Raw genomic sequence first — 54,906 nt, forward strand, 5'->3', positions numbered from 1 at the left:
CCGTTTCCCCGATGACCTTCCGGAACGTCGTGCCGGCTTCCATCTCACTGAGCGGGGAGACGGCAAGCTTGTGCCGCAGCAGCGACTTCGGGGTCATGATGATCAGCGGCTTGCGATAGTTCCGCTTCATCTGCCGGCGCAGAGCGTGGAAGTAGTTGCCGGGCGTCGTGATGTTGCAGACCTGCATGTTCTGCTCCGCGCAGAGCTGCAGGTAGCGCTCCAGCCGCGCCGAGGAATGCTCAGGCCCCTGGCCCTCATGCCCATGCGGCAGCAGCAGTGTCAGGCCGGACATCCGCAGCCACTTGGTCTCGCCGCTGGAGATGAACTGATCGATCACGGCCTGGGCGCCGTTGGCGAAGTCGCCGAACTGCGCCTCCCACAGCACCAGCGTGCGCGGATCGGCGACGCTGTATCCATATTCGAAACCGAGCACGCCGACCTCGGACAGCAGCGAGTTGTAGATCTCGATCTTCGCCTGTTCGGACCGGATATTGTTCAGCGGCACGTATTCGTTCTGGTTGGTCTGATCCACCAGCACCGCGTGGCGCTGGCTGAAGGTGCCGCGCTGCGAATCCTCGCCCGAGAGACGGATGCGGTGGCGGTCGAGCAACAACGTGCCGAAGGCCAGCGCTTCGCCTGTCGACCAGTCGATGCCTTCGCCGGTCTCGGCCGCGACCCTCTTCGCCTCCAACTGGCGCGCGATCTTCGGGTTCACGTCGAAATCGCCCGGTACCGTCGCCAGCGCCAGCCCGACCTCGCGCAGAGTCTCGATCGCGACCCCGGTCGTTTCCTCCGAGCGGGTCTCGTCTTCCTCGCCACGGTTCAGGCCAGCCCACTTGCCTTCAAGCCAGTCGGCCTTGTTCGGGCGATAGGACTTCGCCGCCTGGAAATGCTCTTCCAGCTTGGCAACGAACCCGTCCCAGACCTGCTTCGCCTCGTCCTCGGTGAGGACGCCCTCGGTCACCAGCTTCTGGGCATAGAGTGTGCGCGTCGTCCGCAACTCGCCGATCGCGCGATACATGATCGGCTGCGTGAAGGCGGGCTCGTCAGACTCGTTATGGCCATGGCGGCGATAGCAGACGATGTCCAGCACCACGTCGCAGGAGAACTCCTGCCGGAACTCGGTGGCGAGGCGCGCCGCGAACAGCACCGCCTCCGGGTCGTCGCCATTGACGTGCAGGATCGGCGACTGCACCGACTTCGCGACATCCGTGCAGTAGAGGCCGGAATAGGCATGAGCCGGAACGGTGGTGAAGCCGATCTGGTTGTTGGTGATGACGTGCAATGTGCCGCCGGTGCGGTAGCCGATGAGCTGGCTCATCGCCAGCGTCTCATAGACGATGCCCTGGCCGGCGAAGGCCGCGTCGCCATGCAGCAGAATGCCCATCACGGTATGACGGCCATTCGTGTCGCCGGCCTCATCCTGCCGGGCGCGCACCTTGCCCACCACCACGGGGTCGACGACCTCGAGATGCGACGGGTTTGGCTGCAACGAAAGGTGGACCTTCCGGCCGTCGATCTCGAGATCGGTCGAGGTTCCGAGGTGATACTTCACGTCGCCCGAGCCCTGCACGTCGTCGGGCTTTGAACTGGCGCCGCCGAATTCGCTGAACACCGCGGTGAACGGCTTCTTCACGACGTTCACGAGCGTGTTGAGGCGGCCGCGGTGGGCCATGCCGATCACCACCTCCCGCACGCCGGCGCGGACGCCTGTGCGGATCATGGTGTGCAGGGCAGGGATGGTAGACTCGCCGCCTTCCAACCCGAAGCGCTTGGTGCCGACATACCGCTTCTGGCAGAAGCTCTCGAAGGCCTCGGCCTCGGTCAACTCCTGAAGAAGCTGCTTCTTGGAAGCAGTGTCGATCTCCTGACGCCAGGACGCGCCTTCGATCCGGCGCTGCAGCCATGCCTTCTGCGCCGTGTCCTGGATGTGCATGAACTCGATGCCGATCGAGCCGCAGTAGGTGTCGTGCAGGACCTGCAGAATCTCGCGGAGGCTCGCGGTCTCACGACCCAGCATGTTGTCGATGAAGATCGGGCGATCGTAGTCCTGCGGCTCGAAGCCGTAGGTCGCCGGATCAAGCTCCGGATGGTGGCGAGGCGTCGTAAGCCCCAACGGGTCAAGCTTCGCCTCAAGGTGGCCACGCACGCGATAGGCGCGGATGAGCATCAGCGCGCGGATGGAGTTGATCGTATCGTCGTGGGCGTGGGTCGCGGCTTCCGCCTTCGGCATCGGGACGCCGGCCCTCGCGGGTTCCGCCATGGCAGCCGAGGCACCATTCGGGGCGGGCGCTTTCTTCGCGGCAGGGGCGGAGGGCGCAACGGGAGCCTGTCCATCGGCTTCGATTGCCCAGTGGCGCGGAGCCCAGGAGGCACCGGAGGCATCCGTCAGAATGAACCGGGCCTCATCGTTGAGCGCCTCGAACAGGTTGGCGAAGCTGGGATCCACGGTCGCCGGGTCGCGGACCCAGCGGGCATAGAGGTCGGCGATGAACGCCGCATTAGCACCGTTGAAGGCGGTGGCGAGAATATCGACGCCTGGCATAGGGGCTCCGTTACATTCAGTCCCACCCGGACGGGGAGGGACCGCTGCCATCGGATTCTGAGAGGGGCAGCGGCTCTCGGCAAAAATAGGCGTTCGCGATCAATTCGGAGACAACCCCTTCAAGGTCGCAGGGTTGTCCCCGGCGCATGATCGCCGCCGCCATTAAGCCTTTTTCGTTAGCCTATACTTTCGGCCCAGCAGAGTTCAGCCGCCAATAGCCTTGATCATCGTGCTGCCGAGCGAGGCCGGGCTGTCGGCGACATGGATGCCGGCCGCCAGCATCGCCTCGGTCTTGGCCGCCGCCGTATCCCGGCCACCGCTGATGACAGCGCCGGCATGGCCCATCCGCCGGCCCGGAGGGGCAGTGGCACCAGCGATGAAGCCCACCACCGGCTTCTTCGTGCCGCTCGCCTTGATGAACTCGGCGGCCACGATCTCGCTCTCGCCGCCGATCTCGCCGATCATGACAATCGCATGCGTCTCGTCGTCCTCCAGGAACATCGCGATGACATCCTTGAAGTCGAGCCCCTTCACCGGGTCGCCGCCGATGCCGACGCAGGTGCTCTGACCAAGGCCGGCCGCCGTGGTCTGCGCGACCGCCTCATAAGTGAGCGTGCCGGAGCGGCTGACGATGCCGATCTTGCCGCGGCGATGGATGTGGCCGGGCATGATGCCGATCTTGCAGGCGTCGGGCGTGATGACGCCCGGGCAGTTGGGCCCGACGAGGATCGACTTGCTGTCGATCAGCGCGCGGCGGACCTTCACCATGTCGAGCACCGGAATGCCCTCGGTGATGCAGACGATCAGCGGCATCTCGGCGTCGATCGCCTCGAGGATCGAGTCGGCCGCGAAGGGTGGCGGCACGTAGATGGCGGTCGCGGTCGCGCCGGTCTTCTCGCGCGCCTCGATGACCGTGTCGAAGACCGGCAGGTCGATGTGGATCGAGCCGCCTTTGCCCGGCGTCACGCCGCCGACCACCTTGGTGCCGTAGGCGATGGCCTGCTCGGAGTGGAACGTGCCCTGGGCGCCGGTAAAGCCCTGGGTGATGACGCGCGTGTTGCTGTCGACGAGGATGGCCATGTTATGCGGCTTCCTTAACGGCGCGGACCACCTTCTGGGCGGCATCCGCTAGATTATCGGCCGCGATGATCGGCAGGCCCGACTTCGCCATGATCTCCTTGCCGAGGGCGACGTTGGTGCCCTCCAGCCGGACGACCAGCGGCACGGTCAGCGACACCTCGCGGGCGGCGGCGATGACGCCCTCGGCGATCACGTCGCAGCGCATGATGCCGCCGAAGATGTTGACCAGGATGCCTTCGACGTTCGGATCGGACAGGATGATCTTGAAGGCGGCGGTCACCCGCTCCTTGGTCGCACCACCGCCCACGTCGAGGAAGTTGGCCGGCGAGCCGCCGTAAAGCTTGATGATGTCCATGGTCGCCATGGCGAGGCCGGCGCCGTTCACCATGCAGCCGATGGTGCCGTCGAGCGCCACATAGCTGAGGCTGTACTTGTTCGCCTCGAGTTCCTTGGGGTCTTCCTCGGCCTCGTCCCGCATTTCCTCCAGGTTCGGATGCCGGAAGAGGGCGTTGTCGTCGAAGCTCACCTTGGCGTCGAGCGCCACCACGTCGCCGGTCTTGGTCACGACCAGCGGGTTGATCTCGACGATCGCGCAGTCGAGGTCGATGAAGGCCTTGTACATGGCCAGGACGAACTTCGTGAAGGCGCCGACCTGCTTGCCGGAAAGGCCGAGGCCGAAGGCCAGCCCACGGGCATGGAAGGGCGAAATGCCGGTCGCCGGATCGACCGCGACGCGCAGGATCTTCTCCGGCGAATGCTCGGCCGTCTCCTCGATCTCCATGCCGCCTTCGGTAGAGGCCATGATGAGCACGCGGGAGGTCGCGCGATCGACGAGGAGCGAAAGGTAGAGTTCGCGGGCGATGTCGCAACCGGCCTCGATATAGACGCGATGGACGGTCTTGCCGGCGGGCCCGGTCTGCTTGGTCACCAGCGTATGGCCGAGCATGGCGTTCGCGGCGGCGTAGACTTCGTCGTGCGACTTGGCAAGGCGGACGCCGCCCTTGCCGTCCGGATCGTCGGCGAAGCGGCCGGCGCCGCGTCCCCCGGCATGAATTTGGGATTTGACGACGAAGATCGGCCCCGGCAGTTGCTGGGCGGCCGTCACCGCCTCCTCAGGCGTCCAGGCGACATGGCCTTCCAGCACGGCGACGCCCGCCGCCTTCAACAGCTCTTTGGCCTGGTATTCATGGATGTTCATGAGAGGGTCAGCCCACCAGTTGCTTGGATGCTTCGATCAGGCCACGCACGCCCTCGCAGGACTTGTCGAAGGCGGCCTGCTCGGCCTCGTTCAGCTTGATTTCGACGATACGCTCGACGCCGCCGGCGCCGATCACGACCGGCACGCCGACATAGAGGTCCTTGATGCCGTACTGACCAGTAAGGTAGGCGGCGGCGGGCAGCACGCGCTTCTTGTCGCGCAGGTAGCTCTCGGCCATCGCGACGGCCGAGGCCGCCGGGGCGTAGAAGGCGCTGCCCTTCTCGAGCAGTTTGACGATCTCGCCGCCGCCGTTTGCGGTACGCGCCACGATCGCGTCGATCTTCTCCTGCGTCGTCCAGCCCATCGCGATGAGGTCGGGGACAGGAATGCCGGCGACGGTGGAGTAGCGCACGAGCGGCACCATGCTGTCGCCGTGGCCGCCGAGCACGAAGGCGGTCACGTCCTCCACGGAGACGTTGAACTCCTGCGCCAGGAACAGGCGGAAGCGGCTGCTGTCGAGCACGCCCGCCATGCCGACGACTTTCTCGGGCGGGAGGCCGGATTTCTGCTGCATCACCCAGACCATGGCGTCGAGGGGGTTGGTGATGACGATGACAAAGGCGTCGGGACAGTTCTGCTTGATCCCCTCGGCCACCTGAGCGATCACGCCCGCATTCTTGGCGACGAGATCGTCCCGCGACATGCCCGGCATCCGGGGAAAGCCCGCGGTCACGATGACCACGTCGGCGCCGGAAAGCGATGCATAGTCCGATCCGCCCGTCATTTCCGAGTCAAAACCATCGACCGGGCTGGACTGCATGATGTCGAGCGCCTTTCCGGCGGCGACCCCACCGAAGACATCGAACAGGGCGACGTCGCCGAGTTCCTTCAGGCCTATCAGGTGGGCGAGCGTGCCGCCGATATTGCCAGCGCCGATGAGGGCGATTTTGTTCCGGGCCATGAGGGTCCTTCCACGGGTTTCGGGAGGCGGACAGGGTCAGCCAAAGCCCCGGGAGATCCCGGGGCCAGGAAGTGCCTGTGTGCTAGCTCAAGTGTTGCAGTGCGGCAAGCAGAAGCAAGGATTAGACGATCCGGCTTTTCGTGCGGGGCTGCACTGTTATCCCTGCGGGGCCGTTACCGGCCGATGACGAACCAGACACGGAAGAGCATGGTCTGGGCGACCGAGTTGCGCACGAAACCCGAAAGACGGAGAGCCCGTAAGCGCGAGACGACGCCCTCACGAAGCGCGGTTCTGACGATGGCGAGGTCGTTTCTGGCCCGAGGCGCAAGCAGCGCTGGCTGGGCGCTCAGCGCCTCAACATTTGCGCGGAACACGGTCATAAAGGCGCCAGGGCCGCGGCGCACAGCGGCAAGCGCGCGCCGGGGCGCGGAACGAGGCGCGCCGACGACGTTCTCGGCGTGCTGGCGGTAGAGGATAACGCCGCGATCATCGCGCAGCACACGGCCGCCGGCGGCGGTCACCAGCAGGTAGCACCACCAATCGTGCCAGGTGATGGGGGGTGGCTCGCTCGCGGCGATGAGAGCGATTGCCTCCGCGTTCAGGAGGACGGTGTTCCCGGTTGCGATGTTCTGTGTCAGGCTAGCGGGAAATGAGGCTGGTCCGCCGAGCGGCGCCGAAAGGCCGATGCGATCGAGTTTCTCATCCACCAGGATCTGGCGGGCGCAGTAGAGCGCCGGGCCGGCGAGGGGGGCGAGCCGAGCGGTCGCCCAGGCGAGCTTTTCCGGCAGCCAGACATCGTCCTGATCGGCGAAAGCGATGAAAGGATGACCGGCCGCCGCCCGCAGAAGGGTCATGAAGCTGCGGGTGACGCCGATGTTGCCGGGAGGCTCCGCGACACGGACGGCACGCCCACCCTTCCAGGCGGCCAGCTTGGCGACGGTGCCGTCGGTCGATCCGTCGTCGCGCCAGTAGAGTATCCAGTCGCTATGAGTTTGACCGGCGAGGCTATCGAGGAAAGCGTCGAGGTAGGTCTCGCCGTTGTAGGTCGACAGAAGAATGGCGACGGTCATTCATGCGGCGTTAGCAGGCTATCGACCGTTCGCGCCAGGCTTTCACGCCACGGCGGCAGAGCGATGCCAAAGGTTCCGGCGAGCTTTCCGTTGTCCAGCCGCGAGTCGGCCGGCCTCCGCGCCGGGGTCGGCCAGTCGGCGGTAGCGATGGCCTCGACCTCGGGCGAGGGGCCGCCGCGCCGCCGCGCCTCCTCGAATGTCGCCACCGCAAGGCCGTGCCAACTCGTTTCGCCCGATCCCGTCGCATGGAAGATGCCGCCGAAGCCCGGGCGCCAGCCGTCCCGGTCGATGAGGGCGATGATGTCGAGGATTGCGGCGGCAAGGTCGGCGGCGGCGGTCGGGCTGCCCTTCTGGTCGGCGACGACGCGAAGCTTGGGCAGCCGGGCGCCGGCCGAAAGCATCGTGCGGACGAAGTTCTTGCCCGTGTCCGAGTAGACCCAGGCGGTCCGTAGGATGATGGAGTGGCCGCCAGCCTTCAGCACGCGCTCCTCGCCATCCCGCTTGGTGCGGCCGTAGGCGCCGGTCGGATTGGTGGGGTCGGCTTCGCGGTAGGGCGTCCCCTTGGAGCCGTCGAAGACATAGTCGGTCGAGATATGGATGAAGGGGATCCGGGCCTCGGCGCAGAGGGTCGCCAGCAACTCCGGGCCATCGGCATTGGCGCGGGCGGCGGCCGCTTCGTCTGCCTCGGCGGCATCGACGGCAGTGTAGGCGGCAGCATTGACGACATATCGCCAGGGGCGGGTGGCGAAGGCTTTCAGGATCGTCCCGGCGTCGTCGAAATCGAGCTGTGGCCGGCCGAGGACGACCATGTCCATCTCGCGCGGCGGACCCAGGCGTCCAAGCGCCTGCGCGACCTGGCCGCTGCCTCCGGTAACCAGGATGGGGCCGATACTCATCTCAGCTAATCTAATAGGTGAACAAGGTGCCCGCGTCGCGCAGACGCGGCAGTTGCTGGTCCTTCTCGGACAGGATCGCCTCATCTGCCGAGACGGGCCACGGCAGAGCAAGATCGGGGTCGTTCCAGATCACGCCCGCCTCGCTGGCGCGGTCGTAGTCGCCGGTGACCTTGTAAAGCACCTCGGTGTCGGGCTCGAGCGTGCAGAAGGCGTGCAGGAAGCCGCCCGGGATCCACAGCTGCTGCCAGTTCTCGGCGGAAAGCTCGGCCGCCACCCATTTGCCGAATGTGGGCGAGCCGACACGGGCATCCACCGCCACGTCCCAGATGGCGCCGCGCGCGCAACGCACGAGCTTGCCCTGGACGTTCGGCGCTATCTGGCAGTGCAGCCCACGGACAACGCCGCGCTCACGCGACAGGCTGTGATTGTCCTGCACGAAATGGCCGTCGATGCCGGTCGCCGCGAAAAGCTTCTTCGCGTTGAAGGTCTCGGAGAAGAAGCCGCGGCTGTCACCGAACTGCGGCGGCGTGATCAGCAGGACCTCGGGGATCGCGAGCGCTTCGACCTTCATGACCGCATCCAGTGCTCAGACACGCCGCTCAGCTTGAACATGCCCGTGTGCTTAAACATGCCCGCTTAAACATGCCCGTCCGCCAACTCGCTCAGGAAACGGCCAAGTTCGGTTTTGCCGAGCTGTTTAGCGTGAACGCGAAGCTGATCGGCGTCGATGAAACCCTTGCGGAAGGCGACTTCCTCGGGAGAGCCGACCAGCATGCCCTGGCGGGACTGGATTGTCTGCACGAAGGTCGCCGCCTGCATGAGGCTGTCCGGCGTCCCGGCATCGAGCCAGGCGGCGCCACGACCCAGACGCTCCACGTGCAGCGTTCCCTCCTCAAGATAGATCTTGTTGAGGTCGGTGATCTCAAGCTCGCCCCGCGCGGAAGGCGTGATGGTCGCCGCGATTTCTCCGACGCGCTTGTCGTAGAAGTAGAGGCCCGTGACCGCCCAGTTGGACTGCGGCAACGCCGGCTTCTCGACGATCTCCAGCGCGTGTCCGGCGTCGTCGAACGTCACCACGCCGTAGCGCTCAGGGTCGCGCACCTGACAGGCGAAGACGGTCGCGCCTTCGGGACGGGCGACGGCGGCGCGCAGCAGAACCGAGAGGTGCTCGCCGTGGATGAGGTTGTCGCCGAGGGCAAGCGCGCAGGCCTCGCCCGCGAGCCACTCCCGGGCGATCAGGAAGGCCTGCGCGATCCCGTCGGGCTTGGGCTGTTCCGCGAAGGTGAACTGCACGCCGAGGCGGGAGCCGTCGCCCAGCAGCCGCTTGAACTGCGGCAGGTCGGCCGGCGTCGAGATGATCATGATGTCGCGGATGCCGGCGAGCATCAGCGTGGACAGCGGATAGTAGACCATCGGCTTGTCGTAGACGGGCAGAAGCTGCTTCGACGCGGCCAGGGTGATGGGGTGCAGCCGCGTGCCAGAGCCGCCCGCGAGCAGGATACCTTTCATCATCGGTCTTGTTCTTCCGTACGTTGATTGAGTGGCGCGTGCGCGAGGCTATTGAGCAAGCTGGGTGTCAGGCAGCGGTGCCGAGGCGCTGGCCCTGGTAGCGGGCGCCTCTGATCTTCTCCCACCAGTCGCGATGCGACAGATACCAGTCGATGGTCTTGGCGAGTCCGCTCTCGAAGTCATGCTCGGCTTTCCAGCCAAGCGCGGCTTCGGCGGCGGACGGATCGATCTCGTAGCGGAAATCATGGCCGGGGCGGTCGGTCACGAAACGGATGAGGCGCGAGCGCGGGCCTTCCGGGTCCGGCAGGCGGCGGTCGAGTTCGGCGCAGATGGCGTGGACGACCTCCAGGTTGCTGCGCGGCTGGCGGGCGCCGATGCAGTAGGTATCGCCCGGCTTGCCCTGCATCAGCACGCGCACCAAGGCTACGGCATGGTCCTCGACGAAGAGCCAGTCGCGCTTGTTGGAGCCGTCGCCGTAGACCGGAAGAGGCTTACCCTCCAGCGCGTTCAGCAGAACCAGCGGGATGAGCTTCTCGGGAAACTGCCAGATGCCATAGTTGTTGGTGGTGTTGGAGACGAAGGCGGGAACCCGTACGTGTGGTGCCAGGCGCGCACGAGATGGTCCGAGGCGGCCTTCGAGGCGGAATAGGGGCTCCGTGGATCGTAGGGAGTCGTTTCCATGAACGGCGGGTCGTCGGCCTCGAGAGCGCCGAACACCTCGTCCGTCGAGACGTGGTGGAAACGGAACTGCGCCCGCCTCTCGCCGGTGAGGCCATTGTAGTAGGCGCGCGCCGCCTCCAGCAGGGTGAAGGTGCCCATGATGTTGGTGCGGATGAAATCGGCCGGACCGTCGATCGAGCGGTCGACGTGGCTTTCGGCCGCGAGATGCATGACGGCGTCGGGCTGGTGGGTGGCGAATACGTCCTTCATCGCGGCGCCGTCGGCGATGTCGGCACGGATGAGTTCATGGCGGTTGCTGCGGACGGCGCCCTCGAGCGCGTCCTCCGAGGCCGCATAGGTCATCGCGTCGACGTTGACCACGGAGTGGTCGGTGTCCTGGATGAGATGGCGGATGACCGCCGATCCAATAAAGCCACAGCCACCGGTAATCAGCAGACGCATCGCGACATTACCCGAAGATGTTTCAGTGGCCGAGGAACTGACAGGTTTGGACGGGCTGATCAAGCGGGCGGATCAAGGGCGCGGCGGCTCTGCCGCACGCTCGTATTCATTGACAGCGGTGCCGCGTCTCCTTAGAGAGCGCACCTCGCCAGCAGGGTCGGGAAACCGGCCCTGTTGCTTTATGGACAACTCCTGCCCGGGCCGTTTGTCGGTTCCGGCTTTGCCAAGATCGGGCTTACGCTATGAAGGTGCGCAACTCCCTCCGTTCCGCGAAGATTCGCGACAAGAACTGTCGCGTGGTGCGGCGCCGTGGCCGGGTCTACGTGATCAACAAGAAGAACCCGCGCATGAAGGCCCGCCAGGGCTGATTGTCCGCCGGAGGGAACGCTTCTTCTTGAGAAGAAGCGCCTCGCTCTGAGTTACCCCTCGAACGGGTCCTTCATCAGGATGGTGTCGTCGCGCTCCGGGCTCGTTGAGAGCAGCGTGACCGGACACTCCACCAACTCCTCGATCCGCCGCACATACTTGATCGCCTGAGCCGGTAGTGCCGCGTAGCTGCGGGCGCCTCGCGTCGAGTCTTTCCAGCCCTCCAGCGTTTCATAGATGGGTTCGGCGGCGGCCTGCGCGCCCGCAGCCGCCGGCAGATGGCGCAGCACGCGGTCTCCGATCCTGTAGCCGGTGCAGACCCTCAGCTCCGGCAGGCCGTCCAGCACATCGAGCTTGGTCAGCGCCAACCCCTGGATGCCGCCGACCTTCACCGCCTGCCGCACCATGGCGGCGTCGAACCAGCCGCACCGGCGTGGCCGCCCGGTGACGGTGCCGAACTCATGTCCGCGCTCGCCGAGCAGGCGGCCGGTGTCATCGAAAAGCTCCGTCGGGAAGGGGCCGGACCCCACCCGCGTCGTGTAGGCCTTGGCGATCCCGAGCACGGTGCCGACGACGCCCGGCCCCACGCCCGAACCCGAGGCCGCCGTCGCCGCCACCGTGTTGCTGCTGGTCACGAATGGATAGGTCCCATGGTCGACATCCAGCATCACCGCCTGAGCGCCCTCGAACAGGATGCGCTTGCCGGCGCGGCGGGCCTCGTCCAGGCGCTCCCACACCGGCTCGGCGAACGGCAGGATCAGCGGCGCCAGCTCCAAAAGCCGGTCTAACAGCACCGCCTTCTCGAACGTCGTCGCACCTAGCCCGCGCAGCAGCGTGTTGTGGTGCAGCAGCAACTCGTCGAGCTTCGTGGAGAGCGTATCCGGCTCGGCCAAGTCGCAGACTCGGATGGCGCGGCGCGCGACCTTGTCCTCGTAGGCGGGTCCGATGCCGCGACCGGTGGTGCCGATCCGGTGCTCGCCGCGCGCGGCCTCGCGGGCGCGATCCAGCGCGCCGTGCAGCGGCAGGATCAGCGGGGCGTTCTCGGCGATGCGAAGCGTCTCCGGCGTGATCACCAGGCCTTGCGCGGTCAGCCGCGCCATCTCGGCCAGCAGCGCCTCGGGGTCGACGACGACGCCGTTGCCGATGATGCCGAGCTTGCCGCGCACGAGGCCGCTCGGCAGGAGGGAAAGCTTGTAGGTCTGGTTGCCGACGACCAGCGTGTGGCCGGCATTATGGCCGCCCTGGAAGCGCACCACGATGTCGGCGCGGCTGGCGAGCCAGTCGACAACCTTGCCCTTGCCCTCATCGCCCCACTGGGCGCCGATGATCGCAACATTCGCCATAGCGGTAACTCCGGAGCCTTCGGCTGTAACTGATCAGGCGAGCGGAACGGCGGCGCCGTCCGACAGCACATGGGTGCAGAGAAGGCGTCGCGCCTCGTGCTCCGCAGGCTGCGCGCCTTCGTCTAGCGCCGCAATGGTCGCAAAGCCGTCGGCGCGAAAGCCCGCCGCGACGGCGTCGTCCGTGCGGGCCGGGAGGTAGAGCCGGGGCCGTGGCGCGGGGGGTTTGGCGGCGCCGAGGATCGCGTCGGGGAACAAGGTGAGGCCAGTGGCGGGCTCGCGCTCGCCGCTGATGTAGCGGCCGCCGCGCCCCAGCTCCTGCTGGTGGCCCAGGGCGTAAACGGTGAGGCAGGGGCCGGTGTGGTAGCGGAAGCCGCGGAACTCCAGCGGATCGACGGTCAGCCGCAGGGCGGGCGCGCGGGCGCGGATGGCGGCGACGACGGCGGCCAGACGGTCAGCCAGCGCTCGCGCCTCGGGCGGCAGCTCGGCAGCGGCCAGGGCGGCGAGCGCCGGTGCAGCTTCGCCCGCCGCCAGCAGAAGGCCGGTGAGCGTCCCGGCAATGGCGCCCCCGAGGGCGGTGACGGCGGCAGCGTCCTTACGGTCGAGGGCATGGGCCAGCGCCTCGCGGCGCTCCGGCTTGAACCCCTCGCCATCGAGCAGCAGGGCGGCCATGGTCGGCATGGTCAGGTCGAAGCTGACCTCGGTGAGGCCGACGGCGGCCAGCGCCTCGGCGCCGGCGAGAACGATTTCAGCATCGGCCTCCGGCGCGTCGGAACCGATGAGCTCGATCCCCGCCTGCGCCACCTGACGGTCAGGCGCAAGCTGGCTCCCGCGCAGGCGGAGGCACTGCCCGGCATATGAAAGCCGCAGCGGCCGGGGCGCCCGGCCGAGCCGGGTCGTCGCGATCCGCGCCACCTGCGGCGTGGTGTCGGCACGGATCGCCAGCATGCGGTGGCTCTCAGGGTCCATCATGCGGAACGTCTGTTCGGCGACGGCGGCGCCGGACCCGCCGAGCAGGCTTTGCTCGAACTCGACCAGCGGCGGCTTCACGCGCTGGTAGCCGTGGCTCGCGAAGCAGCTCAGCATGGCCTCGATGGCGGCGGCCTCGATTTCGGCGTCGGGCGGCAGCAGGTCGCGCAGCCCGGCGGGGAGGAGCGCCGGTGTGGCCGGCTGGTCGTCTGTCACGGTGGGTCTCTCTCACGGGCATCCGCCCGTCTGAACCGGATGGTCCGGGCGTTATGCGGCGGCGCCTATAGCACCGGCGCGGTCGATGACAAAACCGCCTCGCCTCCTTAACAATACATTTACGCAACGAAACGGTTGTGCTCAAGCTGCGTCATGTTGTTTGGGACGCCGCTCTTTCTGCTGATTTTCCTGCCGCTGACGCTGGCCGGCTTCCATTTCATCGGCCGCTGGCTCGGCCGTGGCCCTGCGCTTGTCCTGCTGATCGGGGCGAGCCTCGTCTTCTACGGCTGGGGGCGCCCGGACGACCTCCCGCTGTTGGTGGGCTCGATCATCGCGAACTATGCGCTCGGAAGGCGGGCCACGCGACCGGGTTGGTTCGCGGGCGGCATCGTGGCGAACCTCGCGCTGCTCGGCGTCTTCAAATACGGCGCTTTCATCGCGCGGGTGATGGATTGGCCGGATCCGCATCTTTCGCTGCCGCTCGGCATCAGTTTCTTCACCTTCCAGCAGATCATGTACCTGGCGGAGTGCCGGCGTGGCGGCCGGCTGCCATCCTTCCTCGGCTACGCCTCCTGCATCGCCTTCTTCGGCCACCTGATCGCCGGGCCTCTCGTGCGACCGTCCGAGATTATCCCGCAATTCGAGCATTCTACAGCGCAGGGCTTCCGCCCGGATGAGGTGGGCGAAGGGCTCATGATCGTGCTTCTCGGCCTCGCCAAGAAGCTCGTGCTTGCAGATGGTTTCGCACCTCTGGCCGACCGGGGGTTCGACGCCGCCGCGCATGGCGGCACGCTCACGCTTCTGGAGGCCTGGTTCGCCGCGCTCGCCTTCAGCCTGCAAATCTATTTCGACTTCTCAGGCTATTCGGACATCGCGATCGGGCTCGCCCGGATGTTCAACATCCGCTTTCCGCTCAACTTCAACAGCCCGTACAAGGCACTGACCATACAGGATTTTTGGCGGCGCTGGAACATGACCCTCAGCCGGTTCCTGCGCGACTTCCTCTATGTCCCGCTCGGCGGCAACCGTCATGGCGAACCGCGGCGCCTTCTGAACCTCATGCTCACCATGCTGCTCGGCGGCCTTTGGCACGGTGCCGCCTGGCGGTTTCTCCTCTGGGGCGGTCTCCACGGGCTCTACCTCGTCATCCACCAGGAATGGGAGCGTCGGACGCCCGCGTGGTTGCGGTTGCCTCCTGTATTGGCACATGGTTTGACGCTGCTGGCGGTGGTCATCGCCTGGGTGCCGTTCCGCGCGGCCAACCTCGCTGCCACGACCGCGATGCTGCGCGGGATGGCAGGGTTGAACGGCCTCGCGATACCGGCGCCGCTCGTAGCCCTGGCACCCTGGCTCGGCCACATCGCCCGCGTCGTGCCGGTGCTGCCCGCACTCGGAGACGCCAGAACCCTGAGCCTGCCGGACGCCACCGCCTGCCTCATGGTCGGGTGGTTCATCGTTCTCTGCCTCCCGCATCTGCACGAAGCCTCGCCTCGTCTGCGCGCCTGTGGGCTGCTCGGCAGCGGCGGCTTCACCGTGCAGGCGCTGTTCTTCGCGGGCGTCGCCGCACCCTTTCTCTACTTCCGGTTTTAGAATGAGAAGCCTGGGCAAGGTTCTCGGCCTGCTGATGGCGGCGGTCGGTTTCTATGTCCTGGCCTTCGCCTGTGTGCTCGACCGGCCACTCAGCCTCGGCACGCTGCGCCGCGCGCTCGACGCGAAGCTCGCCTATGCGGCCAGCCTGCCTGAGCCGAAACTGGTCATCCTGGCTGGATCGAACGCCCTGTTCTCCCACAGCTGCGCCATCATCGGCCCCATGCTCCGGCTCCCCTGCGTGAATGGCGGGGTCGCACTCGGCCTCGGGCTCGACTACCAGTTCGCCCTCTGGAAATCGCGGCTGAACACCGGAGACATCGTCTATATGCCGATGGAGTTGCAGCAATATGTCGCCCTGGCCGCCGCTTCGCGCGAGGGACCCGATGCTCCCATCATGCTGCGCCACGATCGCGTCACGCTCGCGGCTCTCGGTCCCGCGCGGATGCTGGCGGCGGCCTTCTCCTCAACCGCCGAGGACGCCCTGCTCAGCCTGATCGAAACGGCGGCGCTGGCGCTGCACCCTGCCTTGGCTGACGCCTCCTTCGCGGACACCGATGCCGCGGGTGACGGCATCGGCCATACGCTCGCCCGTGCCGGCGTGAACCGGAGCTTTCTTGCCAGCCTTCATCGCGCGGACCCTCAGCCGGGAGGCATTGCCAGCGGCCATGGCAGCGCCGAGATCGCGCAATTTCTCGACTGGGCGCGAGCGCATGGGGTGTGGGTGATCGGCGGCTGGCCGACCGAGTTCGCCGACGAACCTGCCCGACCGCCGGCTGGCCGGGGTGCTCACCGGTTTCTATGGCGTGCATGGAGCCGGCTTTCTGCCGTTGCCGAACCACGGGCGCTATCCACGGGCGGATTTCTTCGACAGCCAGGACCATCTGGTCACCGAGTGTCAGGCGTTGCATTCCATGGCCGTCGGCTCTCGTCTGGCGCAGCTTCTCGGGCGCCGGGCAGCGATGCCGCCGGCGGGCGCGATCGCGGACGCCGCGCGCTGTCCAGGCGTGTCCGAATCTCCCGCGGCGTGATACCGACCCGGAATGTCGGATCATCTCGAAGGGCTCAACGAGCAGCAGGCCATCGCGGTCGCCGCTCCCGCACCGCAACTCGTGCTGGCCGGGGCGGGTTCCGGCAAGACCGAGACGCTGGCGCGCCGCGCGATCGACCTCATCCTGCGCCACGACGAGCGGCCCGACCGGCTGCTTTGCATCACCTTCACGAACCGCGCGGCTGCCGAGATGCGGGCGCGGATGGCGGCGAAGCTCGGCGCGCGGGCGCCGGCCTGGGTCGGCACCTTCCATGCCTGCATGGCGCGGCTGCTGACCGAGGATGCGGGCGCGGTCCCCGACCTTCCGCGCGGCTTTGCGATCCTCGATGCGCCGCGCTCGCGGGCGGTGCTCGGTCAGGTCGCGGGCGTGCGGGACCCCAAGGTGCTGTTGCCGCTGCACGAGGCGATGTCGCTGCTCCGCAACTACGGTCTTGAGAATGGCCGCAAGCCGCCGCGCGTGCCGGCCTTCGCGCGCTTCGAGGGCGCGGTGCTCGCCCAGGCCCTTGCCATACTTCCGGCCTACGCGGCCGAGTTGCGGCGTCTCCGGGCGCTCGACTTCGACGACCTCCTCGTTCTTCCGGCGCGTGCCATGGCGGCGGATGCGGCGCTGGCCGCGCGGTGGTCGGGTCGCTGGAGCGAAATCCTCGTCGACGAATATCAGGATACCAACGCCGCGCAGCACCGCCTGCTGCGTCTTCTGGCGTCGGCTCATGGCCGGGTGTTCGCGGTCGGGGACGACAGCCAATCCATCTACGGGTGGCGGGGCGCGGAGGTCACCCATATCCGCCGCTTCGGCGAGGATTTCCCGGCCGCGGCGGCGCCGATCAAGCTCGAGACCAACTACCGGTCGACGCGGACCATCCTCGCCGCGGCCAATGCGATCTCGGGTCTCGATCCGGACGCTGTCCGCAAGACGCTGCGCCCGGCCGAGGCCGGCGGCACGGCCGGCGCCGCGATCATGGTGCGCGGCTACCAGACGGCGGAGGATGAGGGGCGAGCGGTCGTCGCCTGGGTGCAGGCTCTGCGGGCACGGCAGCCCGATCTGCCGTTGCGCGCCTGTGCCGTTCTGGTGCGAGCCGGCTTCGTCGCGGAGCCGATCCTGGAGGCGCTGCGGGATGCTGGCCTGGGTGTGCAACTGGTCAGCGAACGCGAGGCGGAGCCGCCGCGTGAAGTGCTCGGCGTCATCGCCTGGCTGCGGCTGGCGCTCAGCAGACACCCCGTGGGACGCAAGGGCGAGCAGTGGGACCCGGCGGCGGATGACGCCTTTCGCCGCACCTGCGCCATGCCGAGAGGCGCCATCGGGGGACAGGCGTTCGCACGGCTTCGCCAGCATGCGAGCGATATCGGCGAGGCGCTCGCCGGCAGCGTCCATGACGCGCCTCTGGATGCGGCCGAAAAGCGAGCGTTCGAGGCAGTGCTGGAAGTCGGCCGTCGCATCGCGGACCGCATCGGCATCGGCGCTTCGAAACCTTCGGAGGCGCTGCGCGTCGCGGCGGCTGAAAGCGGTTTGGCGGAAGCTTTGGGGCAGGGGGCCGCGACCCGGCGGGCCTGGACGACGCTGCTCGCCCGCGCGGACCGCGCCGGAACGGTTGCCGAATTCGCCGAGGCGGCGGCCCTGGGCGTGCTGGATGCGGAGCCCGAGGGGCCGGACAGCATCCAGGTGATGACGCTGCATCGCGCCAAGGGGCTGGAGTTCGACCATGTCTTCATGGCCGGGCTTGAGGAGGGGGTTTTCCCCAGCCGGCGGGCGGAGACGGAAGGCTCGCTGCCCGAGGAGCGGCGCTTGTTCTATGTCGGGCTTACCCGGGCGCGGCACACGCTGCGGCTGAGCTGGGTGCGGCGGAGGCGTCAGTGGGAGAGCAAGCCGTCCCGCTTCGTGACCGAAATTCCCGAGACGCTGATGGAAGGCGTTGTGCCGCAGCGGGCGGAGCCGTCGGCGCGAAAGGGTGTCTCGTCCTCATCCAGAGGCCGCCCGGCGCCGAAGTCTTCGGTCAAGCCGCCAACGGAAGAGGAGGCGGCGCGGCTGGTGGCGGCGTTTCAGGCGCGGCGCCGCATGTCTGCCGCCTCGAACAAATAGTCTTCGCGAGCCTGACCTAGGCCGTCAGCGCCGGCAGGTCGATCCAGGACAGATGGCCGCCCTTGCCGGCCCCGGTATCGACAAAGATCGCGCGGCCACCGCTGCGGGAGCGTTGCTCGAGCGGCCGGCCGTCCTGGCTCCGCCGGTCGTGCCCGACATAGACCGTCATTCCGGGCGGGATGCGATTGACCCAGCGCAGGCTGCGTTCTGGAAAACCATCCTCCTGCTGCTGTCCCGTCGGTTCGCCGTACAGCGCGCGGGCGCTGATGCCGAGGGGACGCCCGGGAAGCGCTGGCGGCGGCGGCCCCTGCAGCATGTCGGTGTGAAAACCTGCGTGCACGAAGAGCCTGTGGCCGCTACGCAGCCACAACGGCGCACGCTTGGCCTCCGCCACGAAGCGGGTCCGCAAGGGCTCATCCAATTGTTCCATTGTCGCAAGGAGCTGGGGGTTCACGCGCACATTCTGTCCGAGCAGCAGGCGCGCCAGCTTGTGATCGTGGTTGCCAAGCAGGAAAAGCCCTTGGCCTCGGTCGATCAACTGGAACATGATCCTGAGTGCGCCGGCACTGTCGGGTCCATAATCGACAAGATCGCCGAGCTGCACCAAGAAGCGATCGGTGTCCGCGGCGTAGGCGAAGGCGCTGGCGTCTCCATGCACATCGCCCACGACCCGCAAGGGCCGGTCGCTTGGCATGCCAAGTTCGTCTTGCGTTCTCACGTCTCTTCATATGGGTTGCGTGGGGCACTTATGACACGCCGCCCGAATCCCGCGAGGGAAGTCGCCGATCCAGGCACAGTTTCGTGCGCCGCGCGGTGCGGGATCTGGTAGCTCAGCCGAAGCCGCCTCATTTCTCGTCCATCGTCATCCGAACCGTCACGATAGGTTCCAAGGAGAAAAGCGTGGAATATAGGCTCCTCGGCCGCTCCGGCCTCAAGATTTCCGTCCTGACCTTTGGCACCATGACCTTCGGCGGCGAGACCGTGTTCGCCAAGACCGGCTCCACCGATGTCGCCGGGGCGAAGCGTCAGCTCGACATGTGTCTCGATGCCGGGGTCAACATCGTCGATACCGCGAACGTCTATTCCAACGGGCGCTCCGAGGAAATTCTCGGAGAGGCTCTCGAAGGCCGGCGGAGCCGGCTTCTCGTCGCCACCAAGGCGCGGTTCCCGATGGGCGACAGTCCGAACGACGAAGGATTGTCCCGCCATCACCTCATCGCCGAGTGCGAAGCGAGCCTCCGCCGCCTGCGGATCGATCACATCGACCTCTACCAGCTGCACGAATGGGACGGTCAGACGCCGCTCGAGGAAACCATGGAGGCGCTGGACACGCTCGTGCGCTCCGGCAAGGTGCGTTACGTCGGAGCATCGAACTTCTCCGGCTGGCACCTCATGAAGGCGATGGAGACGGCTCGCGCGCATGGCTTCGTGCCGCTGGTCAGCCAGCAGATCTACTACTCCCTCCAGGCGCGGGACGCGGAATACGAGTTGCTGCCGATCACGTTGGACCAAGGTCTCGGCGTCCTCGTCTGGAGCCCGCTCGCCGGCGGCCTGCTCTCCGGCAAGTATCGTCGCGGGCAGGCGACCCCTGAAGGAACGCGCCACTTCGACAACTGGGGTGAGCCGCCGGTCCATGACGAGGACAAGCTCTATGACACGATCGAGGTGCTGGTGGAGATCGCGGAGGCGCGGAAGGTTTCCGCCGCCGAGGTGGCGCTCGCCTGGCTCCTCGGCCGGCCGGGCATCACCTCGCTCGTCATCGGCGCGCGGACCGAGGCGCAGTTGACCACCAACTTAAAGGCTGCGGACCTGAGCCTCACCGCCGAGGAGCGGGGGCGGCTCGACGAGGTGAGCCTGCAGCCGCTGCTCTACCCCTATTGGCATCAGGCGAACACCGCCGCGGAACGGCTCGGAGCCGCCGATCTCAGCCTGATCGCATCACATCTCAAGGCCCAGCGGTCTCGCATGTAACGGCTCCGGGACATTGCGAATAATCAACTAGTTACTGCCCATCGTTGCCGAAAGGCTGTTGCTGGAGTCGTGCCGGACCATTCGTCCGGCACAGCAACAGTCAGTCCCCCTCGTTGACAAGCGCCCGGTTATCGCTAACAATTCGTAACGCCCGCGTAGACGGGTCAAGCCACGAGGCAATGGGGAAACGCTTGAAGCTGTTCGATCTGACGGATCGTATTGCGCTCGTTACCGGCTCCAGCAAAGGCATCGGCTTTGCCATCGCCCTGGCGCTCGCTGAGGCGGGTGCCACCATCGTCCTGAATGGCCGCGACCAGACAAGCCTGGAACGCGCTCGACAAGTTCTCGCCGACGAACACACCGTCACCGCCCATGTCGCCCCTTTCGACGTGACCGACCCTGCAGCCGTCACCGCGGGAATCGCTGCCATCGAGCGCGACATCGGCCCCATCGAGATCCTGTTCAACAACGCCGGGATGCAGCATCGCACGCCGCTCGAGGATTTCCCGCTCGACGCCTGGCACCGCATTACCGCCGTGAACATGGACAGCGTCTTCTTCGTGGGGCAGGCGGTGGCTCGGCACATGATCCCGCGCGGACACGGCAAGATCATCAACATCTGCTCTGTCCAGAGCGAACTCGGTCGCCCGGGAATCGCGCCCTACAGCGCGACCAAGGGCGCCGTAAAGATGCTCACCAAGGGCATGGCGATCGACTGGGGGCGGCACGGGCTGCAGGTCAACGGCCTCGGCCCAGGCTATTTCCGCACTGAACTCAATCAGGCTCTGGTCGACGATGCAACCTTCTCCGGCTGGCTTGCTACCCGCACGCCGACCGGCCGTTGGGGCGAAGTCGAGGAGCTGGCCGGTGCGGCGATCTTCCTTGCCTCCGACGCGTCGAGCTTCATCAACGGTCACATTCTCTACGTCGACGGAGGCATTACCTCCAGCCTCTGAGAAGTCTCCGTAGCGACAACCGACTAGTCGTTGCTGGTTCAAATAAACTGCGTCTGACTAGGAAACTTCCGGCTGAAACAACGGGAGACGACGATGGCCGGGGAGGGCAATCTGCGATTTGACAACGTCGTCAAATCATTCGGCGGCACGCATGCGCTCCGGGGCGTGAGTTTTGAGGTCGCACGGGGCGACGTTGTTGCACTCCTGGGCGAGAATGGCGCCGGGAAGTCGACCCTCATCAAGGTGCTCGGCGGCATCGTGCGCGCCGATGAGGGGACGGTGTCGATCGGCGGCACCATCTATCGTCATCGCGTGCAGACGATGGGAGCATCGCACCGCATCGCCTTCATCCACCAGGACCTCGGCCTCATCGAATGGATGACGGTCGCCGAGAATATGAGCCTCGCCGAGGGCTTTGCGGCCCGGCCCCGGCTCCTCGGCGCCATTGACTGGCGGCGCACCGAGAAGCGTGCTGCCGACGCCCTCGCGCTGATCGGCGGCGATATCGACCCGAGTGCCCGGGTGCAGAGCCTCAGCCGCACGGAGAAGTCGCTCGTCGCCATCGCCCGCGCGCTGGTGGTGGAGTGCGACTTCCTGGTGCTCGACGAGCCGACGGCAAGCCTGCCCGCGAACGAGGTCGAGCGCCTTTTTGCCGCCATCCGTCACCTGAAGGCCCGCGGTGTCGGCATGATCTACGTCTCGCACCGCCTCGACGAGATCTTCCGCATCGCGGACCGTGTGGTGGTGATGCGGGACGGCGCGAAGGTCGGCGAGAAGCCGGTGGCCGAGACGACGCCCGAGGAACTGGTCGCGCTGATCGTCGGCCGTTCCAATCTCGACATGTTCCAGAAGGCGCCGTTGCGCCCAGGCCCGGTTCGCCTGACCGTGGAGGGGCTGACCACGCCCAACGCCGGCCCGGTCGACTTTGAACTGCGCCAGGGCGAGTTGCTCGGTCTCATCGGCCTTCGCGGGGCGGGGCAGGAGGAGGTCGGGCGCGCGCTCTTCGGCACCCTGCCGCACAAGGGCCGCGTGACGCTCGACGGCCTCGCCCCGAACCTCGCCTCCGAGCGGACGGCGCTCGCCGCCGGCATCGGCTTGATGGCGCGCGACCGGGCCGAAGAGTCTATCGCGCCCAGCCTCAGCATTCGCGAGAACGCCTTCCTCAATCCGGGCGCCTGCGGGCGCGGGCTGTTCCAGCCGATGTCGCCGCGCACAGAGGCCGCGCGGGCGAGGGCACTTGGCGCCTCCGTCGGTTTGCAGCCCAACGACCCCGACCTCGCCATCGAGGGTCTTTCCGGTGGCAACCAGCAGAAGGTGGTCGTCGGCCGCTGGCTCGCGACCGGACGGCGGCTGCTCATCGCCGAGGACCCGACGGCGGGCGTCGATGTCGGCGCCAAAGCAGAAATTTACCGGCTCATCGGGCGGGCGCTCGATGCCGGGCTCGCGGTGGTTGTCGTCTCAACCGACTTCGAGGAGATCGCGCACATCTGCCATCGGGCGCTGGTCTTCAACCGCGGGCGCATCATCGCGGAACTTACGGGCGACGCCTTGACGACGGAGGCGGTCATCACCGCGGCCTCCGCCTCCGAAGCGGCATAGGGGCCACAAACTATGGCGATCAACTCAGTCCGTTCGGACGCGCTGGAGCCGACCCGCAACGAACTCGCCCGCGCCACGCCGCGCGAGCGCGTCGTGCGGCTGCTGCCGGTCTACGGCCTGCCGATCCTGATGGTGCTGCTCATCATCCTGTTCTCGGTGCTGCTGCCCGACACGTTTCCGACCTTGCTCGATCTGCGCTCGATCATTGCCGACAAGGCGATCATCGCCATGCTCTCGCTCGCGGCGATGATCCCGATGGTGTCGGGCAAGATCGACCTCACCGTCGGCTACGGCATCGTGCTGTGGCACATCCTCGCCATCAGCCTGCAGGTGAATTACGGCGTGCCCTGGCCGGTCGCGGTGCTCGTCGTCATCGCGCTCTCCGCCGTCGTGGGACTGCTCAACGGCATCCTCGTCGAAGTCGCGCGCATCGACAGCTTCATCGCGACTCTCGGCACTGGCACTGTGCTTTACGCGATCGCGCTGTGGCACACGGGCGGCCAGCAGGTGGTGGGGATGCTGCCGAACGGCTTCCTCCATCTCAACGCGACGCGCATCATCGGCCTGCCGATCACCGGCTTCTATGTCCTCGGCCTCGCCTTCGTCATGTGGTTCGTGCTCGAGCATCTGCCTATCGGCCGTTACCTCTATGCGATCGGCGCCAACCCGAAGGCGGCGGCGCTCAACGGCATCCCGGTGCAGCGCTACACGATCGCGGCCTTCGTGGCCTCGGGCGTGCTGACAGGCGTCGCGGGCGTGCTGCTCGCGTCGAAACTCCGCATCGGGCAGGCGAGTGTCGGGCTCGAATACCTGTTGCCGGCGCTGGTGGGCGCGTTTCTGGGTTCCACCACCATCAAGCCTGGACGCGTCAACGTCTGGGGCACGATGGTGGGGATCGCGATCCTCGCCATCGGCATCGCCGGCATTCAGCAGTTCGGCGGGTCCTTCTGGGTGGAGCCGATGTTCAACGGCGTCACCCTGCTGATTGCCATCGGCATAGCGGGATACGCCCAGCGACGGCGGGGGGCGGCGGCCCTGAAGCCTAAAGCAACCAACTAACAACAACCCAAAAAGGGAGTTTACGTCGATGACAATGAGAATGAAGCTGCTTGCGGGCGCCGCGGTCGCCATGGCGTTCGTCGGCGCCCAGGCGCGCGCCGACACGCTCTCCGACGCGCGCGCCTTCGTCGCGAAATACGCGCAACATGTGACGACGTGGGACGGTCCGACGACCGGCCCCAAGGCCTCGCCCGGCAAGAACATCATCGTGCTGGCGGGCGACATGAAGAATGGCGGCATCCTCGGTGTCACCGAAGGATTTCAGGAAGCCGGCAAGGTGGTCGGCTGGCGGGTGCGGGTGATCGACGGCGCCGGCACGGTCTCCGGCCGCACCTCGGCGTTCAGCCAGGCGCTCGCCCTGAAGCCGGACGGCATCGTCATCGAGGGCTTCGACCCAATCGAGCAGCGACCCGGCTTGCAGGCGGCGCAGGCGGCCGGCATCCCGATCGTCGGCTGGCATGCCGGCGCGGGCCTCGGCCCCATCCCCGGCACCGCCGTGCACGTCAACGTCTCGACCGACCCGATGCTGGTCTCCAAGGCCGCGGCCTACTGGGCGTATATCGACGCCGGCGGCAAGCCGGGCGTCATCATCTTCACCGACGGCCAGTACACGATTGCAGTCGCAAAGGCGCAGGCGATGAAGAAGGCGATCCTGCAACTCGGCGGGACGGTGCTCGCTTACGAGGACACGCCGATTGCCGACACATCCCAGCGGATGCCGCAGCTCACCACCTCGCTGTTGCAGAAGTTCGGGGCGAAGTGGACAGACTCGCTGGCGATCAACGACATCTACTACGACTTCATGGGTCCATCCCTGGAAGACGCCGGCATCGACGGCAACGGCAATCCCAAGGCGGTGGCGGCGGGCGATGGCTCCAAATCGGCCTACGAGCGGATCCGGTCGGGACAGTATCAGTCGGTGACGGTGGCCGAGCCGCTCAACCTCCAGGGCTGGCAGCTCGTCGACGAGATGAACCGGGCTTTCGCGAACCTCCCCTGGTCGGGCTATGTCTCGCCTTTCCATGTCGTGACCCAGGCCAATATTGCCTTCGACGGCGGCCCGAAGGATGCCTTCGATCCCGACAACGGCTACCGCGACCACTACAAGGCGATCTGGGGCGTGCACTAGTAAGTTTCGTCGCCCGCGGAACCCCTCCGCGGGCGACGGCTATGACGAGAGGATGTCGACTTGACCTACGAAATTCTTGATCCGCGCTTCAACCGCCTGATCATCGGCCATGTGAAGCTGGAGAAGCTCTACACCGGCTCGCGCTGGGCCGAGGGGCCCGTCTATGTGCCCTCCGCGAAAAGCCTGCTGTGGTCCGACATTCCCCGCGACAGCGTCATGCGTTACGACGAGACGGACGGCTCCGTCAGTGTCTTCGAGCATCCCTGCGGCCACCACAACGGCCACACGTTGGACGACTTCGGACGTGTCATCGCCTGCGAACATAGCGGGCGGCGTGTTTCCCGGCTCGAGTATGACGGCACCTGGACCACGCTCGCCGACCGCTTCGAGGGCCGGCGGCTCAACTCGCCCAACGATGTCGTGCAGAGGCGGGACGGCAGCATCTGGTTCACCGATCCCACCTACGGCATCGACAGCCACTACGAAGGTCATGCGGCGCAGTCGGAGATCGGCGCCTCGAACGTCTATCGCATCGAGCCGGTGACGCGGGAGGTGACGGCGGTCATCACGGACATGGTGCGGCCGAACGGCCTCGCCTTCTCGCCGGACGAGACCCTGCTTTACGTCGCCGATACCGGCGTCAGCCATGTGCCGACGCATCCGCGCCAGATCGTGACCTACTCCGTGGAGCCGGATCAGCGTTCGGTGAAGCCCCTCGGCGTCTTCGCGACCCTCGAGTCCGGGGTCTATGACGGGTTTCGCGTCGACCGGGAGGGCAACGTGTGGACTTCGGCCGGGGAGGGCGTGTCGGTCTACGCGCCGGACGGCACGCTGATCGGGCGCATCCCGGTAGGCGAGCTTGTCTCGAACGTCGCCTTTGGCGGCCCGAAGCGGAACCGGCTCTACATCACCGCGCAGACCTCGCTCTATTCCATCTATGTCAACGCCCACCCCTACGGTTGGTGAGGAAACTCCGCCGCGGGCCGAGGTGACGAGGGAGGCGCCCGCCCGCGCTGCCCCGAAGATGACGGATGTGGCGTTGCGGGCAGGCGTCTCCGCCATGACCGTCTCGCGCGCGCTGAAGGCGGATGGAGCGGTGTCGCCCAAAACGCGCCAGCGCATCCTGACGGCGGTCGAGGAACTGGGCTACGTGCTCGACCAGACGGCGGGCACGCTCTCCTCCAAGCGGTCCGGGTTCGTGGTGGCCCTGATCCCCTCGCTGCACAACTCCAACTTCTCCGACACCGCGACCGGGATCGAGCGGGCGCTGGAGCCCTCCGGCCTGCAACTCCTGCTGGGCGCCACGGATTATGCGGTGGAGAAGGAGGAGCGCCTCATCGAGGCGATGCTGCGGCGCCGGCCGGAGGGCGTGATCGTCACGGGCGGCCAGCACACGCCGAAGGCGCGGCGTCTGTTGCAGGAGGCAGGGGTTCCGGTCATCGAGATCTGGGATTTGCCGGCAGCCCCGATCGAGCATGTCGTCGGCTTCTCGAACGCCGACACGGTTCATGCGCTGGTGGTCAGGCTGTGGGAGCGCGGCTATCGCAGCATCGGCTTCATCGGGGGCACCAGCATGCGGGATACGCGCGGCGCCGACCGGCGCTGCGGCTACGCTCAGGCGGTGGAGGCATTGGACCTGCCGCGCGGGCGCATCGTCTCCCACGGGCAGCCGCCGATCACCATGGAGCAGGGTGGCGAGGCCATGGCGCAGATGGTCGCCAGTTGGCCGGACGTGGATGCCGTGGTCTGCGTGTCCGACCTCTCGGCGTTCGGCGCGCTGATGGAGTGCCATCGGCGCGGATGGTCGGTGCCGGGCCGGATCGCCATCGCGGGCTTCGGAGACTTCGAGGTGGCGCGATGTTGCCACCCGCGCATGACGACGATCTCCGTCGAGCCCGTGGGCATCGGGCTGGCGGCCGGAGATTTGCTCTGGCGCTCGATCACAGCGGCGCGCGGCGGCAGTCGGTTGCCGGTGGAGACGATATCGGTTCCCTACCGGATCATGGAGCGCGAGACGACCTGATCCGGCACTAAATCGATGACCTGGGCTAATTCGTTTCTTGCCCGGCGCGATTTCATCGGGTATCGTCGTGAGGGTCGGAAGTCCATTCCGGCAGTCGTGGCCGGTGGCGAGTTTACGCTGCGGTGACATAGTATCGTCAATCCATCGTCAGAAATGTCGCGCCACTTTCCTGTTGCTGCCAGCGGTAGAATTTTGTTTCAGAACACGGCAGATTATTGTTGCAATGCAAAATGTCATCGGTTAGCAAGGTTTCAGCAACCTAATATTCGTTTCAGCTGATCCCACGCAAACCTTTTGATAGTCTTCATCGGTCCTCCGGCACAGCGCCGCATCTGGGCCTTCCACACACCTGAATTAGAAGGTTGAGCAATGAGCAATTCACTGACTATTTCCGGCTCAAGTCATCCTTACAACTTCATCCCAGCCAATATAAAGTATGTCTACGATTTCTCCACCAACGACACGATCGAAGGCGGGGCAGGCTCTGCGTCGACTTACCTGCATCACAACACTACTTGGTTGGGTACAGGAGGTCATGGTCACAACAAGATCTATGCTGAGGGCAAGGACACCATCTTTGCGGGGAATGGAGCCTTAACCGTTGTTGGAGGTTCCCAGGCCCTCCTGTTCATCGGCGGCAGAGGACCGGCGCACGTCGATCTTGGCTCCGGAAGCGCTTCGTTATTTGGAAGTATCGGTCCGGTAAGTGTCGACGGTGGAAGCGGCACAGTAACGTTCGACGATAAGGTCAGCAAAGGGCATGACTTCTTCAAAACGGGCACCGGTCAGGCGCAGGTCACACTCGGTGGCGGTTCCGCCACGGTCGAAGGCGGCACGGGCGCTTCTACCGTCACGGCGGGAACAGGCCACGACATCTTCGAATTCGTCGCGAGCCATAGCGGAGGCAGCGAAATCATCAAAGACTTCAACCCGCACAAAGACAAGATCGAGTTCTCTGGCCACTTCACTTCGATCGTGGAGAAGATGGCTGTGGGCGGTCTCGAGATCACGCTCAAGGACGGCACCAAAATCACTCACATCACTCTCTCCGGCTACGATCATGATGTGAAGCTCTAGCGCGCCGGTTTGCATCTTCGAGCAACCCTGCGGGCCAGCTGAAAAGGCTTGGTGAACTCCTCCCGTCCGTATCGGGACGATTTCATTACGCCCGATGGAAGAGGTGGCCACGGTCAGACCGTTTTGATCGCGTTCGCGCCGAACCAGGGCGGCGCGAAGGTGATCTTGCCCGACGGCGTCAGATCCGACAGGTAAGAGCCATCACGGCTTGAAAGCGTCTCGCTTGCCCCAACCGCCTCGCTACCCGCTCTCCGACCACTACGACGGCGAGATCTTCTTCAACCCGAGAGCCACCGCACCGCAACCGGTAGAAGCGCCGCCGCCAGCCAACAGGCGCCGGGGTGGCATCGTCGCCATCCTTCGCTGGCGCTTCGGCGGCGAGCGTCGTCCCTGGCCGGCGCAGCCGCCCGACCCGAAGCCCACAGGTGATCCGCAAGCGCTGCCGCCACTCGGCGCCGCCGCCGTCACCTTCATCGGCCACAGCACGTTCCTGATCCGCGTCGGCGGCCTGACCATCCTCACCGACCCGGTCTTCTCCGAGCGCTGCTCGCCGGTTTCCTGGGCCGGACCGAAGCGCGCCCGCCCGCCCGGACGCGACTTCGCCGGTCTGCCCCGCATCGATCTGCTGCTCATCTCCCACAACCACTACGACCACATGGATCTGCCGAGCCTCCGCGCGATCCGCAGGCGGGACAACCCGCAGGTGGTGACACCGCTCGGCAATGCGGTTCATCTGGCCAAGGCCGGCCTGGATCGGGTGCATGAACTCGACTGGTGGCAGAGCACAGAGCTTTCCGAGGGCATCCGCGTCACCGCGACGCCGGCGCGGCATTTCTCCTCTCGCACGCTCCGGGATCGCAACCACAGCCTGTGGTCGGGCTTCATGCTGGACATCGCCGGGCACCGCCTGTTCTTCGCGGGAGATTCCGGGGCTGGCGGTCACTGGACGGAGATCGGTCAGAGGCTGGGTGCGCCCGACCTCGCCTTGCTCCCCATCGGCGCCTATGAGCCGCGCTCCATCATGGCGCCCGTCCATATGAACCCGGCGGAGGCCGTGGCAGCGCATCGGGCGCTCGGTGCCGCGCACTCGGTCGGCATGCATTTCGGCACTTTCCAGCTGACCGACGAGCCGATCGACGAGCCGCCCGCTGCCATGGCCGCCGCACGCGCGGAGGCAGGGCTCGCAGAGGAAGCCTTCGTGACGCTTGGCTTCGGCGAGACACGACCGTTCCCCCTATGATGGCCCTTATGACGGCCCGATGGCTGGCGGCGCGCTCGCGGCTGGGGCAAGCTGCGCTGTGCACGCGAGGAGACACGGAATGAGTGAGGCCTTCGACCCGGCTGCCTATGTGCCCGCAGCGGCAGCCTTGCAGGCCCTCAATCTCGATGCGGCAGAGACCGAGCGCGTGATCGCCGCCTTCGCGCTGGTGGCGCGGTTCGCGGGTCCGGCGCTTGATTGGCCGGTCGGACCCGAAACCGACCCGGCCCCCATCTTCGTCGCCTGATCGCCATGAGCCTTTCCCAGGAAACCGCTGCCTCCATCGCCGCCGATGTCCGCCGCGGCGCGCGTTCGGCAACCGAGGTCGCGCGAGCGACGCTCGACCGCGTCAACCGGCTCAACGCCCAGGTGAACGCCTTCACCGAAATCACCGAGAGCCGGGCGCTCGACGACGCCGCCGAGGTCGACGCGGCGCGGGCGCGCGGGGAACCGGTGGGACCGCTCGCCGGCGTGCCCTACGCGGTCAAGAACCTGTTCGACATCGAGGGCGTGACCACGCTCGCCGGCAGCATCATCGAGCGGGATCGCCCGCCCGCCGCCGCCGATGGCTGGGCGGTGAGGAAGCTGCGCGAGGCTGGGGGCGTCTGCATCGGCGCCCTCAACATGGATGAATATGCCTACGGCTTCACGACCGAGAACAGCCATTACGGCCCCGCCCGCAACCCGCACGACACGACGCGGAGTGCCGGCGGCTCCTCCGGCGGATCGGGCGCCGCGGTCGCGGCTGGCCTCGTGCCGCTGACGCTCGGCACCGACACCAACGGGTCCATCCGGGTGCCTGCCAGCCTCAACGGCATCTTCGGCCTCAAGCCGACCTATGGCCGGCTGTCCCGTGCCGGCTCGATCGCCTTCGTCCCGAGCCTGGACCATATCGGCCCCTTCGCGCGTTCGGTCGCCGACCTCGCCCTCGCCTATGACGCGCTGCAGGGGCGGGACCCGGCCGATGCCGGTCAGGCGGCGCGTCCGGCCGAATCCGTGGCCGAGACGTGGAAATCGGGGATCGCGGGTCTGCGGATCGGGCGCCTTGCCGGCTACTTCGAGGCGCCCCTGGGCGAGGCCGCCCGCACGACCGTCGGCCGTATCGCCGAGGCTCTGGACGCGGCCCCGGTGGCGGCGCCGGCCATCACTGCGGCGGCCCGTTCCGCGGCCTTCATCATCACGGCGGCCGAGGGCGCTCAGCAGCACCTCGATCACCTCCGCCACCGCCGCGCCGATCTGGAGCCGCTGTCGCGGGACCGCCTGCTGGCGGGCAGCCTGGTGCCGGCGCAATGGTATCTCCATGCCCAGAAGGTTCGCGCTCTGTGGCGGGAAGCGATGGCGGAGCTGTTCCGGGACTGGGATGTGCTGATCGCGCCCGCGACCGCCGTGCCGGCGCAGCCGCTCGGGCAGGAGATGCTGGAGGTGGACGGCCAGACCCTGCCGCTGCGGCCCTCGTTCGGGCTTTTCACCCAGCCCATCACCTGCATCGGGCTGCCGGTGCTCGCCGTCCCGGTGCAGAACGCCGAGGGGCCGCTGCCGGTCGGCGTGCAGTTGATCGCCGCGCCGTGGCGGGAGGACGTGCTGTTCCGCGCGGCGGCGGCGCTCGAAGCGGCCGGCATCTGCACGGCACCCGTGGCACCCGGTTTCGCGGAGTAGAGGCATCCGATGGACATCAACATTCCAAGCGTCGTGGCGCAGCTCAATTCGGCGTTCGAAGCCTATGAACGAGCCCTGGTCGCCAATGACGTGGAGACGCTGACGGCGCTGTTCTGGGACAGCGGCCACACCATCCGCTTCGGCGGCGGCGAGAACCTCTTCGGCGCCGCAGAGATCGCCGCATACCGCCAGGGCCGAGGCTCGGGGGATCTGGATCGCGACCTCGCCCACACGGTCATCACCACCTTCGGAGACGATTTTGGCACGGCGAGCACGCTGTTCCGCCGTCGCTCGACGGGCAAGACAGGGCGGCAGATGCAGACCTGGGCGCGAATGGAGGGTCACTGGCGGATCGTCGCCGCCCACGTTTCGTTGCTGGACTTCCCGTTCCCGGAGCAGGAGCCGCCCGCGTGATCGGGTTCGGCTCATGATCGGCGTGGATTGGGGCACGAGCAGCTTCCGCGCCTATCGCATGACGGCGGATGGACGGGTCATCGACAGGACCCATTCGCCGACAGGGATCATGTTCGTCGAGAACGGACGCTTCGCCGATGTGCTGCGACGGGCGATCCTGCCGTGGGTCAATGCGGGCGAGCGGCATGTGCTGCTGTCGGGCATGATCGGCAGCCGCCAGGGCTGGATCGAGGCGCCCTACCTGCCTTGTCCGGCCGGGGCGGCCGACCTCGCCGGCGCCACCATCCCGGTGCCCTTCGACATCGCGGAGGTGCGGCTGGTGCCCGGCGTCACCGCCGAGGACGCGGCGGGCGTGCCGGAGGTCATGCGCGGCGAGGAAACGCAGATCATCGGCGCGCTGGCCGAGTTTGGGGAGGGCGGTGTCGCCTGCATGCCCGGCAGCCACTCGAAGTGGGTGCGCGTGGAGGCCGGCCGCATCACGGGCTTCTCGACCTTCATGACCGGCGAGGCCTTCGCGGCCTTCAGCGGCCACACCATTCTTGGCCGCATGATGAAGGCCGACGCGCCGGCGGACCCCGAGGCGCTGCGTCGTGGCCTCGCCCGCAGCGCCGATCCCGGCGGATTGCTGCGCCATCTGTTCGGCGTGCGCACACTGGGCCTGTTCGGCCGTCTTTCGGAGACGAGTTCGGCGTCCTATCTCTCCGGGCTGCTGCTCGGGCATGAGGTCCGGTCGGCGCTGGCCGCGACGCCGGGAATTGCCCAGGTGGTTCTGATCGGCGATCCCAAGCTCTGCGCGCTGTATGCCGATGCGATCGAGGTATGTGGCGGCGTGGCGAGGATTGCGGCAGGCGAGGCGGCCCCATCGGGCCTCGCCCGCATCGCTGGCGAAGTGCGCTGGAACTGATGCTCTCCAATCGAAGTTGATCCGTCATGAAGCAATGGCTTGAACGTTCCCCCCTGATCGCGATCCTTCGCGGCGTGCGGCCGGATGAGGTGATCCCGATCTGCGCGGCGCTGGAGGCGGAGGGCGTCGCCATCGTCGAGGTGCCGCTGAATTCCCCGAACCCGATGGAGAGCATCCGACTGCTCGCCCAGAATTTCGGCGACCGTCTGCTGATCGGCGCCGGCACGGTGATGACGCCGGCGCAGGTGGAGGAGATAGCCGGCGTCGGCGGCCGCCTGATCGTGACGCCGCACGCCGACCCCGAAATCGTGCAGACCGCCAAGCGGCTGAACATGTTCGCAGCGCCCGGGTTCTTCACCCCCGCCGAGGCTTTCAGCCTTCTTCGCGCCGGAGCCGACTGTATCAAGCTGTTCCCGGCCGAGGGATCCAACCCGGCCGCCCTGCGGGGCATGCGGGCGATCTTCCCGCCGGGGACGATGGTGATCCCGGTGGGCGGCATCGCGCCGGACAACATCCGTATCTGGCACGAGGCGGGCGCGGCCGGCTACGGAATTGGCTCGTCGATCTACAAGCCCGGCGATACGCCGGAAATCGTCTCGCGCAAGGCGGCGGCTCTGGTCGCCGCTTGCCGGGCGGTCGCGTAGCCGGCGAGATTGCACAGCGAAAGATTTCCGGATATCCTGAAGCGATATTCGGATATCCAGGTGGAGCCATGCCGCTATACATCAAGGATGACGCCACGGCGGCTTTGGTCGATAGGCTGGCCAAGCAGCGCGGCATCACGAAGCAGGATGCCGTTCGGCAGGCGGTTCAAGCCGAGCTTGACCGTCTGAGGGAGACCATACCGCTGCGCGAGCGGCTTGAGGCCTTCTGGCGAGAGCATCCTTTGCCGCCCGCAACCGGGCAGGTGACCGATAAAGCGTTCTTTGACGAGCTTTCCGGCGACCTCTGATGATCTTCGTCGATGCCTCCGCCTTGGTCTCTATTGCGGCGGGCGAGGCGGACAGTCTCGTCCTTGCGGACACTCTGGAAACCGATCGGAACCGCCTCTGTTCCGCGATTGTGCTTTGGGAAGCCGCTGCGGGCCTCTGCCGAAGCTACATCTTCTCGGTCGCATCCGCCCGTGATCGGCTCGATGGACTGCGCGCGCTGTTCGGATTGCAGATGGTGACGATCGGGGCGGGAGAACATGACCTCGCGCTTGAAGCTTACGCGCAGTTTGGCAAGGGGCGACACCCGGCGGGGCTCAACATGGGCGACTGTTTTGCTTATGCCTGCGCCAAGGCCAACGATGCCGCGCTTCTGTTCAAGGGCGACGACTTCAGCAAGACGGACATCCGGATCGCCAGGCTGAAAGGCTGAAGCGCGAGACGGGAAATCGCGCTCAACGGCTTCCTTTAATGCTGCGGATAGGCGGATCTACGCACCGCCATCACGCTGTCGCGCAGCCAGCGATGCGCCGGATCCGCATCCTTCCGAGGATGCCACATCGCCGAGATCCTCAACTCCGGTATCGGAAGTGGAAGCTCGAAACTCTCCAGGCCAGACTTCGCTGCCGATGCGTCTGGCGCTTGGGCTCCGGTTGCGCCTCTATGCGGTCATTCCGGCCCCAAGGAAAGGCGTCGACCCATGCCCAGAGCAATGACAAGCGGATCCCCCGCGACTGTCCTCATCATCGGCGCATCTCGCGGCCTCGGCCACGCGATGGCCGCCGAGTTCCTCAAAAAAGGCTGGAATGTCGTCGGCACCGTGCGAGGAGGCGCCCGCACCAAGCTGCACGATCTGGCTGATGAGTTCGTCGGCCGTCTCGAAATCGAGGTCGTCGACATCTGCGAGCCGGATCAGGTGGCGTCGTTGCGCGACCGTCTGGCGGGGCGCGCCTTCGACATGCTGTTCATCAATGCCGGCGTGACGAACAACCCGGCTGAGACGATCGCAGATGTGACGACAGAGGAGTTCGTCCGGGTGATGGTGACGAACTCGCTGAGCCCGATGCGCGTTCTCGAGAGCCTGGAGCAATATGTGCCTGAAACGGGCCTGATCGGCATGATGTCGTCCGGCCAGGGCAGCGTCGCCAACAATGAAACTGGCCTGCGCGAGGTCTACCGTGGCAGCAAGGCGGCTCTCAACACGTTCATGCGAAGCTTTGCCGCACGGCACTCCGGGGACCCCAGGGCCATGGTGCTGATGGCTCCCGGCTGGGTCCGCACCGAGATGGGCGGCCCGGATGGACGCCTCAGCATCGAGGAGAGCGTGCCTAGTCTCGTCGATGTCCTCCTCGCGAAAAAGGGCAGGCCCGGGCTGGAGTATCTTGATTATCTCGGCCGAACCGTCGCTTGGTGAGAAGGCCGTTCATCTGGCATACCTCGCCGCGCGATGCGCCGCCCGTCCTGCGCGGCCTCTGCCATGGAGACTGCGAGATGAACCTTGCCTACCTCTCCACGGTGTCTGCCTTGGCGGGAGCGATCATCGGAGGGTAACGACATTCGGCACCTCCTGGCTCACCCACAGCGCGCAGGTCAAATCGGCACGTCTCGCGGCCGAGAGAGCCAGACGAGAGGAACTCTACGGCAGATTCGCCGAGGAACTCGCCCTTCTCTACAGCTTCGTTCTGGGTGACGAGGGGCTCTCGTATGCGAAGCTGGTAACGATCACCGGCCTGCGCGGGCGGATCATTCTCCTCGCAACGCCCGAGGTGGTCGATAGCGCGGAGCGTGCCGTCAAGTTCATCATCGATCTTCACCTGGGACCGCGCCTTACCCGGGAGGAAGTCCGGCAACGGCTGGAGGAGCGGAGCCTCAACGCCATTGGCGACTTCGCGCGGTGCTGCCGGCAGGAGTTGATCGCGCTTCGGCTTGTCTAGGAGCCACAGCGGCATTGATAAGGTAACTACCTTCGCATCGGCGCCGGTTGCCGCGTGCCGTGCGGCCGCCGAGCGATGGCGCCTCCCACTTTTCATGCCGTCCGCGGCTTGCGGCCGAGGGCTGCCTGCGACCGTATGCCCATCCGGAGAGACACTGATGACTGAGGACCACAGGCTCGTCGTCGTCGGTGGCGGCGTCGCCGGGCTGGACGTCGCGAGCCACCTTGCGAGCAAGCGAGCCGGCGACCGGCGGCTTCGCGTGACGTTGCTCGATCGTGAGACGGCCTACGTATGGAAGCCGATGCTTCACACGATCGCGGCGGGGACGTCCGAGGCGAGCGCCCAAGAAACCGCATTCGCGGCACAGGCGCGAAGCAGGCGCTTCAATTACGAGCCGGGAGAGGCGATCGGTATCGATCGCGAACGGCGGGAGGTCAGGGTCGCCCCGCTCCGGGCCGGAGACGAGGAAGTCGTGCCGGCGAGGTCGATCTCCTATGATACGCTCGTGCTGGCGGTTGGGAGCCGCGCCAACGACTTCGGCACTCCAGGTGTCGCCGAACATTGCGCATCAATCGATTCGCGGTCTGAAGCGATTGCATTCAACGACCGGCTTCGCGTCTGCCTGGTGAAGGCGGCAGTTTCGCAGCGTCCATTCACTGTCGGCATCGTCGGCGGAGGGGCAACAGGCGTCGAGCTTTCTGCGGAGCTGGTTCAGGTCGCTCAGATAGCGGAGCAATTCGGCGTATCCGGCGCGTCCAGCCGACTGAAAGTGGTCCTGATCGAGTCGGGCAGCCGGATACTGTCCCCGTTTCCCGAGCGCGTCGCGGATGCTGTCCGTGTGAAGCTCGCGCAACTCGGCGTCGAGATACGCACCGATGCAAGGGTCGCGTCGGTTGACGCGAGCGGCTTCCAGCTCGCGGACGGAGGCGCCGTTGCCGCCGAACTCAAGGTCTGGGCGGCCGGTGTAAAGGCGCCGGCGTTTCTCGATGCCTTTGATGGGCTCGAGCGCACGCGATCCGGTCAGCTCGTCGTCGGGCCGACTTTGGCGGCCAAGAACGATCCGCGCATTTTCGCGCTAGGAGATTGTGCAAGCCCTGTTCTTCCCGGGCGCGACCGGCCGTTGCCGACAACGGCGCAAGCTGCGCACGAGCAGGCGCTCTACCTCTGCAAGCATCTTCCGGCGCTCATCGCAGGCAGGTCCGCGCCCGCCTTTCGCTATCACGACTTTGGATCGCTCGTGTCGCTCGGCGGCTATGACGCCTTTGGCTCGTTGGGCAGGTTTGGCTTCTTCGACGGGGGCTTCATTCAGGGACGCGTCGCCCAACTGGGGCACGCTCTGCTGTATCGAAGCTACCAGGCCCGCTTGCATGGCTTCTGGAAAGGCGGGCTGCTGTGGCTCGCGGACACGATCGCGCGGCGTGTGCGCCCGGCGGCCAGGCTCTCAAGCGACGTGTAACTGAGTGAGGTAATCGGGTCGCCCCCCCCCCGTTCGAGCGGGGCCAGTACGGCCGAAGTTGTCGCGGCTACGCTGAGCATGCCGCGAGCAGCCAGCGCCGGAACAGCGGGACCGCTGGATTGCCGGCGGAAGATAGCGGCTCGAGCAGCGCGTAGCCTCGCTCGGTCACCACGGGCTCCTCGGCCATCGCCACCAGTGCGCCCGATGCGAGGTGGCGGTCGAGCAGCGGCTGCCAGCCCAGCGCCGCGCCCTGGCCGAGCATCGCGGCCTCTACCACCAGCGGATAGGTGTTGAGATGCACCATCGTCTCCCGCCGGCGGCGTGGCGGCAACCCGCGGGCCTCGAACCAGTCCCGCCAGCGCAGCCAGCGGGACGGCTCCGGCCCCTCCAGATCCAGCAGCGGCAGGCGGGACCAGTCGACCGTGCCATCCGCCGTCTGGTGGCGGGCGAGGAACGCCGGGCTGCAAACCGGCACCACCTTCTCCGCGAGAAGGCGGGTGGCGCCAGGACCGGGGGCGCCGAAGATGATGGTGACGTCGCAGTCGATTTGCGCCTGCTGGGATGTGTTCTGGCTGGTGACGATGCGGACCTCGACGCCCGGCAGCGCCCTCCCCAGTGCCTCGAGCCGCGGCATGAGCCAGAACGACGCGAAGCCGAAATCGGTCGCGATGCTCAGCGCGGGCCCGCGGGGTTCGCGCCTCAACTCGGCCAGCGCCGCCTCGATGGTGTCGAGCCCCTGGCCGACTGCTGCGTACAGCAGCACGCCGGCCTCCGTCAGCGTCACACCCCGGTGCTGGCGCCGGAACAGTGGCTGGCCGATGTTTTGCTCCACCGCCGTCACATGCTGGCTGACAGAGGACTGCGTCATGCCAAGCAGCGCCGCCGCATGGCTGAAGTTAAGCAGCCGCGCCGCCGCTTCAAAGGCGAGCAGGCTGGGAAGCGGGGGCAGGGCGCGTTGGCGTGCCATAAGCTGCAATGATAGCAACATAAGAAGAGAACTGCTTCACGCTTTTGCCACGAACCGCCACTAATGAGACGCTAACTCGATGGCGGGACTCGTGAACAGCAGGCCAAACATTCTGATCCTGATGGCCGACCAGCTGACGGCTGCCGCCCTGCCGGCGTACGGCAATCTCGTCGCCCGGACGCCGCACCTCGACCGGCTGGCGCGGGAGGGCGTGGTCTTCGACGCCGCCTATTGCAACAGCCCGCTGTGCGCGCCATCCCGCGCGGTGCTGATGACCGGCCGGCTGCCGTCCTCCACCGGCGCTTACGACAACGCGGTCGAGTTCCCGTCGCAGTCGCCGACCTTCGCTCACTACCTGCGGGCGGCGGGCTACCGCACCATCCTCGCCGGCAAGATGCACTTCTGCGGCCCGGACCAGCTGCACGGCTTCGAGGAGCGTTTGACGACCGACATCTACCCCGCCGACTTCGGCTGGACCCCGGACTGGACCCGCCCGGACGAGCGGCTCGATTGGTTCCACAACATGGACAGCGTGACGCTCGCCGGTCGTTGCGTGCGCACCAACCAGATGGATTTCGACGAGGAGGTCGGGTTCGCCGCTCGCCAGAAAATCTACGACATCGCGCGCGACAGCGACGACCGCCCCTTCTGCATGGTCGTGTCGATGACGCATCCGCATGATCCCTTCACCATGGCGGACCCCTACTGGTCGCGCTACGCGGATGCGGAGATCGACATGCCGCGGGTGTCGCCGGACGTTTCGGCGGATGACCCGCATGCAGCGCGGCTGCGCCACGTCTGCGGGCAGGATCTGCAGCCGGTGACGGACGAGAACATCCGCGCCGCCCGGCACGCCTATTACGCGGCCATCGCCTACTTCGACGATCACGTCGGTGCTCTGCTCGGAGCGCTGGGTGAGGCCGGTCTTGCGGACGACACGGTGGTCGCGGTGCTTGCCGATCATGGCGAGATGCTCGGCGAGCGCGGTCTGTGGTTCAAGATGAGCTTCCACGAAGGGGCGGCGCGCATACCGTTGATCGTGCACGCGCCTCGGCGTTTCAGCGCCCGCCGCGTGGCAGCCCCGGTGTCGCTCGTGGATATTCTGCCGACGCTGGCGGCGATTGGAGGCTGCGCGGGGAAGCCTGACGACGCGACAGACCATGACGGCCGCAGCCTGTTGCCCTACTGCGAGGGCCAGGACGACGCGGGCGGCGTCTTCGGCGAGTATTGTGCCGAAGGCGTGGCGGCGCCGATGGTCATGATCCGGCGCGGCGTCCTGAAGTTCATCCATTGCCCCGGCGATCCAGATCAGCTCTACGATCTTTCGATCGATCCCGACGAACTTTCGAACATCGCGGCGCGGACGCCCGAGGATGCGCGCGTCCTCGCGATGCAGGCGGAGGTGGCGGCGCGGTGGGATCTCGGTCGGCTGCATGCCGATGTGCTGGCGAGCCAGAAGCGGCGCCGGCTGGTCAATCGGGCTCTGGCGCAAGGACGGCAGACGGCATGGGACTTCCAGCCGCTGCGGGACGCGAGCCAGCTCTACATTCGAAACCACATGAAGCTGGATGATCTGGAGGCGATGGCGCGCTTCCCACGCATCATCCCGGCAGGCTGACGGTCAGGAGACGGCGATGGCGGATCGGGCCAGGCCCTTCGGGGCGCGGAGCGGGGCGGGAGCAAGGCCTGGGGCGATCGTGATCGCGCTCTTTATCAGCCTCGTCCTGCTGTTGTTGTTCGGCCTGGTGTCCCACGCGCACTGGTAATTCAGTGCCCGCCTTCGCGTCATGACCAGGTCGGCTTCAGCCGGTAGTGCGTCACACCCCATTCCTCACCACCGCAGTGGCCGAACAGTTCGGCGGTCGCAAGGAAGAACAGCCGCCAGCGTCGCTCCCATATCCGGGCATCGCGGCCGTAGACGGGCCTCAGAACCTCGCGGATCGTGGCTCGGTTGCGATCGAAGTTCCGGAGCCAATCCTCGGCGGTCCGGCGGTAGTGCGTGCCTGACCAGTTCCACTCCTGGGCCACCGTGAAGAGGTCGGGGAACTGATAGAGCAGTCCGCGGCTCGGCATGATGCCGCCGGTGAAGAAGTGCTGCGCGATCCAGTCCGTGGCGTCGCCGGCTTCGAACCGGTACGGCGCCAGGCGATGCGTGAAGATATGGATCAACGCGAGGCCGTCGGTTCGCAGCCAGCCGCGCATCCTCGCCAGCAGCGGGCGCCAGTTCGCCATATGCTCGAACATCTCCACCGAGACGATCCTGTCGTACAGCCCCTCCGCCTGGAAATCGTTCATGTCGGCGGTGATGACGCGGACGTTGGCCAATCTACGCTGCCGCGCCTGTGCCTCGATGAACGCCCGCTGCGAGGCGGAATTGGAGACCGCCGTGATGCGCGAGGCTGGGTAACGCGCGGCCATGAACAGCGTCAGCGACCCCCAGCCGCAGCCGAGTTCCAGCACGTCCTGACCGTCGGCAAGGCCGGCATGGCTGGCGGTCTCGGCCAGCGCAAGCCGTTCGGCATCCGCGAGCCGCTCCTCCCCGGTCTCGTAGAGACAGCAGGAGTATTTGAGCTGCGGGCCTAGAACGTTGCCGAAGAAGGCCGCCGGCACCTCGTAGTGCTGTGCATTGGCGGCATCGGTATGCTGGGCGATCGGGAAGGCTGTCATGTCGGCGGCGAAGCCAGGGTCGGGATGGCGCTCGGCGGCCAGCCGGCGTCGCGTCCGCCCGACCATGCGCGCGATCCCGGCGCGCAACAGCACGTCGGGTAGCGGCCAGCGCTCGGCCGTGACCGTCGCGATCATCGCGAGGCGGCTCACGATGCCCGCATCGCTTGAGGCGCTTTCGGCGGCATCGGCAGGAACTTGCTCACCCGGCGCTGATAGTCGCGAAAGGCGTCACCGCGAGACTGCAGCATGTGCTCCTCCGTCGGCGGAATGCCGGAGGCGTGGACCAGAACGCCATACATGATGGCGGGGCCGAGCCAGGCAATCCAACCCCAGCCCCAGCTTGCCCCCGAGCCGAGGCCCGCCACCGCGAACAATGCGTAGGCGACCCAGATCAGCCATTCGAAGAAATAGTTCGGGTGGCGCGACCAGCCCCACAGCCCCGCCTCGCAGATGCCGCCCTTGTTCGCCGGGTTGCTGGCGAAACGGTGAACCTGCTCGTCCGACAGCGCCTCGCCTCCCACCGAGACAACGGCGACGACAGCGCCGATGATGTCGAGTGCGCCGAAGCCGGGCGCCGGGTTCCGCGCCGCCAGCATGATGAAGCAACCGAGCATGAAGACGCTGAGCGCCTGCAACTGCAGGAAAGTCGGCATCTTCCAGGCGTAGCTCGCGCCCCAGCTCTCGCGGAGCTTGGCATAGCGGGGGTCGTCGCGGCCGTGGAGCGCGCGGCGCGTGATGTGCGTGCCAAGACGCAGCGACCAGACCGCGACGATGAGGGCGACCATAATCTGCCGCGTCGAGAAGTCGCCCGGGTGGAGCGGATAGAGCGCCAGAACGACGCCCGCGACGCCGGTCCCGAACGTCCAGGCCACATCTATCCAGGTGCTGTTGCCGGAGCTTTGCTGCACCCGCCACGCCCCCATCATAAGCAGGCTGGCGGCGATCAGGACTGCAATCAGGAGAAAGGTCATTAGAGCCTTTACGCTGCCTGCGCGCCCGTGGATGCGTGATCCGACACAAACTGAATACAGTTTCGGTAGGTCGGACAGAGAAAGCGGAACGGCACGCCCATCGCGCCGATGATCTCCTTGTGGTCGATGCCTGGATAGATGCGGCTTTGCACGGGGCCGCCCGCGGCACGGATGCGGGCGGCAAGACGCACCGTGTTCTGCGGCAGCACGGTCGTGTCCGTCGCACCCGCCAGCAGCAGCATCGGCGCGTTCCGTCCATCGACATGATCGATCGGCTGGGTCGCGGGCGGCGTCGGGGGCTGGCCGAAGATCGCCTTGAGTTCCGCCGACTGCACGGGAAGGAAATCATAGGGCCCGGCAATGCCGACCGTGCCTGCCAGGGGATGACGGGCTCCGGCCTGCGCGAGATACGAGGGGTCGAGCGCCAGCATCGCCGCGTTGTAGGCCCCGGCGGAATGTCCCATGAGAACGACGCTGTTGCCGCCGCCGTAGTCCGCGGAGTGCGCGCAAGCCCAGGCGACGGCCGTGGCGCAATCCTCCAGGAATGCGGGAAAGACGACCTCGGGGTAGAGCCGGTAGTCGGGTATGACGGTCACGAAGCCGGCCGCTGCCAGCGCTCCGCCGACGAAGCGGTAGTCGTCTTTGGAACCGCTATCCCAGCTGCCGCCATAGAGGAACACGACCACCGGTGCGGGACCCCGCGCGCTGTCCGGTGCGTAGACGTCGAGTTTGCGGCGCGGACCTGCGCCATACGGAATGTTCCTGGCCGAAAGCCGTTTCGGCGCCAGCCCGTTGAGCAGTCCCAGTGGCGAGCAGGCTGTGGCCAGCAGACTGAGCGCGCCTAGTCCGGCCGATGACAGGGTGCGTCGTCCGAGCGCCACATGCGGCCTCTCGGTCGAAACATAGGGCGAATTTTGCGCGCTGTCTCGCGTCAGGGTCTTGCCGCCTCCAAAATTGTCTGTGCTCATAGAAATATAACGACCGTGAGACGAAGACTGATGGGGGACAGTGGCACGGGCCAGCCGTCTGCATCCAGATCCGAACCGCTTTCGTAACCCACGGCGACTCCTATCACGTGTCGAAGGATTGGAATGGACTTAGTTACGCCTCAGCTGGATGTCGCGGTCGTCGGGTCGGGGATAGCGGGGTTGTCATGTGCCTGGCTATTGAGCCAGCGCCACCGCGTGACGCTCTACGAGGCGGAGGAGCGGCCGGGCGGCCACAGCAACACGGTTGCGGTCAATACTGCGGACGGGCTCCTCGGCATCGATACAGGCTTTATCGTCTACAACGAAAACACCTATCCCAACCTGACGGCATTGTTTCGGCATCTCGGTGTCGAGACGACCGCCTCCGAGATGTCCTTCACGGCCTCCATGGATGACGGCGGGTTTGAGTATGCCGGCACGAATTTGAGCGGACTGTTCGCCCAGCGCCTCAACCTCGTTCGTCCGCGCTTGTGGTCCATGCTGCGCGATCTGTTGCGTTTCTACCGCGAGGCGCCGCGGGATGTGGCGCTCATGGAAGCCGAAGCGCTCAGCCTCGGCGCCTATCTCGGCCGCCGGAATTACGGCGTCGCCTTTCAGCGCGACCACATCCTGCCGATGGCCGCCGCCATCTGGTCGACACCGACGGCGGCTGTCCGTGATTATCCCGCCGCGGCCTTCGTGCGCTTTTGCGCCAACCACGGCTTATTGCAGATTGCAGACCGTCCGGTCTGGCGCACCGTGACCGGCGGGTCCCGCCGCTATGTCAGCCGGCTTCTGGATGGATTGTCGGGGCCGCTGCATCTCGGGCGGAAGATCGCCGCCATAGGGCGCGACGGCAACCATGTTCGGCTGGTCGATGTCATGGGCCAGTCGGCCGTGCATGATCACGTGGTGATTGCGGTTCATGCGCATCAGGCGCTGGCCATGCTGGGGGATGCGGACGCCGAGGAAAGCGCTCTGCTGGGCGCTTTCGGCACGAACCGCAACTTCGCGGTGCTCCATACGGATGCCAGCCTCATGCCGCGCCGCCGGCGGGCCTGGTCGAGCTGGAATTTCATCGAGCAATCCGAAGCGGGAGGTCCAAGGTCGTTCTGCAGCTATTGGATGAACCGCCTGCAGTCGATCCCGGGCGACACGCAGTATTTCGTGACGCTTAATCCGCCACGGCCGCCGGCGCCAGGCACTTTGCTTCACTCCGAGTGTTACGCGCATCCGCGGTTCGACGCCCGCGCGATGAGCGCGCAACGAAAGCTTTGGCGCCTTCAGGGTGTCCGGCGCACATGGTTCTGCGGAGCCTGGTTCGGCTCCGGGTTTCATGAGGATGGGTTGCAGGCGGGTCTCGCCGTCGCTGAGGCCTTGGGTGGCGTTCGCAGGCCCTGGACCGTTCCGGCGGAGTCCGGCCGCATCTATCTGCCTGATGCCGCCGTGCCTGCGCCCATCTCGGCATGAATGCCATCATGGGCCGGCAACCGCTACACTCGGCTCTCTATCGAGGGGTCGTCGTCCATCAGCGCTTCAAGCCCACGGGCCACCGGCTCCGCTACCGCATCGTATCGCTGCTGATCGATCTCGACGAGCTGCCGGCCTTGTCCCGCCGGCTGAGGCTGCTCTCCGTCGACCGCTTCAACCTCTTCAGCATCCGGCAGAGTGACTTCGGGCCTCGCTTAAGCACCGGCCTGCGAGACTGGGTGGTCGCCCAATGCATGGGCGCGGGCATTGTGGCGGATGGCCCGATCCGTCTGCTTGCGATGCCGCGCATCCTCGGCCATGCCTTCAATCCGCTGAGCGTCTTCTTCTGCTACGCCGCCGATGGCAGCCTGGTGGCGACGCTCTACGAGGTTCGCAATACTTTCGGCGAGCGCCACAGCTACCTTCTCGCGGCACCAGGCGGCACTAAGATGATCCGTCAATCCTGCCGCAAGGTCTTCTACGTCTCCCCGTTCATGCCGATGGACATGGAATACCGGTTCCGCGTCGTGCCGCCGGGGCCGCGCGTTTCCGTCGTCATCGATGGCCTGGGCGAGCAGGGGCGCCTGATTACCGCCAGCCTCTCTGGCCGTCGCGTGGCCCTGACGGACGGCGCCTTGTTGCGCGCCTTCCTCGCCGCACCCTGGCTCGGCCTGAAGGTCCTTGGCGGCATCCATTGGGAGGCACTGAAACTGTGGCGCAAGAAGATCGGGCTCCATGCCAAACCGGCGCCTCCCGCTGATCCCATCACGATCGTTGCAGGCTGAACATGTCCAGCGTTGTCGCCTCCGCTCAGCCTCTGCTGGCACCCGGAGCGCTGGTCGGCCGCTTCATCCTGACCAAGTTGTTGAAGCGTATCGTCGTCGGCCGGCTCACGGTTCGTCTGCCGTCGGGTGACGAAATCGAAGCTCGCGGCCGGGTCGGCGGGCCTGAGGCAATGCTGGTGCTTCACAGCTGGACGATGCTGCGTCAACTGGCGCTCGGCGGTGACGTTGGCTTTGCGGAATCGTATATGGACGGGCAGTGGAGCAGTCCCGATCTACCGGCTCTCATCGAACTCGCTGCCCTCAATCAGGAACCCTTGGGTGATGCCGTGACCGGCTTACCCATGCTGCGCTTGCTCAACCGGCTGCGCCATCGTCGTCATGTCAACACCAGGCGGGGCAGCCGGCGCAACATCGTCTCCCATTATGATCTCGGCAACGATTTCTACCGAAGCTGGCTGGATGAGGGGATGAGCTACTCCTCCGGCGTCTATCGTGCGGAGGAACAAAGCCTGGAGGCGGCGCAGACCGAGAAGCAGAACCGGATCATGGAGATGCTGGCGCTCTCGGGCGGGGAGCGCGTTCTCGAGATCGGTTGCGGCTGGGGCGGCTTGGCACAGCGGCTCGTCGAGGAGGCTGGTTGCGTGGTCACCGGTCTCACGCTGTCGCCGGCGCAGTTGTCCTTCGCGCGGGAGCGGCTGGCGCGGCCGGTGGCAGCGGGCCGGGCCGATCTGCGCCTGCAGGATTACCGTGACGTGGGCGGCCGCTACGACCGGGTGGTTTCGATCGAGATGCTGGAGGCCGTGGGGCAGGACTACTGGCCAGTCTATTTCCGGCGGCTGAGGGACTGTCTCAAGCCCGGGGGCGTGGCGGTGCTGCAGGTGATCTCGATCGCCGAAAAGAAGTTCGAGGCCTATCTGCGGACGCCCGATTTCATCCAGCTTTACGTCTTCCCGGGCGGGATGCTGCCGACAGTGACGATCATGCGCGAGCAGGTCGCGAAGGCCGGACTGGTTCTGGAGACGTTCGAACCCTTCGGGGCGAGCTACGCGCGGACGCTGGCCGAGTGGCGGCGGCGGTTCCACGCGGCTTGGCCGCAGCTAAGGCAGGGCGGTCTCGACGAGATGTTCGGGCGCAAATGGGACTACTATCTGGCGTATTGCGAGGCCGGCTTCCGCGCCGGCGCGCTCGACGTGGGCCTCTACCGGATCACTCGGCCCGGGTAGTCGCGTCGTCAACCCCTGTAGCCGTGCCGGGCCGCGTCCGGTTCAGACGGTCGCTGGCCCCACCACGGGTTCGAGCGTCCAGGGTTCACCCGCGGCGCGCGGCGGCTCGCAGTAGATCGGCACGGCATTCGGCGTCCTGAGGTTCGGCACCAGTCCCATCGCCGACCGCACCGCGCGGAACAGCCCGCCATGAGCGACCACCAGAACCGGCGCCGGCCTCGTGAGCGCCCGGTTGATCGCCGCCACAGCCCGGTCGCGCAGACCCGCGAAGGTCTCGCCCCGCTCGGGCGTGTATGTCCCGGCGATCCAGTCGTCGTACCAGTCGCCCATCGGCTTGCCTTCCTGCTCGCCGAACTTCGTCTCCCGCAGCCCGTCATCGGTATCGACCGGGATGCCGGTGACCTCGGACACCGCGCGCGCCGTATCGAGGGCACGCGACAGGCTGGAGGATACGATGGTCGCCAGCTTGTGCCCCTGCATCAGCGCGGCCGCAGACTGAGCCTGCGCCCGCCCGGTTGCGTTCAGAGGAATGTCGATGTCGCCCTGCGACAGGTTCCGGGCATTCCAGTCCGTCTCGCCGTGACGGATGAACCAGAAGGCCGTGGGCGTCAGAAGATCCATCGTCAACCTCAATCGAAGAGCGAGCTTACGGAGCTTTCGTCGGAGATCCGGCGCATTGCTTCCGCCAGCAGGGGCGCGATTGTCGTCTGGCGGACGTTGCTCGCCAGCCGCACCGCCTCGGTCGCCAGGATGGAGTCTGTGATCGTCATCATCTCGATGGGCGAAGAGGAGATGCGCGCCACCGCCCCGCCCGAGAGGACGCCGTGCGTCGTGTAGACGCTCGCCGACCGCGCGCCGTCCTTGATCAACGCGGCCGCGGCGTTGCAGAGCGTGCCGCCGCTATCGACGATGTCGTCGACCAGGATGCAGTCCCGCCCCTCGACATCGCCGATCACGTTCATGACCTCTGAGACGCCGGCCCGCTCGCGCCGCTTGTCGATGATGGCGAGGTCGACATCCAGCCGCTTGGCGAGCGCGCGGGCGCGCAGCACGCCGCCGACATCGGGGGAGACGATCATCAGGTCGCGGCCGGCGTAACGCTCCTGCACGTCGCGCGCGAACAGCGGCGCGGCGTAGAGGTTGTCGACGGGGATATCGAAGAAGCCCTGGATTTGGCCGGCGTGCAGATCCATGGTCAGCACGCGGTTGGCTCCGGCCTCGGTGATGAGGTTCGCGACCAGCTTGGCGCTGATCGGCGTGCGCGAGCCGGATTTGCGATCCTGGCGGGCGTAGCCGAAGTAGGGGATCACCGCGGTGATGCGCCGGGCGGAGGCGCGGCGGAGCGCATCCAGCGTGATCAGCAGTTCCATCAGGTTGTCGTTGGCGGGGTAGGAGGTGGACTGCACCACGAACACGTCCTCGCCGCGGACGTTCTCGTGGATCTCGACGAAGATTTCCATATCGGCGAAACGCCGGACCGAGGCGCGGGTGAGGGGCAGGTTCAGCGCGGCGGCCACCGCCTCCGCGAGCGGGCGGTTGCTGTTGCAGGCAACTATCTTCATGCGGCGGGTTCCGTCCGAAGCGCGGGGGTGGCTTCACGCGCCGGGCTTCTAGCAACCGACCCGCCATGTGTCCACGCACCCGTATGGCCGAGTGAAATCCTGGCTCGGATGTCAAGCCATCGCTTCATGACGTTTGGCCGGCGGGGGACGGAGGCGTGGTGCTCGTCTTGCCGATATTGTTGTCGATGACCTCCTTCACCCCGCCCGCGGCGGCGCTGGCCGCGACCACGGCCACATCGCCCCAGTAGGTGTCGAGCGATCCCTTCGGAAAGTCATGCGGTTGCGTCACCTTGCCGACTTCCTTGCCGTCCGGAGTGTCGATGGTCCAGACGATCTCGATGTGCTGGGTATCCGGACCGGTCGTCGTCAGCGTCGCGTGGGCCTTCATCAGGTAATCCGCCTGATCCCGCTGGTTCACCAGTATCACGCCGAGGCTTGCGATGTCCTGGCGCATCTCCTTCGTGAGGGAAGCATCTCCGTCGCCGGGAGCTCCGGTGAGGCCGGAAAATTCGAGCCGCGGCGGCCTGTTGTAGAGGCTGTTGGGGTCGCTCTCCTTCAACGCCGCGTCGATGTTCGAGAGCAGCGCCGCGAGTTGGGGTCCAGCATTCGCGGCCTCGTCGTTCAGCGCCGTCGCGTCCCCATCGGCCCAGGCGCGGCTCGGGACCGGCAGGCCGGTGATGTTGCCCTGGACATGCCCGCGCGGGTCGATGATCGAATAGGAGGGCGTAACGGTACTGCCATTGAGCGCCGCGCTCACGCTCAGCACCCAATCGCCGCGCTGCGGCCTCTGCGCGAAGGCGGGCACCGTCTGAGCCACCATGGCGTTCGAAAGATCGTGCGCGAAGGCGACCGCCGACTGGTCATCCAGCAGCGCGCGCCCTGGCACCGGCACCACCAGCCGTTGCGGCGGCGGATGGGCGAGCAGCATCCCCATCCGGCCGGGATGATGCAGCATGGGTTCGGGGAAGTCGCCGCAGCCGGCCACGACGAGGGGGAGCCCGAGCAGGGCAAACCGGAGCGTGCTGGTCATGCGTCGCATCGGATCCCCGCGATCTGGTGGCCGATGGGACCGCCGCCGGCCAGGGTGCGACGGCGATGGCTGAAGAAGCGCTCAGGCTCGGCCGCTGTATCGCCTTCCGTCACGGAGACGCTGCCGAGCCCCGCCGCACGCAGCCGCGCCGCACAATAGCCGGCGAGATCGAACTGCCAGCGGTCAGGCTGGCCCTGCCGGAAGAAACGCGCATCCTCAGGGTTATGGGCGAGCACCGCATCCCTCATGTCGGCGGCCACTTCATAGGACGCTTGCCGGATGCAGGGGCCGATGACGGCGGCGATCCGCGCTGGTTCGGCACCGAGCGGCACCATCGCCGCCACCACCGCTTCGAGGATGCCGGCGACCGCACCGCGCCAGCCCGCATGGGCGGCGCCGACCACGCCGGCGTCGCGGTCCGCGAACAGCACGGGCGCGCAGTCGGCGGTCACGACGCCGAGGGCGATTCCTGGCACGGCGGTCACCATCCCGTCGGCGCGAGCGCCTTCGCCCGCGGCCCAGGGCTCGGTCACGGTCGCGACCATGTTGCCATGAACCTGATGCAGCCCGACCAGCTGGCCCGGTTCGACGCCGAGCATGTGCGCGACGCGTGCCCGGTTCTCCAGCACCGCCGCGCGGTCATCCGCCCCGGACAGGCTGCAGTTGAGGCTCGCATAAGGCCCCGTGGAAACTCCGCCGGCGCGGGTGAAGAAGCCATGCGGCACGGCGAGGGCCGCGTCGGTGATGCAGGGTATGCTCAAGCGAGGCAAGGTCATGCGGCGAATCCCGGTAGCTCCGGCCAGGAGGATGCGGTGATGGCCATGGCTTTGAACAGCCCACCCATCTGCAGAGGCTCGGCGAGTCGTCGGGCGCCCGTCATCAGTGCCGCGGCCTCCTCCGGCGTTCGTCCGCGCGCCAACCGCTCGACGCGCTGGAACAGGCCGAGCCTGCTGAGGAAGGTGCCTTGCGGCACCGGTCCCTGAGTTGCGGCGCCCGCCCGGGACGCCGCGCGCGCGATGGCGCCAAAGTCGACGAGCGCGGTGAGATCGGCCTCACCTGCATGGGCCAGCGGCTCGGCGGGCCGCTGGGCACGGATCGCCTGCAGGCTGTCGCCGGGATTTTGGGGCGTGCCGTAGTCGAGGATCAGCGCGACGCCGCCCTGCGCCACAAGGCGCTGGGCGAGCGCTTCCGCGAAGGCCTCGGCGGGTTCGTTGACTTCGAGCACGCCCTCGAGCGCCGCCTCGTCCTCGGGCAGATCGGCCGGCGGCGGGCATGGCAGCTCGACGAAGGCGCCATCCTCCACATGCCGCTCCAGCCAAATCGCGCCTTCATGGCGAAATTGCCGGATCGGCAGGGCGTCCAGAAATTCGTTGGCGACCAGGATCATGGAACCATCCGGCAGCGTCTCGAGCCCGTCGTGCCAGACTGCGTCGGGCACCCGCCTGGACTGCTCGGCGCGAAGCCGGGGCGAGGTTTCGATGAGATGCACCTGCGCCGCCGCGTGGAAGGCGGGCGCCACTCGGGCGGTGAGGCGGCGGGCGTCCGCCATCATGGTGCCGCGGCCAGGACCCGCCTCGGCCAGGAGCACCGGGTTGGGGCAGCCGAGGCTCTCCCACACCACCGCCGTCCAGGCGCCGATGATCTCGCCGAAGATCTGGCTGATCTCGGGCGCGGTCGTGAAGTCGGCGAAGGGATTCTGGCGGCTGTAGTAGGCGGCGTTTGCCCGCGCCATGAAGTGGTCGAGCCGTTCGGGCGCGCCGGAGATCAAGCCGGCTGCACCGGCAACGGCCGGCTGGCGCGGGCGAAGAGGACGAGGCCGATCCCGGCCAGGATCATCGGCACGCAAAGCAGCTGCCCCATCGTCAATCCGGACCACAGGAAGCCGAGGAAGGCGTCCGGCTCGCGAAAGCACTCGCCGATGCTGCGGGCGATGCCGTAGCCGATGAGGAACCAGCCGGTGAGGAGCCCCGGATGGGCCCGTCGCCGGCCGGATTGTGCCAGCACCAGCATCACGATGAGCAGGCACAGGCCTTCCAGGAACGCCTCATAGAGCTCGCTCGGAAAACGTGGGGTCATGTCGACGCGGGGATAGATCATGGCGAAGGGCCAGCCGGGCGGCGCCGCACGGCCCCACAGCTCGCCGTTGATGAAGTTGGCGATCCGGCCGAAGCCGAGGCCGATCGGCGCGACGACCGCGATGCGGTCGGCGAAGGCGAGCACGTTGATCCGGTTTCGCAGGCAGAACCAGGTGATGGCGATGGCGACGCCCAGCATGCCGCCGTGGAAGCTCATGCCGCCCTGCCAGACCGCGATGATATCCAGCGGATGCCGGAAGAACGCGCCGGGCTGGTAGAACAGCACGTAGCCGATGCGACCGCCGAGAACGACGCCAACCGTCGCCCAGGAGAGGAAATCATCCACCTGCAGCGGGGTCGCGACCGTCGGCGTCCATTGCGAGACACGCCGCATCAACCGCCAGCCGAGCACCAGCCCGGCGATATAGGCGAGGGCGTACCAGTGGATGGCGAAGGGGCCGAGTTTCACCAGCACCGGGTTGAAGTCGGGGAAGACGAGCGGCTTCATCTGTCAGCGCCTCACCGGCCGGCGTCCTGCCCCGATGGGGACGGCGGCCGGGCCTTGGTGCAGGCGAGCCGAGACCCCATGTCCACTGCCCACGACCGGCCAACTCTGTTAGTGTCGGGAGAGGCTGCAGCACGACATCCCGCTCTGGCGTTTGTATTGGGCGTCAGGAGGGCCGAGGAGATCGGGTTCATGCTTGCGGCTTATACGCAACGCGCCGGCGAGGCGGAAGGCAGGAGGACGGAATGAAGGAGCGCGGCCGCTTCATGGACGATCTGGCAGGGGTGGCGCAAGGCGCCTTCTCCGCCTTCACCGGCCTTCGCGACGAGGCCGAAGCCGTGTTCACGGCGCGCGTCGAGGCCGTCATTCAGAAGCTCGACATCGCGCGTGGCGAGCAACTGGCGGCGGTCCAGGAACTCGCCGCTAATGCGCGGGCAGGGCAGGAAGCCGCTGAGGCGAAGGTCGCGGCGCTTACGCTGCGGGTCGAGGCCCTGGAAGCCAGGCTCGGCTTGCCGCCCAAGGGGCCGGCATCCCCGGCGCCGGTGGTCGATCCTCTGACAGCTTTCCCGAGCGACGTGCCGCCCGTGACGCCGACAGACGTCACGGGGAAATTTCCCGATGACGGATTCCCAGGGACACCAACTGTTGCATGAGAGTTTCGTGGCAGTTACGCCTGTAAGTCCTTGAGGGGCTACGCTTCGCTTGCGGTAGACCGCTGCGGGCCCCTACTGTCCGGTCGGAGGCGGCGATTCGTGACGCCAATCAGGGTGCCGTCGCGGTGCCTTATGTTGGGTCTTGTCACCGGTCTCGCCGTCGGTCCGGCCTTCCTCTCAGCAACGAGGAGACCTTAGCTATGTCTGCCGTAACAAGCGCCGCTGAAGCCAATGTAGCGAATCCGCTCGATGTGATCGAGCAGATCATCTCCTCCAACGAATGGGCCTTCGAGCGCCGCAACGATGCGGAAATGGCCGCCGAGGCGCCGGGTCAGTGGTCCGACTACGGCCTCTATTTCAACTGGTCGCAGGAAATCTCCGCGATGCACTTCACCTGCGCCTTCGACATGAAGGTGCCGGAGAAGCGTCGCGCCGACTTCTACGAGTTGCTGGCGCTGGCCAACACCCACCTATGGATCGGCCACTTCGGAATGGATGCCGACGACGGCATGCCCGTGTTCCGTCATGCCGTGCTGCTGCGCGGTGCCCGCGGCGCCTCCTCGGAGAGCCTGGAGGATATGGTCGATATCGCGATCACGGAATGCGAGCGTTTCTTTCCCGCTTTCCAGTTCGTCCTCACCGGAGGCAAATCGCCGGATGAGGCGTTGACGGCCGCGATGCTTGAATGCGCCGGCGAGGCCTGACCATTGCCCTCCGAGCGGTGTGCGACGCCTACGGCTGCGCATGCCGTTTCCCTTGAGCGCTCGCCCTTAGACATAAAGATATCTTTATGACCGACATTGAATTCGATGCGGCAGTGGTCACGGCTGTGCTTGCCGAGGCAGGATTACGCGGCTGGCGGGGCACGAGCCTTGTCGAGGCGGTCCGTGACGCGGGTCTGGACCTGGCACGCGTGCGCAAGCGTTTCCCCACGAAGCTGACGGTCCTTGCCCGTTTCGGTACGATCGCCGATGAGGCCGCGCTCTCCGACGTGCCATCGGTCGGCGCGGTGAAGGACCGCCTGTTCGACATGATCATGCGCCGCTTCGATGTGCATCAGGCTCATCGTGCCGGGGTGTTGGCCGTGCTGGATGCAGCGGCCCTGGACCCGGTTCTTGGGCTTTTCCTCGGCGGGATGGCGTCCCGGAGCATGGGCTGGCTGCTGGAAGGCGCCGGCCTCTCAGGTTCCGGTCTGCGCGGCGGCCTCCGTGCACAGGGACTGCTGGGCGTTTGGCTTTGGTCGGTGCGGGCCTGGCGTGAAGACGAGAGCGCCGATCTGTCGGCGACGATGACGGCGTTGGACAAGGCTTTGGATCGCGCCGGGCAGTTGGCGCACTATATCGGTGACGATCCTCCCGTGACCGAGGACGACGCGGCCGCGTCCGCTCCCCTGACGCCGCAGGCTCCGCCGATCGACCCGGTCATCTAGCGGTCTTAAAGTTTCGTGTTATCCGGGCCGGGCGCTTGCCATGAGGCATGGGACGGGCGCGATATGGCTGCGGCGCCCCACAGGCGGCGCCGGTAGCAAGAACGGCAAATTTGCCCGAGAGCAAAGCTGAGGAGGCTTCAATGTCCGACCTTTCAAAATTCCCAACCGATATGACGAAGTATTTTTCATCGCTGAAGCTGCCGTCGGTGCCGGAAATCGCATCTCTCATGGAAACGCATAAGCGAAACCTGGCAGCGCTGGCGGCGGCCAACAAACTCGTTTTCGAGGGCGCGCAGGCGATCACCCAGCGCCAGGTCGAGGTCATCCGTCGGCAGGTGACGGATGTGACCGAAGCGGCGAAGTTGCTGGCGGCACCGGGCGACGCCAAGGAGCGCGCGGTGCGCCAGGCCGAGCTGATGAAGCAGGCTTACGAGAAGAGCGTCGCGGATCTGAAGGAAGTCGAGGATCTGCTGCGGAAATCCAGCACCGAGGCGCTCGATCTGGTGCATCACCGCTTCATGGAGGCGATGGACGAGGTCAAGGCCGCGGTCGAGAGCGGCACTCCGCAGGCTTGATTTGGCCGGCTCTCCGGGCAGCGGGTGCCCGCCTCACACCACTGCGGGCGCCCGCTCCATTGCGGCCTGACCCCAGCCTCCATCGGCCGTCTCGTCGAACAGCGAGGTCAGCTGCCGCATCATCGTGCCGCCCAGTTCCTCGGCATCGACGATCGTGACCGCGCGCCGATAGTAGCGGGTCACGTCGTGCCCGATCCCGATCGCGACCAGTTCGACCAGGCCGCGGCTCTCGATGTCTTGGATGGCGTGCCTCAGGTGGCGCTCCAGGTAGTTGCCCGGATTGACCGACAGCGTCGAATCGTCGACAGGGGCGCCGTCGCTGATGACCATCAGGATGCGCCGATGCTCAGTCCGCGCGAGGAGGCGGCGGTAGGCCCAGACGAGCGCCTCACCGTCGATATTCTCCTTGAGCAGGCCCTCGCGCAGCATGAGCCCAAGATTGCGCCGGGCACGCCGCCACGGCGCGTCGGCCGACTTGTAGATGATGTGCCGAAGATCGTTCAGCCGCCCCGGGTTCCGCGGCTTCCCGTCCTGAACCCAGCGCTCACGGCTCTGGCCGCCCTTCCAGGCGCGCGTCGTGAAGCCCAGCACCTCGACCTTCACCGCGCAGCGCTCCAGCGTGCGAGCCAGGATATCGCCGCACATCGCCGCCACCGTGATCGGGCGGCCGCGCATGCTGCCCGAATTGTCGATCAGCAGCGTCACCACCGTATCCCGGAAGTCGGTCTCGCGCTCGCGCTTGTAGGATAGCGAGGCGGTCGGCGTCGTCACCACGCGGGCGAGGCGGCTGACATCGAGCAGCCCGTCCTCGAGGTCGAAGTCCCAGGCGCGGGTCTGCTGCGCCATCAGCCGGCGCTGCAGCCGGTTGGCAAGCTTGGAGACAACGCCTTGAAGGTGTTGCAGCTGGTGGTCGAGCTGCTGGCGAAGACGGCTGAGTTCCTCAGGGTCGCAGAGAGCCTCGGCGCCGACTTCCTCGTCGAACGCCTTGGAATACGCGCGATATTGGCTTTCGTCGCCGCTGCGGTCCTTTGCCGGTTGCTGCCCGCCGGGCCGCTCGTCACCTTCGGCCTGGGCGGCTTCCTCTTCCTCGCCCTCGGCGGCGTCCTCTTCCGCCGCATCGCCCTGGGTGTCCTGCGGCTCGGCGCTGAGGCTCGCCTCGGCTTCGGACTGGGACTGGCTCTCGCCCTCGGAGGAGCTGTCCTGCTGCGGGCTTTGCTCCGGCGCATCCTCGCCGCCCTCCGGCTGATCGTCCGGCTCGGCTTCGGCCTCTGCCTCGGCAAGGTCGTAGGCCGACAGCAGCTTGCGCGCGGCACGCGTGAACGCCGTCTGGTCGTCGGTCGTCCGCGCCATCTCCGCCAGCGCCGCCTCGGCCTCCGGTCCGATGGCCGCGCGCCAATGCGAGAGTACGCGGTCGGCGGAAGCCGGGGAGGCGACGCCCGACATCCGCTCGCGCGCCAGCAGGGCGAGCGCCGCGCCGAGCGGCAACTGCTCCTTGCGGGTCATGCGGTCGTAACCGTCAGCCTCGCATTGTTCGACGAGCTTCTGCTGCAGGTTCGCGGCCACGCCCGCCATGTGGCGGCTTCCAACCGTCTCGATTCTCGCCTGTTCGAGCGCGTCGTAGGCTTCGCGTGCCTCGCGGCTCGAGGGCGATCGGGCGGAGTGGACGGTATTGTC

General features: G+C 66.8%; 55 protein-coding genes and 1 pseudogene (2 of these 56 cut by a window edge). 32 read left to right on the forward strand and 24 right to left on the reverse strand.

The genetic code is table 11. The features are described from left to right. The 9 genes and pseudogenes from ACOEQ1_RS04270 to rfbB all read right to left on the reverse strand — a co-directional run. On the reverse strand, positions 1-2,545 hold the 5' portion of the coding sequence (locus ACOEQ1_RS04270) for a 2-oxoglutarate dehydrogenase E1 component (protein ID WP_419757977.1). The gene continues 389 nt to the left of window position 1, outside the view; only the first 2,545 of its 2,934 coding nucleotides appear in the window; the start codon lies at positions 2,543-2,545; the stop codon falls past the left edge of the window. A gap of 204 nt (positions 2,546-2,749) precedes the next feature. Continuing rightward, positions 2,750-3,625, reverse strand: coding sequence for a succinate--CoA ligase subunit alpha (sucD, locus tag ACOEQ1_RS04275; protein WP_419757978.1), 876 nt, complete (start codon positions 3,623-3,625; stop codon positions 2,750-2,752). Position 3,626: 1 nt separating this feature from the next. Then, on the reverse strand, positions 3,627-4,823 hold the full coding sequence (gene sucC / locus ACOEQ1_RS04280; RefSeq protein WP_419757979.1) for an ADP-forming succinate--CoA ligase subunit beta: 1,197 nt from the start codon (positions 4,821-4,823) through the stop codon (positions 3,627-3,629). Between the two features lie 7 nt (positions 4,824-4,830). After that, positions 4,831-5,784, reverse strand: a complete 954-nt coding sequence (mdh, locus tag ACOEQ1_RS04285; protein WP_419757980.1) for a malate dehydrogenase — start codon at positions 5,782-5,784, stop codon at positions 4,831-4,833. A gap of 173 nt (positions 5,785-5,957) precedes the next feature. Further along, a complete protein-coding gene (locus ACOEQ1_RS04290) occupies positions 5,958-6,854 on the reverse strand; it encodes a glycosyltransferase family 2 protein (protein ID WP_419757981.1) in 897 nt (298 codons plus the stop codon). Continuing rightward, the gene (gene rfbD, locus ACOEQ1_RS04295) at positions 6,851-7,750 is read right to left on the reverse strand and encodes a dTDP-4-dehydrorhamnose reductase (protein WP_419757982.1); all 900 of its coding nucleotides are present in this window, start codon (positions 7,748-7,750) and stop codon (positions 6,851-6,853) included. Before rfbD ends, ACOEQ1_RS04290 begins: the two co-directional genes overlap by 4 nt. Positions 7,751-7,760: 10 nt before the next feature. Then, positions 7,761-8,321 carry a dTDP-4-dehydrorhamnose 3,5-epimerase gene (gene rfbC / locus ACOEQ1_RS04300; RefSeq protein WP_419757983.1) on the reverse strand — a complete coding sequence of 187 codons (561 nt, stop codon included), beginning with the start codon at positions 8,319-8,321 and terminating at the stop codon, positions 7,761-7,763. A 65-nt stretch (positions 8,322-8,386) separates the two neighbouring features. After that, on the reverse strand, positions 8,387-9,262 hold the full coding sequence (rfbA, locus tag ACOEQ1_RS04305; protein WP_419757984.1) for a glucose-1-phosphate thymidylyltransferase RfbA: 876 nt from the start codon (positions 9,260-9,262) through the stop codon (positions 8,387-8,389). A gap of 64 nt (positions 9,263-9,326) precedes the next feature. Further along, a pseudogene (gene rfbB / locus ACOEQ1_RS04310) lies at positions 9,327-10,381 on the reverse strand (dTDP-glucose 4,6-dehydratase). Positions 10,382-10,623: 242 nt separating this feature from the next. Here rfbB and ykgO point away from each other — a divergent pair. After that, positions 10,624-10,749 (forward strand): type B 50S ribosomal protein L36, encoded by a 126-nt coding sequence (ykgO, locus tag ACOEQ1_RS04315; RefSeq protein WP_419757985.1) that lies wholly within the window; start codon positions 10,624-10,626, stop codon positions 10,747-10,749. A 51-nt stretch (positions 10,750-10,800) separates the two neighbouring features. Here ykgO and ACOEQ1_RS04320 read toward each other — a convergent pair whose 3' ends face one another. Both ACOEQ1_RS04320 and ACOEQ1_RS04325 read right to left on the reverse strand, forming a co-directional pair. Continuing rightward, on the reverse strand, positions 10,801-12,090 hold the full coding sequence (locus ACOEQ1_RS04320; protein ID WP_419757986.1) for an adenylosuccinate synthase: 1,290 nt from the start codon (positions 12,088-12,090) through the stop codon (positions 10,801-10,803). Positions 12,091-12,123: 33 nt separating this feature from the next. Continuing rightward, positions 12,124-13,272 carry an ATP phosphoribosyltransferase regulatory subunit gene (locus tag ACOEQ1_RS04325; protein ID WP_419757987.1) on the reverse strand — a complete coding sequence of 383 codons (1,149 nt, stop codon included), beginning with the start codon at positions 13,270-13,272 and terminating at the stop codon, positions 12,124-12,126. A 153-nt stretch (positions 13,273-13,425) separates the two neighbouring features. Between ACOEQ1_RS04325 and ACOEQ1_RS04330 the strand changes: the two genes are divergently transcribed. Further along, positions 13,426-14,862 carry an MBOAT family O-acyltransferase gene (locus ACOEQ1_RS04330; protein WP_419757988.1) on the forward strand — a complete coding sequence of 479 codons (1,437 nt, stop codon included), beginning with the start codon at positions 13,426-13,428 and terminating at the stop codon, positions 14,860-14,862. Positions 14,863-15,325: 463 nt separating this feature from the next. Here the strand turns inward: ACOEQ1_RS04330 and ACOEQ1_RS04335 are convergent, their stop codons facing one another. After that, on the reverse strand, positions 15,326-15,529 hold the full coding sequence (locus ACOEQ1_RS04335) for a hypothetical protein (protein WP_419757989.1): 204 nt from the start codon (positions 15,527-15,529) through the stop codon (positions 15,326-15,328). Positions 15,530-15,644: 115 nt separating this feature from the next. Between ACOEQ1_RS04335 and ACOEQ1_RS04340 the strand changes: the two genes are divergently transcribed. Together ACOEQ1_RS04340 and ACOEQ1_RS04345 are read left to right on the forward strand one after the other, a co-directional pair. Next, on the forward strand, positions 15,645-15,890 hold the full coding sequence (locus ACOEQ1_RS04340) for a hypothetical protein (protein ID WP_419757990.1): 246 nt from the start codon (positions 15,645-15,647) through the stop codon (positions 15,888-15,890). Between the two features lie 12 nt (positions 15,891-15,902). Continuing rightward, positions 15,903-17,987 (forward strand): ATP-dependent helicase, encoded by a 2,085-nt coding sequence (locus ACOEQ1_RS04345; RefSeq protein WP_419757991.1) that lies wholly within the window; start codon positions 15,903-15,905, stop codon positions 17,985-17,987. 16 nt (positions 17,988-18,003) lie between these two features. On the opposite strand, the gene ACOEQ1_RS04350 is transcribed toward ACOEQ1_RS04345, so the two are convergent. Then, complete coding sequence (locus ACOEQ1_RS04350) at positions 18,004-18,681, reverse strand: metallophosphoesterase (protein WP_419757992.1); 678 nt, start codon at positions 18,679-18,681, stop codon at positions 18,004-18,006. Between the two features lie 206 nt (positions 18,682-18,887). On the opposite strand from ACOEQ1_RS04350, the gene ACOEQ1_RS04355 reads away from it, so the two are divergent. The 19 genes from ACOEQ1_RS04355 to ACOEQ1_RS04445 all read left to right on the forward strand — a co-directional run bounded on the left by ACOEQ1_RS04355 (position 18,888) and on the right by ACOEQ1_RS04445 (position 36,352). Then, entirely contained in the window at positions 18,888-19,958 is a 1,071-nt protein-coding gene (locus ACOEQ1_RS04355; protein ID WP_419757993.1) for an aldo/keto reductase, read from the forward strand. 179 nt (positions 19,959-20,137) lie between these two features. Further along, a complete protein-coding gene (locus ACOEQ1_RS04360; protein ID WP_419757994.1) occupies positions 20,138-20,914 on the forward strand; it encodes an SDR family oxidoreductase in 777 nt (258 codons plus the stop codon). A gap of 93 nt (positions 20,915-21,007) precedes the next feature. Then, on the forward strand, positions 21,008-22,513 hold the full coding sequence (locus tag ACOEQ1_RS04365) for a sugar ABC transporter ATP-binding protein (RefSeq protein ID WP_419757995.1): 1,506 nt from the start codon (positions 21,008-21,010) through the stop codon (positions 22,511-22,513). Between the two features lie 12 nt (positions 22,514-22,525). After that, complete coding sequence (locus ACOEQ1_RS04370) at positions 22,526-23,572, forward strand: ABC transporter permease (protein WP_419757996.1); 1,047 nt, start codon at positions 22,526-22,528, stop codon at positions 23,570-23,572. A 28-nt stretch (positions 23,573-23,600) separates the two neighbouring features. Continuing rightward, complete coding sequence (locus ACOEQ1_RS04375; RefSeq protein ID WP_419757997.1) at positions 23,601-24,701, forward strand: substrate-binding domain-containing protein; 1,101 nt, start codon at positions 23,601-23,603, stop codon at positions 24,699-24,701. 60 nt (positions 24,702-24,761) lie between these two features. After that, positions 24,762-25,667, forward strand: coding sequence for an SMP-30/gluconolactonase/LRE family protein (locus tag ACOEQ1_RS04380; protein ID WP_419757998.1), 906 nt, complete (start codon positions 24,762-24,764; stop codon positions 25,665-25,667). Further along, complete coding sequence (locus ACOEQ1_RS04385; protein ID WP_419757999.1) at positions 25,639-26,724, forward strand: LacI family DNA-binding transcriptional regulator; 1,086 nt, start codon at positions 25,639-25,641, stop codon at positions 26,722-26,724. Before ACOEQ1_RS04380 ends, ACOEQ1_RS04385 begins: the two co-directional genes overlap by 29 nt. A 369-nt stretch (positions 26,725-27,093) precedes the next feature. Continuing rightward, entirely contained in the window at positions 27,094-27,801 is a 708-nt protein-coding gene (locus ACOEQ1_RS04390; RefSeq protein ID WP_419758000.1) for a hypothetical protein, read from the forward strand. Positions 27,802-28,024: 223 nt separating this feature from the next. Continuing rightward, positions 28,025-29,041 carry an MBL fold metallo-hydrolase gene (locus ACOEQ1_RS04395; protein ID WP_419758001.1) on the forward strand — a complete coding sequence of 339 codons (1,017 nt, stop codon included), beginning with the start codon at positions 28,025-28,027 and terminating at the stop codon, positions 29,039-29,041. Positions 29,042-29,120: 79 nt separating this feature from the next. Beyond that, the gene (locus ACOEQ1_RS04400) at positions 29,121-29,306 is read left to right on the forward strand and encodes an AtzG-like protein (RefSeq protein WP_419758002.1); all 186 of its coding nucleotides are present in this window, start codon (positions 29,121-29,123) and stop codon (positions 29,304-29,306) included. A gap of 5 nt (positions 29,307-29,311) precedes the next feature. After that, positions 29,312-30,715: an AtzE family amidohydrolase gene (locus ACOEQ1_RS04405; protein WP_419758003.1), complete on the forward strand. Its 1,404-nt coding sequence runs from the start codon at positions 29,312-29,314 to the stop codon at positions 30,713-30,715. A 9-nt stretch (positions 30,716-30,724) separates the two neighbouring features. After that, a complete protein-coding gene (hpxZ, locus tag ACOEQ1_RS04410; protein ID WP_419758004.1) occupies positions 30,725-31,129 on the forward strand; it encodes an oxalurate catabolism protein HpxZ in 405 nt (134 codons plus the stop codon). A gap of 13 nt (positions 31,130-31,142) precedes the next feature. Next, on the forward strand, positions 31,143-32,033 hold the full coding sequence (locus ACOEQ1_RS04415) for a 2-dehydro-3-deoxygalactonokinase (protein ID WP_419758005.1): 891 nt from the start codon (positions 31,143-31,145) through the stop codon (positions 32,031-32,033). Positions 32,034-32,059: 26 nt separating this feature from the next. Further along, entirely contained in the window at positions 32,060-32,677 is a 618-nt protein-coding gene (locus ACOEQ1_RS04420) for a 2-dehydro-3-deoxy-6-phosphogalactonate aldolase (RefSeq protein WP_419758006.1), read from the forward strand. Between the two features lie 68 nt (positions 32,678-32,745). After that, entirely contained in the window at positions 32,746-32,985 is a 240-nt protein-coding gene (locus ACOEQ1_RS04425; protein WP_419758007.1) for a type II toxin-antitoxin system VapB family antitoxin, read from the forward strand. Beyond that, complete coding sequence (locus tag ACOEQ1_RS04430) at positions 32,985-33,395, forward strand: type II toxin-antitoxin system VapC family toxin (RefSeq protein ID WP_419758008.1); 411 nt, start codon at positions 32,985-32,987, stop codon at positions 33,393-33,395. The genes ACOEQ1_RS04425 and ACOEQ1_RS04430 overlap by 1 nt, the downstream gene beginning before the upstream one ends. A 279-nt stretch (positions 33,396-33,674) precedes the next feature. After that, entirely contained in the window at positions 33,675-34,376 is a 702-nt protein-coding gene (locus ACOEQ1_RS04435; RefSeq protein ID WP_419758009.1) for an SDR family NAD(P)-dependent oxidoreductase, read from the forward strand. Next, a complete protein-coding gene (locus tag ACOEQ1_RS04440) occupies positions 34,345-34,896 on the forward strand; it encodes a hypothetical protein (RefSeq protein WP_419758010.1) in 552 nt (183 codons plus the stop codon). The genes ACOEQ1_RS04435 and ACOEQ1_RS04440 overlap by 32 nt, the downstream gene beginning before the upstream one ends. Before the next feature lie 157 nt (positions 34,897-35,053). Beyond that, positions 35,054-36,352: an NAD(P)/FAD-dependent oxidoreductase gene (locus ACOEQ1_RS04445; protein WP_419758011.1), complete on the forward strand. Its 1,299-nt coding sequence runs from the start codon at positions 35,054-35,056 to the stop codon at positions 36,350-36,352. A gap of 67 nt (positions 36,353-36,419) precedes the next feature. Here ACOEQ1_RS04445 and ACOEQ1_RS04450 read toward each other — a convergent pair whose 3' ends face one another. Then, positions 36,420-37,319, reverse strand: a complete 900-nt coding sequence (locus tag ACOEQ1_RS04450; protein ID WP_419758012.1) for a LysR substrate-binding domain-containing protein — start codon at positions 37,317-37,319, stop codon at positions 36,420-36,422. Positions 37,320-37,398: 79 nt separating this feature from the next. On the opposite strand from ACOEQ1_RS04450, the gene betC reads away from it, so the two are divergent. Next, entirely contained in the window at positions 37,399-38,937 is a 1,539-nt protein-coding gene (betC, locus tag ACOEQ1_RS04455) for a choline-sulfatase (RefSeq protein WP_419758013.1), read from the forward strand. A 16-nt stretch (positions 38,938-38,953) separates the two neighbouring features. Then, complete coding sequence (locus ACOEQ1_RS04460; protein WP_419758014.1) at positions 38,954-39,085, forward strand: hypothetical protein; 132 nt, start codon at positions 38,954-38,956, stop codon at positions 39,083-39,085. 19 nt (positions 39,086-39,104) lie between these two features. Here ACOEQ1_RS04460 and ACOEQ1_RS04465 read toward each other — a convergent pair whose 3' ends face one another. The 3 genes from ACOEQ1_RS04465 to ACOEQ1_RS04475 are packed head-to-tail and all read right to left on the reverse strand — an operon-like array spanning position 39,105 to position 41,925. Then, on the reverse strand, positions 39,105-40,136 hold the full coding sequence (locus ACOEQ1_RS04465) for an SAM-dependent methyltransferase (RefSeq protein WP_419758015.1): 1,032 nt from the start codon (positions 40,134-40,136) through the stop codon (positions 39,105-39,107). Then, positions 40,133-40,957 carry a DUF1295 domain-containing protein gene (locus tag ACOEQ1_RS04470; protein WP_419758016.1) on the reverse strand — a complete coding sequence of 275 codons (825 nt, stop codon included), beginning with the start codon at positions 40,955-40,957 and terminating at the stop codon, positions 40,133-40,135. The genes ACOEQ1_RS04465 and ACOEQ1_RS04470 overlap by 4 nt, the downstream gene beginning before the upstream one ends. Positions 40,958-40,965: 8 nt before the next feature. Further along, positions 40,966-41,925 carry an alpha/beta hydrolase gene (locus tag ACOEQ1_RS04475; protein ID WP_419758017.1) on the reverse strand — a complete coding sequence of 320 codons (960 nt, stop codon included), beginning with the start codon at positions 41,923-41,925 and terminating at the stop codon, positions 40,966-40,968. Between the two features lie 123 nt (positions 41,926-42,048). Between ACOEQ1_RS04475 and ACOEQ1_RS04480 the strand changes: the two genes are divergently transcribed. From ACOEQ1_RS04480 to ACOEQ1_RS04490, 3 genes are read left to right on the forward strand one after another with little or no spacing between them, the layout of a single operon-like run. Further along, a complete protein-coding gene (locus ACOEQ1_RS04480; RefSeq protein ID WP_419758018.1) occupies positions 42,049-43,395 on the forward strand; it encodes an NAD(P)/FAD-dependent oxidoreductase in 1,347 nt (448 codons plus the stop codon). A gap of 8 nt (positions 43,396-43,403) precedes the next feature. Continuing rightward, a complete protein-coding gene (locus tag ACOEQ1_RS04485; RefSeq protein WP_419758019.1) occupies positions 43,404-44,180 on the forward strand; it encodes a DUF1365 domain-containing protein in 777 nt (258 codons plus the stop codon). A gap of 2 nt (positions 44,181-44,182) precedes the next feature. Then, a complete protein-coding gene (locus tag ACOEQ1_RS04490) occupies positions 44,183-45,403 on the forward strand; it encodes a class I SAM-dependent methyltransferase (protein WP_419758020.1) in 1,221 nt (406 codons plus the stop codon). Between the two features lie 42 nt (positions 45,404-45,445). Here ACOEQ1_RS04490 and ACOEQ1_RS04495 read toward each other — a convergent pair whose 3' ends face one another. The 6 genes from ACOEQ1_RS04495 to lgt all read right to left on the reverse strand — a co-directional run bounded on the left by ACOEQ1_RS04495 (position 45,446) and on the right by lgt (position 50,578). After that, positions 45,446-46,024, reverse strand: a complete 579-nt coding sequence (locus ACOEQ1_RS04495; protein ID WP_419758021.1) for a histidine phosphatase family protein — start codon at positions 46,022-46,024, stop codon at positions 45,446-45,448. Positions 46,025-46,032: 8 nt separating this feature from the next. Continuing rightward, positions 46,033-46,965, reverse strand: a complete 933-nt coding sequence (locus tag ACOEQ1_RS04500) for a ribose-phosphate pyrophosphokinase (RefSeq protein ID WP_419758022.1) — start codon at positions 46,963-46,965, stop codon at positions 46,033-46,035. Positions 46,966-47,089: 124 nt separating this feature from the next. Continuing rightward, positions 47,090-47,995: a hypothetical protein gene (locus ACOEQ1_RS04505; RefSeq protein ID WP_419758023.1), complete on the reverse strand. Its 906-nt coding sequence runs from the start codon at positions 47,993-47,995 to the stop codon at positions 47,090-47,092. Then, a complete protein-coding gene (gene pgeF / locus ACOEQ1_RS04510) occupies positions 47,992-48,771 on the reverse strand; it encodes a peptidoglycan editing factor PgeF (protein ID WP_419758024.1) in 780 nt (259 codons plus the stop codon). Before pgeF ends, ACOEQ1_RS04505 begins: the two co-directional genes overlap by 4 nt. Beyond that, the gene (locus ACOEQ1_RS04515; RefSeq protein WP_419758638.1) at positions 48,768-49,760 is read right to left on the reverse strand and encodes a class I SAM-dependent methyltransferase; all 993 of its coding nucleotides are present in this window, start codon (positions 49,758-49,760) and stop codon (positions 48,768-48,770) included. The genes pgeF and ACOEQ1_RS04515 overlap by 4 nt, the downstream gene beginning before the upstream one ends. Then, complete coding sequence (gene lgt, locus ACOEQ1_RS04520; protein ID WP_419758025.1) at positions 49,760-50,578, reverse strand: prolipoprotein diacylglyceryl transferase; 819 nt, start codon at positions 50,576-50,578, stop codon at positions 49,760-49,762. The genes ACOEQ1_RS04515 and lgt overlap by 1 nt, the downstream gene beginning before the upstream one ends. A 242-nt stretch (positions 50,579-50,820) precedes the next feature. Here lgt and ACOEQ1_RS04525 point away from each other — a divergent pair, with 242 nt between their 5' ends. The 4 genes from ACOEQ1_RS04525 (at position 50,821) to ACOEQ1_RS04540 (ending at position 53,232) form a co-directional block, all read left to right on the forward strand. After that, positions 50,821-51,228 (forward strand): accessory factor UbiK family protein, encoded by a 408-nt coding sequence (locus tag ACOEQ1_RS04525; protein ID WP_419758026.1) that lies wholly within the window; start codon positions 50,821-50,823, stop codon positions 51,226-51,228. A 200-nt stretch (positions 51,229-51,428) separates the two neighbouring features. Beyond that, complete coding sequence (locus ACOEQ1_RS04530) at positions 51,429-51,932, forward strand: YbjN domain-containing protein (protein ID WP_419758027.1); 504 nt, start codon at positions 51,429-51,431, stop codon at positions 51,930-51,932. 86 nt (positions 51,933-52,018) lie between these two features. Next, complete coding sequence (locus ACOEQ1_RS04535; RefSeq protein ID WP_419758028.1) at positions 52,019-52,657, forward strand: TetR family transcriptional regulator; 639 nt, start codon at positions 52,019-52,021, stop codon at positions 52,655-52,657. 140 nt (positions 52,658-52,797) lie between these two features. Next, the gene (locus ACOEQ1_RS04540; RefSeq protein WP_419758029.1) at positions 52,798-53,232 is read left to right on the forward strand and encodes a phasin family protein; all 435 of its coding nucleotides are present in this window, start codon (positions 52,798-52,800) and stop codon (positions 53,230-53,232) included. A gap of 33 nt (positions 53,233-53,265) precedes the next feature. Here ACOEQ1_RS04540 and cobT read toward each other — a convergent pair whose 3' ends face one another. Continuing rightward, positions 53,266-54,906 carry the 3' portion of a cobaltochelatase subunit CobT gene (cobT, locus tag ACOEQ1_RS04545; RefSeq protein ID WP_419758639.1) on the reverse strand. It continues 162 nt past the right edge of the window, so the window shows 1,641 of its 1,803 coding nt (coding positions 163-1,803); its start codon lies beyond the right edge, outside the window; the stop codon is at positions 53,266-53,268.

Origin of the sequence: Acidisoma sp. (assembly GCF_965199065.1) — a bacterium.
In the GTDB taxonomy this organism is placed as follows: domain Bacteria; phylum Pseudomonadota; class Alphaproteobacteria; order Acetobacterales; family Acetobacteraceae; genus Acidisoma.

Excerpts from the sequence above, each read along its gene's own strand:
- sucD (WP_419757978.1), bottom strand. The coding sequence starts at position 3,625 with ATGGCCATCCTCGTCGACAGCAACACGCGCGTCATCACCCAGGGCTTT.
- sucC (WP_419757979.1), bottom strand. The coding sequence starts at position 4,823 with ATGAACATCCATGAATACCAGGCCAAAGAGCTGTTGAAGGCGGCGGGC.
- mdh (WP_419757980.1), bottom strand. The coding sequence starts at position 5,784 with ATGGCCCGGAACAAAATCGCCCTCATCGGCGCTGGCAATATCGGCGGC.
- ACOEQ1_RS04290 (WP_419757981.1), bottom strand. The coding sequence starts at position 6,854 with ATGACCGTCGCCATTCTTCTGTCGACCTACAACGGCGAGACCTACCTC.
- rfbD (WP_419757982.1), bottom strand. The coding sequence starts at position 7,750 with ATGAGTATCGGCCCCATCCTGGTTACCGGAGGCAGCGGCCAGGTCGCG.
- rfbC (WP_419757983.1), bottom strand. The coding sequence starts at position 8,321 with ATGAAGGTCGAAGCGCTCGCGATCCCCGAGGTCCTGCTGATCACGCCG.
- rfbA (WP_419757984.1), bottom strand. The coding sequence starts at position 9,262 with ATGATGAAAGGTATCCTGCTCGCGGGCGGCTCTGGCACGCGGCTGCAC.
- ykgO (WP_419757985.1), top strand. The coding sequence starts at position 10,624 with ATGAAGGTGCGCAACTCCCTCCGTTCCGCGAAGATTCGCGACAAGAAC.
- ACOEQ1_RS04320 (WP_419757986.1), bottom strand. The coding sequence starts at position 12,090 with ATGGCGAATGTTGCGATCATCGGCGCCCAGTGGGGCGATGAGGGCAAG.
- ACOEQ1_RS04330 (WP_419757988.1), top strand. The coding sequence starts at position 13,426 with ATGTTGTTTGGGACGCCGCTCTTTCTGCTGATTTTCCTGCCGCTGACG.
- ACOEQ1_RS04335 (WP_419757989.1), bottom strand. The coding sequence starts at position 15,529 with ATGGCCGCTGGCAATGCCTCCCGGCTGAGGGTCCGCGCGATGAAGGCT.
- ACOEQ1_RS04345 (WP_419757991.1), top strand. The coding sequence starts at position 15,903 with ATGTCGGATCATCTCGAAGGGCTCAACGAGCAGCAGGCCATCGCGGTC.
- ACOEQ1_RS04350 (WP_419757992.1), bottom strand. The coding sequence starts at position 18,681 with ATGCCAAGCGACCGGCCCTTGCGGGTCGTGGGCGATGTGCATGGAGAC.
- ACOEQ1_RS04360 (WP_419757994.1), top strand. The coding sequence starts at position 20,138 with ATGGGGAAACGCTTGAAGCTGTTCGATCTGACGGATCGTATTGCGCTC.
- ACOEQ1_RS04365 (WP_419757995.1), top strand. The coding sequence starts at position 21,008 with ATGGCCGGGGAGGGCAATCTGCGATTTGACAACGTCGTCAAATCATTC.
- ACOEQ1_RS04370 (WP_419757996.1), top strand. The coding sequence starts at position 22,526 with ATGGCGATCAACTCAGTCCGTTCGGACGCGCTGGAGCCGACCCGCAAC.
- ACOEQ1_RS04375 (WP_419757997.1), top strand. The coding sequence starts at position 23,601 with ATGACAATGAGAATGAAGCTGCTTGCGGGCGCCGCGGTCGCCATGGCG.
- ACOEQ1_RS04385 (WP_419757999.1), top strand. The coding sequence starts at position 25,639 with ATGTCAACGCCCACCCCTACGGTTGGTGAGGAAACTCCGCCGCGGGCC.
- ACOEQ1_RS04390 (WP_419758000.1), top strand. The coding sequence starts at position 27,094 with ATGAGCAATTCACTGACTATTTCCGGCTCAAGTCATCCTTACAACTTC.
- ACOEQ1_RS04400 (WP_419758002.1), top strand. The coding sequence starts at position 29,121 with ATGAGTGAGGCCTTCGACCCGGCTGCCTATGTGCCCGCAGCGGCAGCC.
- ACOEQ1_RS04405 (WP_419758003.1), top strand. The coding sequence starts at position 29,312 with ATGAGCCTTTCCCAGGAAACCGCTGCCTCCATCGCCGCCGATGTCCGC.
- hpxZ (WP_419758004.1), top strand. The coding sequence starts at position 30,725 with ATGGACATCAACATTCCAAGCGTCGTGGCGCAGCTCAATTCGGCGTTC.
- ACOEQ1_RS04415 (WP_419758005.1), top strand. The coding sequence starts at position 31,143 with ATGATCGGCGTGGATTGGGGCACGAGCAGCTTCCGCGCCTATCGCATG.
- ACOEQ1_RS04420 (WP_419758006.1), top strand. The coding sequence starts at position 32,060 with ATGAAGCAATGGCTTGAACGTTCCCCCCTGATCGCGATCCTTCGCGGC.
- ACOEQ1_RS04425 (WP_419758007.1), top strand. The coding sequence starts at position 32,746 with ATGCCGCTATACATCAAGGATGACGCCACGGCGGCTTTGGTCGATAGG.
- ACOEQ1_RS04430 (WP_419758008.1), top strand. The coding sequence starts at position 32,985 with ATGATCTTCGTCGATGCCTCCGCCTTGGTCTCTATTGCGGCGGGCGAG.
- ACOEQ1_RS04435 (WP_419758009.1), top strand. The coding sequence starts at position 33,675 with ATGACAAGCGGATCCCCCGCGACTGTCCTCATCATCGGCGCATCTCGC.
- ACOEQ1_RS04445 (WP_419758011.1), top strand. The coding sequence starts at position 35,054 with ATGACTGAGGACCACAGGCTCGTCGTCGTCGGTGGCGGCGTCGCCGGG.
- ACOEQ1_RS04450 (WP_419758012.1), bottom strand. The coding sequence starts at position 37,319 with ATGGCACGCCAACGCGCCCTGCCCCCGCTTCCCAGCCTGCTCGCCTTT.
- betC (WP_419758013.1), top strand. The coding sequence starts at position 37,399 with ATGGCGGGACTCGTGAACAGCAGGCCAAACATTCTGATCCTGATGGCC.
- ACOEQ1_RS04460 (WP_419758014.1), top strand. The coding sequence starts at position 38,954 with ATGGCGGATCGGGCCAGGCCCTTCGGGGCGCGGAGCGGGGCGGGAGCA.
- ACOEQ1_RS04470 (WP_419758016.1), bottom strand. The coding sequence starts at position 40,957 with ATGACCTTTCTCCTGATTGCAGTCCTGATCGCCGCCAGCCTGCTTATG.
- ACOEQ1_RS04475 (WP_419758017.1), bottom strand. The coding sequence starts at position 41,925 with ATGAGCACAGACAATTTTGGAGGCGGCAAGACCCTGACGCGAGACAGC.
- ACOEQ1_RS04480 (WP_419758018.1), top strand. The coding sequence starts at position 42,049 with ATGGACTTAGTTACGCCTCAGCTGGATGTCGCGGTCGTCGGGTCGGGG.
- ACOEQ1_RS04485 (WP_419758019.1), top strand. The coding sequence starts at position 43,404 with ATGGGCCGGCAACCGCTACACTCGGCTCTCTATCGAGGGGTCGTCGTC.
- ACOEQ1_RS04490 (WP_419758020.1), top strand. The coding sequence starts at position 44,183 with ATGTCCAGCGTTGTCGCCTCCGCTCAGCCTCTGCTGGCACCCGGAGCG.
- ACOEQ1_RS04495 (WP_419758021.1), bottom strand. The coding sequence starts at position 46,024 with ATGGATCTTCTGACGCCCACGGCCTTCTGGTTCATCCGTCACGGCGAG.
- ACOEQ1_RS04500 (WP_419758022.1), bottom strand. The coding sequence starts at position 46,965 with ATGAAGATAGTTGCCTGCAACAGCAACCGCCCGCTCGCGGAGGCGGTG.
- ACOEQ1_RS04505 (WP_419758023.1), bottom strand. The coding sequence starts at position 47,995 with ATGACCAGCACGCTCCGGTTTGCCCTGCTCGGGCTCCCCCTCGTCGTG.
- pgeF (WP_419758024.1), bottom strand. The coding sequence starts at position 48,771 with ATGACCTTGCCTCGCTTGAGCATACCCTGCATCACCGACGCGGCCCTC.
- lgt (WP_419758025.1), bottom strand. The coding sequence starts at position 50,578 with ATGAAGCCGCTCGTCTTCCCCGACTTCAACCCGGTGCTGGTGAAACTC.
- ACOEQ1_RS04525 (WP_419758026.1), top strand. The coding sequence starts at position 50,821 with ATGAAGGAGCGCGGCCGCTTCATGGACGATCTGGCAGGGGTGGCGCAA.
- ACOEQ1_RS04530 (WP_419758027.1), top strand. The coding sequence starts at position 51,429 with ATGTCTGCCGTAACAAGCGCCGCTGAAGCCAATGTAGCGAATCCGCTC.
- ACOEQ1_RS04535 (WP_419758028.1), top strand. The coding sequence starts at position 52,019 with ATGACCGACATTGAATTCGATGCGGCAGTGGTCACGGCTGTGCTTGCC.
- ACOEQ1_RS04540 (WP_419758029.1), top strand. The coding sequence starts at position 52,798 with ATGTCCGACCTTTCAAAATTCCCAACCGATATGACGAAGTATTTTTCA.